Origin of the sequence: Streptomyces sp. CC228A (assembly GCF_021390935.1) — a bacterium.
In the GTDB taxonomy this organism is placed as follows: domain Bacteria; phylum Actinomycetota; class Actinomycetes; order Streptomycetales; family Streptomycetaceae; genus Streptomyces.
The window spans coordinates 229,802-278,270 of the sequence record NZ_JAJPUI010000009.1 but is presented as its reverse complement, the minus strand read 5'-3'; the positions used below and the strand labels follow the sequence as shown (position 1 = coordinate 278,270).

Annotated in this window: 30 protein-coding genes and 9 pseudogenes; 9 read left to right on the top strand and 30 right to left on the bottom strand. The window is 73.7% G+C overall.

The window, feature by feature from the left end; genetic code table 11:
- The 6 genes and pseudogenes from L6E17_RS24755 to L6E17_RS24730 all read right to left on the bottom strand — a co-directional run.
- Window positions 1–651, bottom strand: a pseudogene (locus L6E17_RS24755) (serine/threonine-protein kinase); the annotation flags it as partial.
- 1,068 nt (window positions 652–1,719) lie between these two features.
- Window positions 1,720–3,549, bottom strand: coding sequence for a serine/threonine-protein kinase (locus L6E17_RS24750; RefSeq protein WP_236242902.1), 1,830 nt, complete (start codon window positions 3,547–3,549; stop codon window positions 1,720–1,722).
- A gap of 385 nt (window positions 3,550–3,934) precedes the next feature.
- Complete coding sequence (locus L6E17_RS31195) at window positions 3,935–5,107, bottom strand: serine/threonine protein kinase (RefSeq protein WP_308315932.1); 1,173 nt, start codon at window positions 5,105–5,107, stop codon at window positions 3,935–3,937.
- Between the two features lie 218 nt (window positions 5,108–5,325).
- The gene (locus L6E17_RS31190) at window positions 5,326–6,534 is read right to left on the bottom strand and encodes a protein kinase (protein ID WP_308315931.1); all 1,209 of its coding nucleotides are present in this window, start codon (window positions 6,532–6,534) and stop codon (window positions 5,326–5,328) included.
- A gap of 136 nt (window positions 6,535–6,670) precedes the next feature.
- On the bottom strand, window positions 6,671–8,596 hold the full coding sequence (locus L6E17_RS24735) for a serine/threonine-protein kinase (protein WP_236242901.1): 1,926 nt from the start codon (window positions 8,594–8,596) through the stop codon (window positions 6,671–6,673).
- 1,315 nt (window positions 8,597–9,911) lie between these two features.
- Window positions 9,912–11,618: a glycerol-3-phosphate dehydrogenase/oxidase gene (locus tag L6E17_RS24730; protein WP_236242900.1), complete on the bottom strand. Its 1,707-nt coding sequence runs from the start codon at window positions 11,616–11,618 to the stop codon at window positions 9,912–9,914.
- A gap of 335 nt (window positions 11,619–11,953) precedes the next feature.
- Between L6E17_RS24730 and L6E17_RS24725 the strand changes: the two genes are divergently transcribed.
- A complete protein-coding gene (locus L6E17_RS24725) occupies window positions 11,954–13,195 on the top strand; it encodes a nucleotide sugar dehydrogenase (protein WP_236242899.1) in 1,242 nt (413 codons plus the stop codon).
- Between the two features lie 88 nt (window positions 13,196–13,283).
- Here L6E17_RS24725 and L6E17_RS24720 read toward each other — a convergent pair whose 3' ends face one another.
- From L6E17_RS24720 to L6E17_RS24705, 4 genes are all read right to left on the bottom strand, one after another.
- Window positions 13,284–14,408, bottom strand: a complete 1,125-nt coding sequence (locus L6E17_RS24720) for a GuaB3 family IMP dehydrogenase-related protein (protein WP_071264087.1) — start codon at window positions 14,406–14,408, stop codon at window positions 13,284–13,286.
- A 164-nt stretch (window positions 14,409–14,572) separates the two neighbouring features.
- Window positions 14,573–16,078 carry an IMP dehydrogenase gene (gene guaB / locus L6E17_RS24715; protein ID WP_236242898.1) on the bottom strand — a complete coding sequence of 502 codons (1,506 nt, stop codon included), beginning with the start codon at window positions 16,076–16,078 and terminating at the stop codon, window positions 14,573–14,575.
- A gap of 228 nt (window positions 16,079–16,306) precedes the next feature.
- The gene (locus L6E17_RS24710) at window positions 16,307–16,912 is read right to left on the bottom strand and encodes a sigma-70 family RNA polymerase sigma factor (RefSeq protein ID WP_071264083.1); all 606 of its coding nucleotides are present in this window, start codon (window positions 16,910–16,912) and stop codon (window positions 16,307–16,309) included.
- 307 nt (window positions 16,913–17,219) lie between these two features.
- Window positions 17,220–17,831 (bottom strand): response regulator transcription factor, encoded by a 612-nt coding sequence (locus tag L6E17_RS24705; RefSeq protein ID WP_003948568.1) that lies wholly within the window; start codon window positions 17,829–17,831, stop codon window positions 17,220–17,222.
- A gap of 414 nt (window positions 17,832–18,245) precedes the next feature.
- Between L6E17_RS24705 and L6E17_RS24700 the strand changes: the two genes are divergently transcribed.
- Window positions 18,246–18,563, top strand: a complete 318-nt coding sequence (locus tag L6E17_RS24700) for a WhiB family transcriptional regulator (RefSeq protein ID WP_071264081.1) — start codon at window positions 18,246–18,248, stop codon at window positions 18,561–18,563.
- Window positions 18,564–19,032: 469 nt separating this feature from the next.
- Here L6E17_RS24700 and L6E17_RS24695 read toward each other — a convergent pair whose 3' ends face one another.
- Entirely contained in the window at window positions 19,033–19,935 is a 903-nt protein-coding gene (locus L6E17_RS24695) for a LysR family transcriptional regulator (protein WP_236242897.1), read from the bottom strand.
- A gap of 117 nt (window positions 19,936–20,052) precedes the next feature.
- Between L6E17_RS24695 and L6E17_RS24690 the strand changes: the two genes are divergently transcribed.
- Window positions 20,053–20,736 carry an MOSC domain-containing protein gene (locus L6E17_RS24690; RefSeq protein WP_236242896.1) on the top strand — a complete coding sequence of 228 codons (684 nt, stop codon included), beginning with the start codon at window positions 20,053–20,055 and terminating at the stop codon, window positions 20,734–20,736.
- 133 nt (window positions 20,737–20,869) lie between these two features.
- Complete coding sequence (locus L6E17_RS24685) at window positions 20,870–21,643, top strand: SDR family oxidoreductase (RefSeq protein WP_236242895.1); 774 nt, start codon at window positions 20,870–20,872, stop codon at window positions 21,641–21,643.
- A gap of 498 nt (window positions 21,644–22,141) precedes the next feature.
- Here the strand turns inward: L6E17_RS24685 and groL are convergent, their stop codons facing one another.
- The 3 genes and pseudogenes from groL to L6E17_RS24670 all read right to left on the bottom strand — a co-directional run bounded on the left by groL (window position 22,142) and on the right by L6E17_RS24670 (window position 25,446).
- On the bottom strand, window positions 22,142–23,773 hold the full coding sequence (groL, locus tag L6E17_RS24680) for a chaperonin GroEL (RefSeq protein WP_236242894.1): 1,632 nt from the start codon (window positions 23,771–23,773) through the stop codon (window positions 22,142–22,144).
- A gap of 138 nt (window positions 23,774–23,911) precedes the next feature.
- The gene (gene groES, locus L6E17_RS24675) at window positions 23,912–24,220 is read right to left on the bottom strand and encodes a co-chaperone GroES (protein ID WP_020132158.1); all 309 of its coding nucleotides are present in this window, start codon (window positions 24,218–24,220) and stop codon (window positions 23,912–23,914) included.
- Window positions 24,221–24,562: 342 nt separating this feature from the next.
- Window positions 24,563–25,446: pseudogene (locus L6E17_RS24670) on the bottom strand (polysaccharide deacetylase family protein).
- A gap of 706 nt (window positions 25,447–26,152) precedes the next feature.
- Here L6E17_RS24670 and L6E17_RS24665 point away from each other — a divergent pair.
- Entirely contained in the window at window positions 26,153–27,340 is a 1,188-nt protein-coding gene (locus L6E17_RS24665; protein ID WP_236242893.1) for a class I SAM-dependent methyltransferase, read from the top strand.
- A 501-nt stretch (window positions 27,341–27,841) separates the two neighbouring features.
- Here the strand turns inward: L6E17_RS24665 and L6E17_RS24660 are convergent.
- From L6E17_RS24660 to tsaB, 4 genes and pseudogenes are all read right to left on the bottom strand, one after another.
- Window positions 27,842–28,126, bottom strand: coding sequence for a hypothetical protein (locus tag L6E17_RS24660; protein WP_236242917.1), 285 nt, complete (start codon window positions 28,124–28,126; stop codon window positions 27,842–27,844).
- An 11-nt stretch (window positions 28,127–28,137) separates the two neighbouring features.
- A complete protein-coding gene (gene tsaD / locus L6E17_RS24655; protein ID WP_236242892.1) occupies window positions 28,138–29,250 on the bottom strand; it encodes a tRNA (adenosine(37)-N6)-threonylcarbamoyltransferase complex transferase subunit TsaD in 1,113 nt (370 codons plus the stop codon).
- Between the two features lie 298 nt (window positions 29,251–29,548).
- Window positions 29,549–29,980, bottom strand: a pseudogene (rimI, locus tag L6E17_RS24650) (ribosomal protein S18-alanine N-acetyltransferase); the annotation flags it as partial.
- 20 nt (window positions 29,981–30,000) lie between these two features.
- Window positions 30,001–30,653 (bottom strand): annotated as a pseudogene (gene tsaB, locus L6E17_RS24645) (tRNA (adenosine(37)-N6)-threonylcarbamoyltransferase complex dimerization subunit type 1 TsaB).
- Window positions 30,654–30,756: 103 nt separating this feature from the next.
- Between tsaB and L6E17_RS24640 the strand changes: the two are divergent.
- Entirely contained in the window at window positions 30,757–31,347 is a 591-nt protein-coding gene (locus L6E17_RS24640; RefSeq protein ID WP_236242891.1) for a L,D-transpeptidase, read from the top strand.
- A gap of 347 nt (window positions 31,348–31,694) precedes the next feature.
- On the opposite strand, the gene L6E17_RS24635 is transcribed toward L6E17_RS24640, so the two are convergent.
- The 9 genes and pseudogenes from L6E17_RS24635 to L6E17_RS24595 form a co-directional block, all read right to left on the bottom strand.
- The gene (locus L6E17_RS24635; RefSeq protein ID WP_236242890.1) at window positions 31,695–31,904 is read right to left on the bottom strand and encodes a hypothetical protein; all 210 of its coding nucleotides are present in this window, start codon (window positions 31,902–31,904) and stop codon (window positions 31,695–31,697) included.
- A gap of 132 nt (window positions 31,905–32,036) precedes the next feature.
- A complete protein-coding gene (tsaE, locus tag L6E17_RS24630; RefSeq protein ID WP_236242889.1) occupies window positions 32,037–32,570 on the bottom strand; it encodes a tRNA (adenosine(37)-N6)-threonylcarbamoyltransferase complex ATPase subunit type 1 TsaE in 534 nt (177 codons plus the stop codon).
- Window positions 32,571–32,797: 227 nt separating this feature from the next.
- Window positions 32,798–33,960: pseudogene (locus L6E17_RS24625) on the bottom strand (alpha/beta fold hydrolase).
- Window positions 33,961–33,975: 15 nt separating this feature from the next.
- Window positions 33,976–35,180 (bottom strand): annotated as a pseudogene (alr, locus tag L6E17_RS24620) (alanine racemase).
- A 289-nt stretch (window positions 35,181–35,469) separates the two neighbouring features.
- The gene (locus tag L6E17_RS24615) at window positions 35,470–36,159 is read right to left on the bottom strand and encodes an SMI1/KNR4 family protein (protein WP_236242888.1); all 690 of its coding nucleotides are present in this window, start codon (window positions 36,157–36,159) and stop codon (window positions 35,470–35,472) included.
- A gap of 653 nt (window positions 36,160–36,812) precedes the next feature.
- Window positions 36,813–38,250, bottom strand: a pseudogene (locus tag L6E17_RS24610) (NAD(P)H-hydrate dehydratase).
- A gap of 543 nt (window positions 38,251–38,793) precedes the next feature.
- The gene (locus tag L6E17_RS24605) at window positions 38,794–39,162 is read right to left on the bottom strand and encodes a holo-ACP synthase (protein ID WP_071267631.1); all 369 of its coding nucleotides are present in this window, start codon (window positions 39,160–39,162) and stop codon (window positions 38,794–38,796) included.
- Window positions 39,159–41,006, bottom strand: coding sequence for a glutamine--fructose-6-phosphate transaminase (isomerizing) (glmS, locus tag L6E17_RS24600; protein WP_071267629.1), 1,848 nt, complete (start codon window positions 41,004–41,006; stop codon window positions 39,159–39,161). The genes L6E17_RS24605 and glmS overlap by 4 nt, the downstream gene beginning before the upstream one ends.
- Before the next feature lie 65 nt (window positions 41,007–41,071).
- Complete coding sequence (locus L6E17_RS24595) at window positions 41,072–41,860, bottom strand: hypothetical protein (protein WP_236242887.1); 789 nt, start codon at window positions 41,858–41,860, stop codon at window positions 41,072–41,074.
- A gap of 199 nt (window positions 41,861–42,059) precedes the next feature.
- Between L6E17_RS24595 and galE the strand changes: the two genes are divergently transcribed.
- Both galE and L6E17_RS24580 read left to right on the top strand, forming a co-directional pair.
- A complete protein-coding gene (gene galE / locus L6E17_RS24590) occupies window positions 42,060–43,049 on the top strand; it encodes a UDP-glucose 4-epimerase GalE (RefSeq protein ID WP_236242886.1) in 990 nt (329 codons plus the stop codon).
- 1,109 nt (window positions 43,050–44,158) lie between these two features.
- Window positions 44,159–45,376: an IS110 family transposase gene (locus L6E17_RS24580; RefSeq protein WP_236238829.1), complete on the top strand. Its 1,218-nt coding sequence runs from the start codon at window positions 44,159–44,161 to the stop codon at window positions 45,374–45,376.
- Window positions 45,377–45,580: 204 nt separating this feature from the next.
- Here L6E17_RS24580 and L6E17_RS24575 read toward each other — a convergent pair whose 3' ends face one another.
- Window positions 45,581–46,132: a hypothetical protein gene (locus L6E17_RS24575; protein ID WP_236242885.1), complete on the bottom strand. Its 552-nt coding sequence runs from the start codon at window positions 46,130–46,132 to the stop codon at window positions 45,581–45,583.
- A 54-nt stretch (window positions 46,133–46,186) separates the two neighbouring features.
- Window positions 46,187–46,339: pseudogene (locus L6E17_RS31650) on the bottom strand (NucA/NucB deoxyribonuclease domain-containing protein); the annotation flags it as partial.
- 377 nt (window positions 46,340–46,716) lie between these two features.
- On the opposite strand from L6E17_RS31650, the pseudogene L6E17_RS24570 reads away from it, so the two are divergent.
- Window positions 46,717–47,133, top strand: a pseudogene (locus L6E17_RS24570) (transposase family protein); the annotation flags it as partial.
- A gap of 369 nt (window positions 47,134–47,502) precedes the next feature.
- Here the strand turns inward: L6E17_RS24570 and L6E17_RS24565 are convergent.
- Entirely contained in the window at window positions 47,503–47,919 is a 417-nt protein-coding gene (locus tag L6E17_RS24565) for a hypothetical protein (protein WP_236242884.1), read from the bottom strand.
- Between the last annotated feature and the right edge of the window lie 550 nt (window positions 47,920–48,469).

Genomic DNA, 48,469 nt, shown 5'->3' with positions numbered 1-48,469 from the left:
GGCGGTGGCCGCCAGCGACGCGTAGAGCAGCCGTTCCGCCTCCGCCGCATCGATCCTGCGCTCCGGGTCACGCTCCAGCAGCCCCCGTACGACGGGCAGCAGCGGCCCGGTCGCGGCGGGCGGCCGGATCTCGGCCTCCATGACGGCGTGCAGCACCCCGCCCAGCGAGTCGCGGTGGAACGGTGAACGCCCCGTCATGGCCGCGCACAGCAGGACCCCGAGGGACCAGAGGTCCGAAGCCGGTCCCGCCTGCCGGCCCTGCACCCGTTCGGGCGCGGTGTACTCGGGGGACCCGACGAACATCCCGTCCTCCGTGAGCGTCGTCGCCCCGGCCAGCCGGGCGATGCCGAAGTCGGTGAGGACGACCCGCCCTGTGGCCTCTTCCATCAGGACGTTGGCGGGTTTCAGGTCCCGGTGGAGCACGCCGATGGCGTGCGCGGCGCGCAGCGCGGACAGCAGGGCGAGCCCTATGCGGGCCGCCTCCCGCGCGTCGACGGGGCCGCGCGCCGCGATCCGCTCGGCGAGGGACACCCCCTCGACGAACTCCATGACGATGTACGGGACGCCCTCCTCCTCCACCACGTCGTGGACGCACACGATGTGCGGGTGGTGGACCCGGGCGACGGCACGGGCCTCGCGCAGGGTGGAGTCGACCGACCCGGAGCCGGATCCGGAGCCGGGCCCGAGGCCCGAGCCATGGCCCGACCCGAAGCCCGGACCGTGACCCGGTCCGCGGCCCGAACCGTGACCCGGTCCGGCGCCCGCGGGCCCGGCGGCGGGGCCGGAAGCAGGGTGGGAAGGACGTGCCGACGCGGCGGCCGAACCGGCTTCCGGCCAGCGCCCCGCCCCGGAACCGGAACCCCCACCCGCCCCCGCACCCGCACCCGCACCCGCGTCTGAGCCGGAACCTGGGCCCGCGCCTGCGGCAGCTCCCGAACGGCTGCCCGAACCCTCGCCGGACACGGCCCCTTGAGCCGGGCCCGCGCCGGGCCCCGTACCGGTACCCGAGTCCCCGCCGGACACCGCACCCTGAGCCGAGCCCGCGCCGCTTCCGGCACCCGGGCCAGATCCCTCACCGGACACCGCACCCTGACCCCAGCCCTCACCAGACGCCGCACCCTGACCCCAGCCCTCACCAGACGCCGCACCCTGACCCCAGCCCTCACCAGACGCCGCGCCCGGACCGGAAGCCGGGCCGGACGCCGCACCCGGACCTGAGCCCCCGCCGTACCCCCGCGGACCCCGGTCCGGGCCCCCGCCGTACCCCCGCGGACCGGGGTCCGGGCCGCCGCCGGACACCCCACCTGTCCCTGCATCCCCACCGGTCCCGTAACCGGGCCCAAGCTCCGCACCGAATCCGCCGGGACCGGGGGCCGCCGGGCCGGGCCCCTCCCCCGGGACGAGGGGCGGCGGCGCCCCGCCGCCGGGGCCGTCCGTGTCGACGTGGAGTTCCTTGACGGCGACCTGCCGGCCGAGCAGCTCGTCGTACGCCCGCCACACGGTCCCCATACCGCCCCGGCCCAGCCGGGACTCCAAACGGTAGCGGCCGACGATCCGCCGCTGCTCACGGTGGTGACCCTGCTCCCGCCACTCCCCCGCCTGCGCGCGCGGCGGCGCCTCGTGCCGCCGCGGTTGCTGCTGATGCCGCTGTTCCCCCTGCTCCTCCGGTCTCCACCCTTCGACCGACACGGCACATCTCCTCCGCTCGCGCCGAGGCAGTCACTCCTCGGCGGGTCGCCAGTGGCGCAGCACGATCTCGAACTGCTCCCGTGTGGTCGCCCAGCTCTCCTCGGGCGACGACATGTACAGCGCGTACTCCGTTCCACCGTCCGTGTAGTACACCTGGTCGATCGCGTGGCGCCTTCCGGGATGGTCCTTCCTCTCCTGCCAGGTGAACTCCCAGAGACAGGATTCCAGTTGATCACGGAACGTATTCGCATGGAGCTGGATCCTGCGATACTCCGGCAATCTGTCCTTCAATCGCCGTTCCACGTCCAGCATGTGCATGTACGGGTTCTCGAAGTCGGGTGACCTGTCGACGCTGATCCGGATGCGGTGGCGGCCGTTGTCCGGGGTGTAGTCGATCTGGTCGCCGTCCGTCTGGCGCTGCCAGCCCTCCGGGACGAGCAGGCTGAAGCCCTCCGGGTCCTGCACCCGCCGCCAGCCCTCGGGCGTGCCGCTCGCGCCCGCCGCCGCCTCCGCCGACGCTCCGGCGCGCGGCCCCGCGGTGGCGGACGGGCCGCCGCCCGGCGGGGTGCCGCCGTCGCCGACGTACCGCAGCACGGCGAAACTGCTGCCCGCGCCGACCAGGGCGGCGGCCAGGACGGCGAGGACCGTACGGCGGGTCCTGAACCGGTTCCCGCGCGCTTCACGTGACGGCACGTCGGCGGAGCCTCCCGGGCCCGGACCGTGAACGCCGCCGTGCGGACCCTGCACCCCACCGTACGGACCGTGCACTCCGCCGTGCGGGTCGCGCAGTGTCGCGCCGCTGGTCACCGGCGCCCCGGTCCGGTCGCCCAGGTGCAGGCCGTCGGCGAGAGCCACGGAGGCGGTGGGCCCTCTGGAGGGGCCGCCCGTGACGCTCTGCGGCGGGGGCGTCTGCCCGTTCCGGTCGGGAGGCCCCTCCGCCCGCCCTCCGGCCGCCCCTTCCCGCAGGTCCTCGCGGGTGACGTTGCGCGTGGGGACGTACGCCTGTGCGGCGGACGGGGCGCGTCCCTCCATCGCCTCGACCAGCATGTGCTCCACCGCCGCAGCGGCGGGCCGGTCGGCCGGGTCCTTGCGGAGCAGCGCCGTGATCACCGGGCCGAGCGCTCCCGCGTGGGCGGCGGGCGGCAGTTCCTCGGTGACGACGGCCTGCATGGTGCTGATCGGGGACGTGCGGCGGAAGGGCGAGGCGCCCTCCACCGCCGTGTACAGCGTGGCGCCGAGCGCCCACAGGTCGGAGGCGGGGCCCGGGTCGCCGCCGCGTACCCGTTCGGGCGCCAGGAAGTCGATGGAGCCGACGAGTTCGCCGGTGCGGGTGATGGTGGAGTCGCCTTCGATGGCGGCGATCCCGAAGTCGGTCAGCAGCACCCGCCCGTCCCGGGCGAGCAGGACGTTGCCCGGCTTGACGTCCCGGTGCAGCACCCCGGCCGCGTGGGCGGCGCTGAGGGCGCCGAGCACGTGCAGGCCGATGCGGGCGGCCTCCCGCGGGTCGACGCGTCCGCTGTCGGCCGCCTTCACCGCGTCGGCGAGCGACTGGCCGTCCACGTACTGCATGACGATCCACGGGCGGTCGTCGTACTCCAGCACGTCGTGGACGGTGACGACCGAGGGGTGGCTGATACGGGCGGCGGCCCGCGCCTCCTTCTGGGTGCGGGCGTGCAGGACCGTGCGGTCGGCCTCGGAGACGTACCGTCCCGCCGTCAGTTCCTTGACGGCGACGGTGCGGTGGAGCACTTCGTCATGGGCCCGCCACACCCTGCCCATGCCCCCGCGGCCGATGCTCTCCCTCAGCCGGTACCGACCGGCGAGCACCAGCCCGGCGCCCATGCCCTGAGTGTGTTCCACGTGTCTCCGCTCGGCCCCGCCCGCTGCTTCGGAGCAAGGTTACGGAGGGTGTGCGACGGGCGGAACCGCGGGGCGGCCACGGAGACCTACCCGTGACGCACTCCCCCCTGTTGCACGGGTTTCTGACGGCGGGTCGGCCACGCAGAGTGACCGCTGTGGAGGCCGGCCGCGGGCACGTCTCCGACGGTGCGCCCGGGTGCCCGGCCGACTCCGTTCCCGACTGCCCGGCCGACTCCCTTCCCGGGTGCGCCGCCGGGCCCGGGGTGGGTGCGCGGCCGGACGGGTCGGGGGGCGTCGGTGCAGTCGGCCGGCGGGGGCCGGACCGGTGGCCGCGGCCGGTGGGGGCCCGTACCGCTGCCGTGCCGGGTCGTGGCCCGGGGGTGGCTCAACGGGTCGTCCGGTACGCCCTGGTGGCCTGCTCGTGGATCTCCGTGACCTTGTCCCGCTCGGTCTCCGGACCGATGGCCATGATGACGTGGTAGCGGCCGTCGATGAGCACCGCGAGGTTCCGTACGTACACATGGCGGCCGTTGCCGTCCTGCCAGGTGAACTGGCCCTCCGCCATGGACTGGCGGCCGACGTCGACCCGGCGCAGTCCGGTCGCGGTCGCCCACGTGGAGTCCCGCCACGGCTGGAGCTCGCGCTCCTTGTTCCGCTGGTACTCCAGCGGGTCGGCCCCGGAGGTGCCGGCCGCGTCACGGCCGGGGACGACGACGAGCGTGAAGTCGCCGCCGCCGTAGCGGACCTGGCCGATGTCGTTGATGGGGCTGCGGCGCCACGTCCGGTCGACCACGATGCGGAAGCCCTCGGGGTCGTCGCGCAGGACGTAGCCGGCCGGCAGGTCGGGCGCGCTGGGCGTGACCGCGTTGGTGGACGGCGCCTGCCCGGTGCCCGGTGCCGGGTCGGCAGGGTCCGGCTGCGCCGGTCCGGTGGGCGCGGGGGCCTGGGCGGAGGCGGTGGGGCGGGTCGCGCTGCCCGCGGGGGTCTGCGAGCGGTCCTGCGTCCCCGCCTTCGGCAGGAACAGCATGGCGTACGCGACGGCCGCGGCCAGCCCCAGCAGGATCAGGAGCAGCAGCACGCGGCCCAGGGCGCGCGGGCTCCGGCCGCCGTGGTCCCTGGACCTGCGGTGGCGGTGCCGCCCGGCCGCCGGCTCGGCGTCGGCCGAGGCGGCGGCGCGGGGGCGGCGCCTGCGTTCGAGGTCGCCGCGGCGGCGGACGATCGGCAGCCGGGTCCCGTCCGCGGACGGCATGGTCACCAGCGCCATGCCGGCGTCGGGCTCGGGCGCGGAGCGGATCAGTGACCGCAGCCAGCCCCGGAGCTCCTCGAAGTCGGGCCGCTCCGTCGGGTCCTGACGCAGCAGCGACTCGACGACGGGGCGCAGCGGCCCGCACTCCTCGGCGAAGGCGGGGGGCTCGGCGCACACCATCTGGACGAGTTCGGCGGCGCTGTCCTCCGGGTACGGCGCGTGCCCCTGCAGGACGCGGAAGAGCAGCACCCCGAGGGCCCACAGGTCGGTCGCGGGGCCGACGGGCGGGGCGAGCTGCCAGGTGCCGTGCACGGGGCCCGCCTGCTCGGGGGCCCACCGCTCGGTGACGGGCCCGACGACGGCGATCCTGGCCTGGCGGGCCCGCTCGGCGGCGAGCGGCGTGGTGGGGCCCCGGTAGGGCGCGGGCCCTTCCGGGGCGCGGCCGCGCGGGGCGGGTCCGGGCTCGTCCTGCGGGTGCCGCCGGGCGGGGGCGTACGGGGCGGGCGCCCCTTGCCGCCGCGCGTCCGCGCTCAGGGCGGCGCGGGGGCCTCCGTACGGCGGGACGTTCCCGTACGGGGAGCTGCCGCCGCCCGCCGGGACGGGCCCGTCCCGCCAGGTGCCGGTGAGCAGGGCGCGGGGGCGCTGCCGCGGTCCCCGCCGTCGTCGGCGTCTGCGCCGTCGGCGTCCTCGGCGTCGTCGGCGATGCGGTCGGCGGCCTGGGTCACCCACTGCGGCTCGTATCCGCTCGGCAGGGCGGGCGGGCCCGGCGGAAGGGCCAGCGCGCCACCCTCGGCGGGTACGGCCCGCATTGCCTCGGCTGGGCCCCCGTAGGCGCGGTCCCCGTACGCGTCTTCGCCGTACGCGTCGTCGTGGTCGCCGTCTCCGTGCAGTCCGTGTGCGTCCGCGTACCCGCCGCCGTGGGCCTGGGGGCGGGGCCGGTCGTGCGCCCCGCCGTACGCGCCCCCGTACGCGGCTCCGTATGCCTCCCCGTGGCCGTCCCCGTGCCCGTCCCCGCCCTCGTGCTCTTCCTCGTGCTCGTGCTCGTCCTCGTCGGAGAGCGGCACCGGGGCGTAGCCGCACAGGGCCTCCTCGGCGGCGCCGGTGGCGAGGCCCGACAGCACGACGCGGCCGTCGTCGCAGACGAGGACGGTCCGTACGGTGATGTTCCGGTGGGTCCAGCCGTGGGCGTGCAGCGCGCGCAGCGCGGTGAGCAGGTCGGAGGCGATCTCGGCGGCCCGGTACGGGTTGAGCGGCCGGTCGCCGAGGAACGCGGCGAGCGGGCGGGCCTCGACCAGTTCGCTCACGATCCAGAGCGACCCGTCCTCCGTGAAGACGTCGAAGACCTGGTCCAGCCGCGGGTGGTCGGGGATGCGCGCGACCGCCTGCACGGCCTCCAGGGCCCGCCGGACGGCCGGGTCCTGCGCCGCCCGGTCGGCCGCGGTCCGCGCGGAGGCCCGTACGGCGCCGTGCCCGCGCCCCCGGGGCTCCCGGTCGCCGCCGTGCGTCCCGTACCCGCCGTAGGGGCCGTAGGGTCCGTCCGCACCGCCCGTTTCGACGACTTCCGCGTCCACCGTCTCCGGCAGCGGCACCTGCCGGACCATGACCTCCTGGCCGCTGTACGTGTCGAAGGCCCGGGTCTCGACCGCCGAGTCGTACGGCGCGGCGTACGGGTCGTCATCGGAGTCGGGCAGCGGCAGGCGGTAGCGGTCGGCGAGCACCCGTCCCGCGTAGTCCTCCACAACGCCTCCCCACCGCGCGCAGTGCCCCAGGCCCCGGCTCCGGCCAGGAAGCCGTCATCTGTGGTCGGATCGCGTCCAGTCACGCACTGGATTCAGCCTCATACGGTCCGCACGCTTTCACGATACGTGCCGAACGTCAGTCCGTGGGCCGGAACGTCGCGAACGCGGTCTCGCGGAGCGTCTTGCACTCCTGCTCGTCCCACCGGGCGGACTCACACGTGATCATGATCGCGTAGCCGTGCGTGGCGTCGACCTTGAACCCCCTGTTGAGCACCCATACCCGCTTGCCGCCCTGTTTGCGCTCGAACTGCCAATCGGCCGCGGTCGGGTAGCCGTTGTACTCGACGGCCTTGATGCCGTGGTGCCGGTAGCCGGAACTGCCGGCCGCGACGGCGGCCATGGCGGCGCGCCACGCGGCGGCGGCGTCGGAGCCGGGGCTTGCGGTGTAGTCGACCTGGACCCGCGGGAAGCCGCCGTCGGCGCTGAAGATGCCGCCCGAGTTGTTCCCCGCTATGCCCGTCATACGGAAGTCCGCGGGCATGGCCATGGAGAAGCGGAACCGCTCGTTGGTCACCATCCGGTACCCGTCGGGCAGCCCGGGGCCGGTGCTCGGCGTGCCGGACGGTGCGGTGCCGCCGTCCTTGCCGTCGCCGCCCTCCGTGCCGCTGCCTCCGCTCGCGGCGGCCGGCTGGCCACCGCCCTGCCCCTGACCCGGCTCACCGCCCTGCTCGCCGTCCGGCCGGCCGCTGTTGCCGCCGGCCGCGCCCGCGGCTCCGTCGGCGGAATCACCTCCGCCGCCTGAGGCGCCCGCGGAGGCCGCCTGGTCGCCGCCCGCGGTACCGCCGGCGCCCTGGGCGTTCGCGTCCCCCTCCCCGTTGAGCACGAAGGCGAGCACGGTGGCCAGCACGGCGAGGACGGCGACCACCGCGATGGTGACCAGGGTGCGGCGGGACACCACGTCGGTGAGCGGCGCCCGCACGGGCGCGGGCGGACCGGAACGTTCCGGCTTGGCGGCGGCCCTGGCGGGCGCGGCCGCCGCGGCCGCGTTGCGCACAGCGCGCAGGGCGCCGCGCAGCCGCTCCGCGGTGGCGTCGCCGGGCGCGGCCGCCGGGGCGGCGGTGCCGGCGGCCCCGGGCCCGTCCGGTCCGGCCGCCGGCGTGGGCAGCGGCACGACGCGGGTACGCTCCGCCGGGCGCTCCCCCGCCGCCGGCGCCTGGGGCGCAGCCAGCACCTCGTTCAGCAGGGCGCGGGCGCCGGCGTCGTCCAGGCGCTGCGCGGGGTCCTTGGCGAGCAGGCCGTAGATGACCTTGTCCAGCGGACCGGCGTTCCGGGGCGGTTCGAGCTGCTCCGTCATGACGGCCGTGAGCGTCGCGATCGCGGAGCCCTTGTCGTACGGCGGGTGGCCCTCGACCGAGGCGTACAGCAGGCCGCCCAGCGACCACATGTCGGCGGCGGGCCCCGGACGCTGACCGCGGGCCCGCTCCGGCGAGATGTAGGAGGGCGCTCCGACGAGCATGCCGGTGGAGGTGATGGACGGGTCGCCCTCGACCTGGGCGATGCCGAAGTCGGTGAGGACGACCCGGCCGTCGTCGGCGATCAGTACGTTGGACGGCTTCACGTCCCGGTGCAGGATGCCCTCCCGGTGCGCGGAGCGCAGCACGTCCAGGATGGCGAGGCCGACCTCGGCGGCGCGCCGCGGCGTGAGGGTGCCGTCCTCCCGCACCACGTCGGCCAGCGAGCGGCCCTCGATGAGTTCCATGACGATCCACGGGCGGTCGTCCTCGTCGACCACGTCGTACACCGTCACCGCGCCGTTGTTGCGGATCCTCGCGATGGCCTTAGCCTCGCGCAGGGTGCGGGTGACGAGGCGGCGCTTCTCGTCCTCGTCGATGCTGTTGGGGAAGCGGAGTTCCTTGACGGCGACGGTGCGCCCCAGGGTCTCGTCGACGGCACGCCACACGGTGCCCATGCCGCCGCGGCCCAGGACGCCGTCGAGCCGGTAGCGGCCGGCCAGCAGGCGGCCCCCGGAGGTGCCGCGCGCCGCGGCAGGCTTCTTCTGCACGTCGACCCTGCGGGCGGCCGCCCCGCGCTCGGCTGCCGCCGCCGTGCTTTCGGGGGCGCTGCCGGACGCGCTGCCGCCGGTGGCGGCAGCCGTGCCTGCCGCGGGGACGGGCCGCCGGTCGCGACCGGTGCGCCCTCCTCGGCGGCACGGGACGCGGCCTCGGACGTGCCTGCGGACTTGTCCCCGGTCTCCCGCGCGGTCTGCTCCGGGGCCCGGCCGGCGGGCTTCTCGGCGGTGCCGCTCCCAGGCTCCCGCACGGGGTCCTTCGCGGTCCTGGCCGCGGACACCCCCTCGGTCTGCACCGAGATCCCGCTCGCGGACTCCTTCACCGGCTTGTCCGCGCGGTGCCGCGCGGGCTCCTGCGCGGACGCTCCCGCGGGCTGCCGCCCAGGCTCGCCGGCATCCCGGACCGCGGCCTGCTCCGCCTTTTCGTCCGCGGTCTCCCCCGCAAGCTCCGCGGCCTGCCCGGCCGCCTCAGCCGCTTCAGCCGCCTCAGCCGCCTCGGCCTCGGACTGCCCGGCCGTCTTCTCCCCACTCAGCGGGGCCTTCTCCGCGGTCTGATCCGCGGTCCGCCCCGCGGGCTTCTCAGCGGCCTGATCCCCACTCCGCCCCGCGGCCGCCTCAGCCGCCTGATCCGCGGTCCGCCCTCCGGGCTTCGCCGCCGTCCGCCTCTCGGGCTTCCCCGCCGTCCGCCTTGCGGGCTTCTCCACCGTCACGCCTGCGGCCTTCCCGGGGGCCTTACCTGCGGGCTGCACGGTGCCCTCGTCGTCGTTCCGCGGCTCCGCCCCGTCCGCGGCGGGCCGTTCCGAACGTGCGGCGGCGGTGCCCTTGCCCGCAGGGGCGGGCGCGCCGCTGTGCCGGTCCGTGCCGGTCCCGCTCGCCGGCGCCGACCGGTCCGCTCCGGCACTGTCCTTGCGGTCCGGGGACGCCTTGGGGCCCGTCGGTCCCCGGTCCTGTCCGGTGGTCTCCGCGGAGGCCGCTCCCGGGTCCGAGGTGGCCGCTTCCTTCTTCGACGCCGTGCTCTCGCCGTCGGCGCCGCGCTGAGGTGTCCGCGCCGCGTTCCGCGACTGCTCCGCTCCCGACATGCGTCCCCTCTGCGATCCTGTTCCTCGCCCGCGCCTGCCGCGTCCGCGCGATGCGGTAACCCGCTCTGGAAGAGCCTTCATTGTCCCTCACTCAGGGACCGGCACTTCTCCCGGGTCCGCCGTCGGCCAGCATGACGGCGGGGCGGGCTGCGGCGCCACGGTGCTGGGGAGGACGTGTCCCACGGTGCAGTTGGTTCTGGTGCAGTGCGGACGGGCCGTCACCCGCCGCCTCAGAGGGGCACGATGTCCGGGGCGCCGAGGCGGGCCGCGTCCGCCGTCTGGTCGTCGGGCTGGCGCTGGGACTCGCGCTCCGCCTCCACCCGCTTCTCGTAGTGCTCCACCTCCTTCGCGATCTGCTCCTCGCCCCATCCGAGGACACGCCCCATCAGTTCCGCGCACTCGCGGGCGCAGCGGGTCCCACGGTCGAAGGTCTCGATGGAGATGCGGGTGCGGCGGGTCAGGACGTCGTCCAGGTGTCGGGCGCCCTCGTGGGAGGCGGCGTAGAGGATCTCGGCGCGCAGGTAGTCGTCGGCGCCGGTGACGGGCTCGCCGAGGGACGGGTCCTCGGCGACGAGGTCGAGCAGTTCCTCGGTGAGCGAGCCGTACCGGTTGAGCAGGTGCTCGACGCGGGCCACGTGCAGTCCGGTGCGGGCGGAGATGCGGGCGCGCGCGTTCCACAGGGCCCGGTAGCCCTCGGCGCCGAGCAGGGGCACGTCCTCGGTGACGCAGGCGGCGACGCGCCGGTCGAGCCCGTGCACCGCCTCGTCCACGGCGTCCTTGGCCATGACCCGGTACGTCGTGTACTTGCCGCCGGCGACCACGACGAGCCCTGGCACGGGGTGGGCGACGGTGTGCTCCCGCGACAGCTTGCTGGTGGCGTCCGACTCCCCGGCGAGGAGCGGGCGCAGTCCGGCGTAGACGCCCTGCACGTCGTCCCGGGTGAGCGGCACGGCGAGGACGCTGTTGACGTGCTCCAGCAGGTAGTCGATGTCGGCGCTGGACGCGGCCGGGTGCGCCTTGTCCAGGTCCCAGTCGGTGTCGGTGGTGCCGATGATCCAGTGGCGGCCCCACGGGATGACGAAGAGGACGCTCTTCTCCGTGCGCAGGATCAGGCCGGTCGCCGAGTGGATGCGGTCCTTGGGGACGACGAGGTGGATGCCCTTGGAGGCGCGGACGTGGAACTGTCCGCGCTCCGCGATGAGGGCCTGCGTGTCGTCGGTCCAGACGCCGGTGGCGTTGACGACCTGCTGGGCCCGGATCTCGTACGTGCCGCCCGACTCCACGTCGTCCACGTGGGCGCCGACGACCCGTTCGCCCTCGCGCAGGAAGCCGGTGACGCGGGCGCGGCTGGCGACGCGGGCGCCGTAGGCCGCCGCCGTGCGGACGAGGGTGGCGACATGGCGGGCGTCGTCGACCTGGGCGTCGTAGTACTGGAGGGCGCCGACGAGGGCGTCCTTGCGCAGGGCGGGTGCCACGCGCAGGGCGCGCCGCCGGGACAGGTGGCGGTGCACGGGCAGTCCGCGGCCGTGGCCGGAGGACACGGACATCGCGTCGTACAGGGCGACACCGGACCCGGCGTACACGCGTTCCCAGGCGCGGTGCTGCAGCGGGTAGAGGAACGGGACGGGTCTGACGAGGTGCGGTGCCAGGCGCTGCAGCAGCAGGCCCCGCTCCTTGAGCGCCTCCCGTACGAGGGCGAAGTCGAGCATCTCCAGATAGCGCAGGCCGCCGTGGATGAGCTTGCTGGAGCGGCTGGAGGTGCCGGCCGCCCAGTCGCGGGCTTCCACGAGGCCCGTGGCGAGCCCGCGGGTGGCGGCGTCGAGCGCGATGCCCGCCCCGACGACGCCGCCGCCGACGACCAGCACGTCCAGTTCCTGCTCGGCCATGGCCGCGAGCGCTTCGGCGCGCTCCGCCGGACCCAGTCTGGCTGTCCTCACCGCTGCCTCCCGTCCGCGCCGTCCCCGTACCTGGCGGGCGCCCGGCGTGCGCGGCGCCCATGGGCCCGGCGCGATCGGCGCTCCCGCCCGCCCTGGGGCCGCGGGGCGCCCCGCGCATCCGGCGTGCAGCCGGGCTCACAGACTCGATTCTGTCCCCGGTGCCCGACATCGGCCACCGGCCCCACCCGACCTGTGGACAACACTCCCACGACCACGCGCCCACAATGCCGCATAACGGTCATATTTACGCCTAGTCTGACAGTGCGTTCGCTCGCCCTGTCCACAGGACTTGCGCGTCTCGTCCCCTCCGGCTACTGGGAAGGACGGCTCACTCCATGCCCGCAGACCTCGCCGTCATCGGCCTCGGCCACCTCGGCCTGCCCCTCGCCCAGGCCGCCACCGGCGCCGGCATCGGCACCGTCGGCTACGACACCGACCCGCGGCCGGTCGCCGAGCTCGCCGCCGGGCGCCCGCCCGTCGACGGCTCCCTCACCCCGTCCGAGATCCGCAGGATGCTGTCGGGCGGCTTCCGCCCCACGCCGGACCCGGCCGAGCTGGGACGGGTCCGCACCGCCGTCATCTGCGCCCCGACCAGGCCGGGCACCGAGGGCCCCCTCGATTTGTCCGCCGTCACCGACGCCGCCCGCGCCCTCGCCGCCCGGCTGCGCCCGCACACCACCGTGCTGCTGGAGTCGCCCGTGCCGCCCGGCACCACCGAGGACGTGCTGCGCCCGCTCCTGGAGGAGGGCTCCGGGCTGCGCGCCGGTCGGGACTTCCACCTCGCGTACTCCCCGGCGCGCCTCGACCCGGGCAACCGCGCGTACGGCTACGCCCACACCCCCAAGGTCATCGGCGGCCTCACCCCCGCCTGCACCGAGTCCGCCGCCGCGTTCTACGGCCGCCTCACGGACAAGGTCGTCCGGGCCCGCGGCATCCGCGAGGCGGAGACGGTCAAACTGCTGGAGACCAACTTCCGGCACGTCAACATCGCGCTGGTCAACGAGATGGCCGTGCTCTGCCACGAACTCGGCGTCGACCTGTGGGACGTCGTCCGCTGCGCCGAGACGAAACCGTTCGGCTTCCAGGCGTTCCGCCCCGGACCGGGCGTCGGCGGCCACGGCGTGCCCGTCGACACGGTCGGCGCGCACCGGCCGCTGCACCTGGTGGAGCTGGCCGGCCGGATCAACGAGCGGATGCCGCAGTACGTCACCGCGCGCTGCGCCACGCTCCTCAACGAGCACGGCAAGTCGGTGCGCGGCGCCCGCGTGCTGCTGCTCGGCGTCACCTACAAGCCCGACCTCGCCGACCAGGAGGGCTCCCCCGCACCCGAGATCGCCCAGCGCCTGAAGGGCATGGGCGCCGCGGTCAGCTACCACGACCCGTACGTCCCGGTGTGGCGCGTGGCCGACGTGCCCGTACCGCGCGCCGACTCCCTGTACGAGGCGGCGGCGGGCGCGGACCTGACGATCCTGCTCCAGCACCACCGCACGTACGACCTCCAGGGCCTCTCCGTGAAGGCCCAGCTCCTCCTCGACACGCGGGGAGCCACTCCGACGGGGGCGGCGCACCGGCTGTGAAGAGGCGCCCCAGCCGCGGGACGGGGACGGCCCGGTCACCCACTCGGGTGACCGGGCCGTCCTGCGGTTCAGGCGCCGCGCGGCGGGCTCACCGCCGGTGCTGCGACTCCGCGACGGTGACCTCGACGCGCTGGAACTCCTTGAGCTCGCTATAGCCGGTGGTGGCCATGGCGCGGCGCAGGGCGCCGAAGAAGTTCATGGAGCCGTCCGGGGTGTGGGACGGGCCGGTGAGGATCTCCTCCGTCGTGCCGACGATGCCCAGGTCGACGAGCTTGCCGCGCGGCACGTCCTCGTGGACGGCCTCCATGCCCCAGTGGTGGCCCTTGCCCGGGGCGTCCGTGGCGCGGGCCAGCGGGGAGCCGATCATCACGGCGTCGGCGCCGCACGCGACGGCCTTGGGCAGGTCGCCGGACCAGCCCACGCCGCCGTCGGCGATGACGTGCACGTACCGGCCGCCGGACTCGTCCATGTAGTCGCGGCGGGCGGCGGCCACGTCCGCGACGGCCGTGGCCATGGGGACCTGGATGCCCAGCACGTTGCGGGTGGTGTGGGCGGCGCCGCCGCCGAAGCCCACGAGGACGCCCGCCGCGCCGGTGCGCATCAGGTGCAGCGCGGCCGTGTAGGTGGCGCAGCCGCCCACGATGACGGGGACGTCGAGTTCGTAGATGAACTGCTTCAGGTTCAGCGGCTCGGCGGCGCCGGACACGTGCTCGGCGGAGACGGTCGTACCGCGGATCACGAAGAGGTCGACGCCGGCGTCGACGACGGCCTTGGAGAACTGGGCGGTGCGCTGCGGGGAGAGCGCGGCGGCGGTCACCACGCCGGAGTCGCGGACCTCCTTGATGCGCTGCCCGATCAGCTCCTCCTTGATCGGCGCGGCGTAGATCTCCTGCAGACGGCGGGTGGCGGTGGCCTCGTCCAGCTCGGTGATCTCGTCGAGCAGCGGCTGCGGGTCCTCGTAGCGGGTCCACAGCCCTTCCAGGTTGAGGACGCCGAGGCCGCCCATGCGGCCGATGCGGATCGCGGTCTCCGGGGAGACGACGGAGTCCATGGGCGCGGCCAGGAACGGCAGCTCGAAGCGGTAGGCGTCGATCTGCCAGGCGATCGAGACCTCCTTCGGGTCCCGGGTGCGCCGGCTCGGTACGACGGCGATGTCGTCGAACGCGTACGCCCTGCGGCCGCGCTTGCCGCGCCCGATCTCGATCTCAGTCACGATGTGTGGCCTTTCCTTCTACGTCTGCGCGTACCAGTATCGCCGACCGGGCGCCAGGCGGCGCATGCGGAAGGGGCGGCCCGGGTGTTCCGGGCCGCCCCTTCCGTGCGGTGGGCGCTGCCGGCCGGGGCGCGCGGGTGCCGTGGCGGCCGCGCGCGCCGCCGCTACTTGCGGGTGCTGTAGTTCGGCGCCTCGACCGTCATCTGGACGTCGTGCGGGTGGCTCTCCTTCAGGCCCGCGGACGTGATGCGGACGAACCGGCCGCGTTCCTGCAGCTGGGGGACGGTCCTGCCGCCGACGTAGAACATCGACTGGCGCAGACCGCCGACGAGCTGGTGGACGACCGCGGACAGCGGGCCGCGGTAGGGCACCTGGCCCTCGACGCCCTCGGGCACGATCTTCTCGTCGGACGCGACGCCCTCCTGGAAGTAGCGGTCCTTGGAGAAGGAGCGCTGCTCGCCGCGGGACTGCATGGCCCCGAGGGAGCCCATGCCGCGGTACGACTTGAACTGCTTGCCGTTGATGAAGAGCAGCTCGCCCGGGGACTCCTCGCAGCCGGCGAGCAGGGAGCCGAGCATCACGGTGTCGGCACCGGCGACCAGCGCCTTGGCGATGTCGCCGGAGTACTGGAGGCCGCCGTCGCCGATGACGGGGACGCCGGCCGCCTTGGCGGCGACGGACGCCTCGTAGATGGCGGTGACCTGCGGGACGCCGATGCCGGCGACCACGCGGGTGGTGCAGATGGAGCCGGGGCCGACCCCGACCTTGATCGCGTCGACGCCCGCGTCGATCAGCGCCTGGGCGCCGTCGCGGGTGGCGACGTTGCCGCCGATGACGTCGACGGACGCGTTCGACTTGATCTTGGCGACCATGTCGCCGACCAGCTTGGAGTGGCCGTGGGCGGTGTCGACGACGATGAAGTCGACGCTCGCCTCGATCAGCGCCTGGGCGCGCTCGTAGGCGTCGCCCGCGACACCGACGGCGGCGCCGACGAGGAGGCGGCCCTCCTTGTCCTTCGCCGCGTTCGGGTACTGCTCCGCCTTGACGAAGTCCTTGACGGTGATCAGGCCCTTGAGGAGGCCCTCGTCGTCGACGAGCGGCAGCTTCTCGATCTTGTGGCGGCGCAGCAGCTCCATGGCGTCCACGCCGGAGATGCCGACCTTGCCGGTGACCAGCGGCATGGGCGTCATGACCTCGCGCACTCGGCGGGTGCGGTCGGTCTCGAAGGCCATGTCGCGGTTGGTGACGATGCCCAGCAGCTTGCCCGCGGGGTCGGTGACCGGGACGCCGGAGATGCGGAACTTGCCGCACAGCGCGTCGGCCTCGGCGAGCGTGGCGTCCGGGTGGATCGTGATCGGGTCCGTGACCATGCCGGACTCGGAGCGCTTCACCAGGTCGACCTGGTTGGCCTGGTCCGCGATGGACAGGTTGCGGTGCAGGACGCCGACGCCGCCCTGCCGCGCCATGGCGATGGCCATGCGGGACTCGGTCACCTTGTCCATGGCGGCCGACAGCAGCGGGATGTTGATCCGGACGTTCCTGGAGAGCTGCGTGGAGGTGTCGATCTCGTGGGGCGCCATGTCGGACGCCCCTGGCAGCAGCAGCACATCGTCGTAGGTCAGCCCGAGTGTCGCGAATTTCTCGGGCACTCCGTCGACGTTGGCAGTCATGACACCTTCCCCATGGCCTTGATCGGTGCAGATGTCCATGCTAACGGGCCGCGCGGGTGTCTCATTCCACGAGCAAGATCAGCCGGAAGCTTTGGACGTTCACACGTATGACATCCGCCATAGCGACGGGCCCAGGACGGGCCCGGGTGGGGTGGCGGAGGCCCCCGGGTGCCCCGCGGGGTTCGGTGAGGGACCGCGGCCCGCCCGCGCTGCCGCCGGGCGGCGTGCTCACTGCTCGGCGAGCGCCCGGAGCCGGCTGAGCGCGCGGTGCTGGGCGACCCGTACGGCACCGGGGGACATGCCGAGCATCTGCCCGGTCTCCTCGGCGGTGAGCCCCACGGCCACCCGGAGCAGCAGCAGTTCGCGCTGGTTCTCCGGGAGGTTGGCGAGGAGCCTGCGGGCCCATTCCGCGTCGTCGCTGAGCAGGGCGCGCTCCTCGGGGCCGAGGGAGTCGTCGGGCCGCTCGGGCATCTCGTCGGAGGGTACGGCGGTGGAGCCGGGGTGCCGCATGGCCGCCCGCTGCAGGTCGGCGATCTTGTGACCGGCGATGGCGAAGACGAACGCCTCGAACGGCCGACCGGTGTCCCGGTAGCGCGGCAGGGCCATCAGGACGGCGACGCAGACCTCCTGCGCGAGGTCCTCGACGAAGTGCCGGGCGTCGCCGGGGAGCCGGTTCAGCTTGGTGCGGCAGTACCGCAGGGCCAGCGGGTGGACATGGGCGAGCAGGTCGTGGGTGGCCTGCTCGTCGCCCTCCACCGCGCGGTGCACGAGTGCGCCGATCGCCCCGGCCGCCGCGGGGGGCGCGGGAGACGTCGGCGTCTGGTCGTCGTGCATCGGTCCATGGTGCCTTGACCGCGTCTGCTCCGTGGCACCGCGTCCCGCCTTGTGCACCGAAGCGTTATGAGCAGGTGCGCCGGACGTCATCCCCTGCGCCCTCCCCTCCCGCTCGATCGACTCGTCCCCGAGGAGCTCCACCCCTCAAGGATGCGGCATCGCGCCGGAAACAGACATCAGGCGTGCGCCGCCCCGTCCGCCGCGGTGCGGACGGGGGCATCACGGGCATGACGGCCCCGGCGCCGGGGAGCGCCCCGGCAGCGGCGCTGTCCGCCCGCGGTGCGGGCGGGACCTCGCGGACACGGGCCTAGCGCACCAGGCCCCAGCGGAAGCCGAGCGCGACCGCGTGGGCCCGGTCCGAGGCACCGAGCTTCTTGAACAGCCGCCGGGCGTGGGTCTTGACCGTGTCCTCCGAGAGGAACAGCTCACGGCCGATCTCGGCGTTCGAGCGGCCGTGGCTCATGCCTTCGAGCACCTGGATCTCCCGCGCGGTGAGCGTGGGCGCGGCGCCCATCTCCGCGGACCGCAGCCGGCGCGGGGCGAGCCGCCAGGTGGGGTCGGCGAGGGCCTGGGTGACGGTCGCCCGCAGCTCGGCGCGCGAGGCATCCTTGTGCAGGTACCCCCGGGCGCCGGCGGCCACGGCGAGCGCCACACCGTCGAGGTCCTCGGCGACGGTCAGCATGATGATGCGGGCGCCGGGGTCCGCGGACAGCAGCCGGCGGACGGTCTCCACGCCGCCCAGACCGGGCATGCGTACGTCCATAAGGATCAGGTCGGAGCGGTCGGCGCCCCAGCGGCGGAGGACTTCCTCGCCGTTGGCCGCCGTCGTCACGCGCTCGACACCGGGCACGGTCGCGACGGCGCGCCGTAGCGCTTCTCGGGCAAGCGGGGAGTCGTCGCAGACGAGGACGGAAGTCATGACCGCCCTCCGCAGCTGATGCGCGTCACCTTGGGCCTCCAGGCTGGTTACGAATCGTCACCTGTGCGGTTGACGGCCCCGGACATCTGCCCGAGGGCCGGTTGCTTCAACCGCCTCCGCTCTCTCAACGACGGTCACCCGAAAGAGTTACGGGGACGGGCACCGACTCCAACACTCTACGTGAGGAGTCGCCTACGGAGGAGAGCGCCGCAGGTCATCGGCGTCTCGCTGTCACCCGACCGCCATCTCACACAGAGCTATGCCCCATTTAGCGCCTTTTCCTTCCCTTTGCTGGTGTCTGTGGCTAGATTCGCAATGAGTCATATTTACATCTACTGCGACAAGACGTCCGCGCAACGAGCCCCGCGGTGGGCTCAGTACCGACTCCGTACCGGTTACAAGGGGACATGCGCTATGGCAGATTTCTCCCGCCTTCCCGGACCCAACGCCGACCTCTGGGACTGGCAGCTGCTGGCTGCCTGCCGAGGGGTCGACAGTTCGCTCTTCTTCCACCCCGAGGGGGAGCGCGGCGCGGCGCGGAGCGCGCGTGAGAACTCGGCGAAGGAGGTCTGCATGCGATGCCCGGTCCGCGCGGAGTGCGCGGCCCACGCACTCGCCGTGCGGGAGCCCTACGGAGTGTGGGGCGGCCTCACCGAGGACGAGCGCGAGGAGCTGATGGGCAGGGCGCGCACCCGGCTGATCACGACGTCCGCGGCGGGCGGCAAGGGCTGAGCGCCCGGAACCCGCGCGGAGCGCCGGCGACGAGGGCAGGGGAGGACCGGGGAACAGGGCAGGACATGGAGGACCGGGGAAGGCCGGACGGGACCGGAGGGGCCGCCCCCGCGAAGCCATGCCGGACAGACCGCTGAAGGAACGTTTCAGCAGGCCCGCACGGAAGCCGTGCGGGCCTGTTGCGCGCCTCGGCCCTGTTGCGCGCGCCTGCTGTACGGGCCTGCCGTACGGACCTCTCCGGGGGCCGTACGCGTCCCCGCGGGCGCCGGCCGCCACGGCGCGCGCCCCCGCGCCGCGGCCGTACGGTGCTGCGCACCGCCGCGCAGAAGGCCGGTCCGGCCACGACGTGCGCGGGGCGGCAGCGGGGGTGTGGGGTCAGCGGGCGCGTCAGGCAGCAGGCCCGGGACCACCGCGCGTGGCGGCGGCAGGCCGGGGCGGTCGGGGGCGGCGTCGGCCGGCGGGTGGGGCGTTACGCGCGGGTCGCGGCGGCCGCGAGTTGGTCCAGGGTGGCCGCCACGGCCGGGACCTGCGCCAGGTCCGGGAGGGTGAGGGCGACGATCTCCCGCTCCACGCGCGGCTCCACCGCGACGGTCCGGGTGCCCCGGGGCCGTACGGAGGCGATGGCCAGCTCCGGGAGCACTGCCACGCCCAGTCCGGCGCCCACCAGTCCGACGACCGCCGGGTAGTCGTCGGTCGCGAAGTCGATGCGGGGCGCGAAGCCGGCGGTCCGGCAGACGTCCACCAGCTGGCGGCGGCAGCGGGGGCAGCCGGCGATCCACGGCTCATCCGCCAGTTCGCCGATGGTGAGGGAGTCCGCGCCGGCCAGCCGGTGGCCCTCGGGTACGAGGCTCACGAGCCGGTCGGTGAGGAGGGGGCGCACGACGAGGTCCTGCCACTCCGACTCGGCCGCCGCCCCGCCGCCGTACCGGAAGGCGAGCGCCACGTCGCAGTCGCCCTCGCGCAGCATCTCGACCGAGCGCGGCGGTTCGGCCTCGACGAGGGACACCCGGGTGCCGGGGTGGGCGGCGCGCAGGGCGGCCAGGGCGGCCGGGACGAGCGTGGAACTGCCGCTGGGGAACGACACGAGCCGGACCCGCCCGGCCCGCAGCCCCGCGATGGCGGCGACCTCCTCCTCGGCGGCGGTCAGCCCCGCGAGGATACCGGCGGCGTGCCGCACGAGCGCCTCGCCCGCCTGGGTCAGCCGCATCTCCCGGCCGGTGCGGACGAGCAGCGGGGTTCCGGCGGACGACTCCAGCGCCTTCATCTGCTGACTGACCGCGGGCTGGGTGCAGCCGAGCTCGCGGGCCGCCGCGGAGAAGGACCCGGTGGCGGCCACGGCGCGCAGGACGCGGAGGTGGCGGGCTTCGATCACCCCTCGACTATAAGGGCAGCTTGGGTGGGCGCCGCAATATTCGCTGCCCGCTTTGAGTCGATGCGGTAGCGTGCCCGACCGGAAGACCGCGCGAGGAGAAGCAGGAGGGGCAGCGCGATGAGCGACGGCACGGTGGGCGGACGGCTGCTGACGGTGAACGTGGGGCGGGCCAGGAGCGTCGACTACTCCGACGCGCCGAGTGGCGCCACGGGCATCGGCAAGTACCCGGTGGAGGGGCCGATACGAGTCAGCGACCCGGGACCGAAGGGCACCGGCGGGGGCGGTGTGGCCGGGGACGCCGTGTGCGACCTGCGCCACCACGGCGGCTCGGACCAGGCGGTGTACGCGTTCGCCCGGGAGGAGCTGGACCACTGGGAGCGGGAGCTGGGACGGCCGCTCGCCAACGGCGTGTTCGGTGAGAACCTCACGACAGCGGGACTGGACGTGGACGGGGCGCGGCTCGGGGAGCGGTGGCGGATCGGCGGGTCGCTGGTCCTGGAGGTGACGACCTCGCGCATCCCGTGCCGTACGTTCGCGAGCTGGCTGGGCGAGCGGGGCTGGGTGAAGCGGTTCACGGAGCGGGCCGCGCCGGGCGCGTACCTGCGGGTGGTCGAGCCGGGGGAGGTGCGGGCGGGCGATCCCGTGGAGATCGTGCACCGGCCGGACCACGAGGTGACGGTGGGGCTGGCGTTCCGGGCGCAGACGACGGAGCGGGAGCTGCTGCGCCGCGTCCTGGCGGCGGGTGACGCCCCGCACCCCGAACTCCGCGAGCGGGCAAGGAAGTACGCGGCCCAGGGCTAGGGAGCGCCCTCGCAGGAGCGTCGCCGTCCCGGGGCGGGCGGCGACGCGGTAGGGGGCGCACGACCTGACGGGGGTTGTGCGGGGATCGTGGGCGCGCGCCCGCGCGGGGGTGCGGGGCACTAACGTGCCGCGTATGACGAGTGCACTGATTACTGGCGCGACCGCGGGGATCGGGGCCGCGTTCGCGCGGCGCCTGGCGGCGGACGGCCACGATGTGGTCCTGGTGGCCCGCGATACGGACCGGCTGCGGGAGCAGGCGACCGAGCTGCACGACCGGCACGGCGTGGAGGCGGAGGTGCTGGCCGCGGACCTGGCGACCGACGAGGGGATCGCCGCCGTCGAGGCGCGGCTCGCCGACCGGAAGCGCCCGGTCGACCTGCTGGTGAACAACGCCGGGTTCGGCAACAAGGGCCGCTTCCTCGACGTGAAGATGGCGGACGAGCTGCGGATGCTGAAGGTGCACTGCGAGGCGGTGCTGCGGCTGACGTCGGCGGCGACGGAGGCGATGCGCGAGCGTCGGCGGGGTGGCGTGGTGAACGTCGCGTCCGTCGCCGCGTTCGTGCCGCGCGGCACGTACGGGGCGTCCAAGGCGTGGGTCGTGCAGTTCACGCAGGGCGCGGCGCGCGACCTGGCGGGCAGCGGGGTCCGGCTGATGGCGCTGTGCCCGGGGTTCGTGCGGACCGAGTTCCACCAGCGGGCCGGAATGGGCACGGACAACATCCCGGGGTGGATGTGGCTGGACGCCGACAAGGTGGTGTCGGAGGCGCTGGCCGACCTGGCCCGGGGCCGCACCCTGTCCGTACCGGACCCGCGTTACAAGGCGCTCATGGGCGTGGTGAAGCTGGCGCCGCGGGGGCTGCTGGGCGGGGTGAGCTCGCGGGCGGGCCGCAAGTACGGCCCGGCGTAGGCGTCGCACCGGGCGCGCGGGCCGGGGGCGGCGGGGGCGGCGGGCGCGATGCCGGGCTGGCCACGGGCGTTGGTTCAGGCGGGCGGGCCCGGTGTGTCAGGAGGCGTCGGGCGTGCGGGCGGGCGGTGTGTCGGGCGTCGCGTCAGCGGCTGCGTCGCGTCAGCGGCTGCGTCGGGCACGCGGACCGGCCGCATGGGGCGCCTCATCCGCCGCTGCGCCGGGCACAGGGGGTGGCCGCGTCGGGCGTACGGGCAGGTGCGCCGGGCGCGGCAAGTCGCCTGCAGGGTGACGGCCCGCAGATGGGTGCGGCGTGCGGGAGGGACGGGCCGGATGGCGACGGCCGCCCCTCGCGAAAGCGGCCCGGTCGACCAGGGGGCGGGGACGGTCCGTGCAGAGGAGGCCGTCCCGCTGCGTACGGCGGGCGTGCTCGCGCACGGGCGAGGCCCGGTGCCCCTGGGCGGGGCACCGGGCCTCGGTGCTCTGAACGTCCGTCAGACGTCAGTGGGAGTGGCCGTGACCGTGGCCGTGGCCGTGGCCCGCCTCGGCCTCTTCTTCCTTCTTCTCCACCACGAGGGTCTCGGTGGTGAGCAGCAGGGAGGCGATGGACGCGGCGTTCTCCAGCGCGGAGCGGGTGACCTTGACCGGGTCGATGACGCCGGCCTTCACCAGGTCGCCGTACTCGCCGGAGGCGGCGTTGTAGCCGTTGCCCTTCTCCAGCTCGGCGACCTTGGAGACGATGACGTAGCCCTCCAGGCCGGCGTTCTCCGCGATCCAGCGCAGCGGCTCGACGGCGGCGCGGCGGACGACGGCGACACCGGTGGCCTCGTCGCCTTCCTTGTCGAGGTTGCCCTCAAGGACCTTGACGGCGTGGACCAGCGCGGAGCCGCCACCGGAGACGATGCCCTCCTCGACCGCGGCGCGGGTCGCGGAGATGGCGTCCTCCAGACGGTGCTTCTTCTCCTTCAGCTCCACCTCGGTGGCGGCGCCGACCTTGATGACGCACACGCCGCCGGCCAGCTTCGCGAGGCGCTCCTGGAGCTTCTCGCGGTCCCAGTCGGAGTCGGTGGACTCGATCTCGGCCTTGATCTGCGCGACGCGACCGGTGACGTCCTCGGACTTGCCGGCGCCCTCGACGATCGTGGTGTCGTCCTTGGTGACGGTGACTCGGCGGGCACTGCCGAGCACGTCCAGGCCGGCCTGGTCGAGCTTGAGGCCGACCTCCTCGGAGATGACCGTGGCGCCGGTGAGGACCGCCATGTCCTGCAGCATCGCCTTGCGGCGGTCGCCGAAGCCGGGGGCCTTGACCGCGACCGCGTTGAAGGTGCCGCGGATCTTGTTGACGACCAGGGTCGACAGAGCCTCGCCCTCGACGTCCTCGGCGATGATCAGCAGCGGCTTCGAGGCGCCGGCCTGGATGATCTTCTCCAGCAGCGGCAGGAGGTCCGCGATGGAGGTGATCTTGCCCTGGTTGATCAGGATGTACGGGTCGTCGAGGACGGCCTCCATACGCTCCTGGTCGGTCACCATGTACGGGGACAGGTAGCCCTTGTCGAAGGCCATGCCCTCGGTGAAGTCCAGCTCCAGGCCGAAGGTGTTGGACTCCTCGACGGTGATGACACCGTCCTTGCCGACCTTGTCCATCGCCTCGGCGATGAGCTCGCCGACCTGCTGGTCCTGGGCGGACAGCGCGGCGACGGCCGCGATGTCGGACTTCTCCTCGATCGGGCGGGCCGTGGCGAGCAGCTCGTCGGAGACGGCCTTGACGGCGGCGTCGATGCCCTTCTTGAGGGCGGCCGGGGAGGCGCCGGCGGCGACGTTGCGCAGACCCTCCTTGACGAGGGCCTGGGCCAGCACGGTGGCGGTGGTCGTACCGTCACCCGCGATGTCGTTGGTCTTGGTCGCCACCTCCTTCACCAGCTGGGCGCCGAGGTTCTCGTACGGGTCCTCGAGCTCGACCTCACGCGCGATGGTGACACCGTCGTTGGTGATGGTCGGGGCGCCGAACTTCTTGTCGATGACGACGTTGCGGCCCTTGGGGCCGATCGTCACCTTGACCGTGTCGGCAAGCTTGTTGACGCCGCGCTCAAGGGCGCGACGGGCGTCCTCGTCGAACTTCAGGATCTTCGCCATGGGAGCGATTCAGCCCTCTCGGTACTCGGTGGAGAAAAAGGCGGCGCCCCTCGCCGCCCGGCGCAGGTGCGGCAGCACGGCATCGGGAGCCAGGGGCGCGACCTCAAGGCATCAAGGCATCAAGGCAGATGCGAGGTCTTACTTCTCGATGATCGCGAGCACGTCGCGGGCCGAGAGGACGAGGTACTCCTCGCCGTTGTACTTGACCTCGGTGCCGCCGTACTTGCTGTAGAGCACGACGTCGCCGACCTTCACGTCGAGCGGGAGACGCTCGCCGTTCTCGAAGCGGCCCGGGCCCACTGCCAGGACTGCGCCCTCCTGGGGCTTCTCCTTGGCGGTGTCCGGAATGACCAGGCCAGAGGCCGTGGTCTGCTCGGCGTCGAGCGGCTGGACCACGATGCGGTCCTCAAGCGGCTTGATGGCAACCTTGGAGCTGGTGGTCGTCACGATCCGACCTCCCCCTTCGGAGATCTCACGGGGTCTACTGTCTGAGGTGGCGACCAGGTGGATCCGTCGTCGCGGGTGCCGGACCTGCCCGTCGCTGTGTTGGCACTCTCCCTCGGGGAGTGCCAGAGCTGAGACTATGACCGCGATTAGCACTCGGTCAAGCGGAGTGCCAATTCGCCGCGGCGCGGCGCGGGAGCGGCCCCGCGGGACGGGGGCCGCGGGCGGGCCGGACCACCCGCGCCGCGGGCACCGTGAGCGGGTCCGCCGGCGCGGCGGCGGGGGCCCACCGGGCGCCGCGGCGGCCTGCCGTACGGCAAGCGGCACAGGGTGCCGGGTGCGGGGCTAGCCGACGTAGTCCTCCAGGCGGGCCACCGCGTAGCCGCGTGCGGTGATCGTGTCCATGGCCTGCCGGACCATGTCGGCCATCGTGCCCTTCCAGTGGGAGCGTCCGCGGAAGTGGGTCAGCACGATGTCGCCGGGGTGCAGGTCCCTGTCCCACTCGCGCCACTCCATGCGGTCGGGGAACGCCTCCGACGCCCACAGCGGCACCGCCTTGATGCCGCAGGACGCGGCGGCCCGCAGGGTGTCGCGGTTGTAGTTGCCGTACGGCGGGCGGAACAGGGTGGGCCGGGTGCCGAACCGCTTTTCGAGGGTGTCCTGCTGACCGCAGATCTCGCGCTTCTGCTCCGCGTACGACAGCGCCGGCATGTACCGGTGGTTGAGGGTGTGGTTGTGCAGGGCCACCCCTTGGTCCTGCATCCGCCGGAAGTAGCCGTAGTCCTCGCGTACGAGGTAGTCGCTGAGGAAGGCGCTGTACGGGATGTCCAGTTCGGCCATCATCCGCAGCAGCTCCGGGTCCTTCTCGGCGCCGTCGTCGATGGTGAGGAAGACGACGCGGTCCTCGGTCGGGACGGTGGTGAAGACCGGCGGCAGCGTGGGGTCCCCGACGCCGAAGCCCTTGCGGAAGGGGATGTCCGGTTTCACGGCGGGCGGCGCGGGAGGGGTCAACGGGGTCTGCTTGAGGCCCCACTTCTTCGCCGCGGCCACCCGTGCGGCCTGCGCCCGGCGGTAGCGCTCGACGTACGCGGTGATCGCTCCCGACGGCGTCAGCGGCTGCGCCTGCCGCCCACCGCCGGCTGGGCCCCGCCCAGGGCCGCCACCTCCGGTCCGGCGTCCCGCGCGCCGCAGGCCGTACCGAGCGACGCGGCGAGCAGGGCGGCGACCACGAACCGGCACCGGATCCTCCGCAGGCGCCGCTCCCGCGTGAGGTGCGGGAGCTGTGTGAGGCGCGGGAGCCGGGCGCGGTGCAGGAGCCGAGCGCGGTGCAGGAGCCGGGCGCGGTGCGGGAGCTGTGTGAGGTGCAGGAGCCGGGTGCGGTGCCGGAGCTGCGTCAGGTGCGGGAGCTGTGTGAGGTGGAGGCGCCGGGTGAGGCGTGGGAGGCGCACAAGGCGCGAGAGCTGCACAAGGCGCAAGAGCTGCGCAAGGCGCAGGTGCCCGATAAGCCGCAGGCGCCCGATGGGCCGCAGGCGCCCGGCGAGTCGCAGGTGCCCCGTGAAGCTCAGGCACCCGATGAGACGCGGGAGCGGCGTGAGGTGCAGGAGCCCCGCGAAGCGCAGGAGCCAGGTGAGGTGCAGGGGCGAGGTGAGCCGCGCCAGCCGGGCCGCCGCCCACCCCAGCGGGCCGGAGCGTCCGCGCGCCCCGGGCTTGCCCGGCTCGCACAGCTCCCCCGGCCTTCCCGGCCCCCCGGGCTTCCCGAGCCGTCCGAGGCACACCACGCAGAACGCCCGCCACACCCCGAATGACCCTCTTTGTCGTACTAGCTGCATGGCGCCGCATCCTGTCAGCGCGGCGGGTCCGCACCCGCCCGACACCGCCGCACGGTCCGCACCATCCCCCGCCCGGCCCACAGCGTCCGGTCACCGGTGGCCCAGAATGGGGCGGGTGACCGATCTCGCCGCCTTCTCCGCGCTGCTCACCGACGAGGGCCGGGCCCTGCTCGACGAACTGCGCGACTACGACCCCGCCCAGGAGCTGGCCGTCGCGTCCCGGCTGCGCCGCACGCACCCCACGGAGCTGGTGTCGGCGGCGCTGGGGCAGGCCCGGCTGCGCCAGCGGGCCGTGGCGAAGTTCGGCGCGGACGCCCACCGCATGTACTTCACGCCGCACGGCGTCGAGCAGTCCACCCGCAGGGCCGTCGCGGAGCACCGCGCGGCGGCCTTCGCCCGGCTGGGCGTGGGCAGCGTCGCGGACCTGTGCTGCGGCATCGGGGGCGACGCGCTGGCCCTGGCCCGGGCCGGCGTCCGGGTGCTCGCCGTCGACCGGGACCCGCTGACCGCGGCGGTGGCCCGCGCCAACGCCGCCGAGCTGGGCGTCGCGGACCTCGTGGAGGTGCGCTGCGCCGACGTGGCGGAGGTCGGCACGGCCGGGTACGACGCCGTGTTCGTGGACCCGGCGCGGCGCGGCGGCCGGGGCCGGGTGTTCGACCCGGAGGCGTACTCGCCGCCGCTGTCCTGGGCCGTCGACAAGGCCCGTACGGCCCCGCACGCGGCGCTCAAGATCGCGCCGGGCATCCCGCACGAGGTGATCCCGCGGGAGGCCGAGGCGGAGTGGATCTCGGACGGCGGTGACGTGAAGGAGGCGGTGCTGTGGTTCGGCACGGCCCCCGGGTCCGTACGGGCCACGCTGCTCCCCTCCGGGGCCAGCCTCGCGGCGGCCGGACAGCCGCCGGCGGCACCGGTCCGGCCGGTGGGGCGCTACCTGTACGAGCCGGACGGTGCCGTGATCCGGGCCCATCTGGTCGCGGAGGTGGCCCGCGAGGTCGGCGGCGGGCTCGTCGACCCGACCATCGCCTACGTGACGGCCGACGAGCTGCGGGCCACGCCGTACGCGACGGCGTACGAGATCACCGACACGCTGCCCTTCAACCTGAAGAAGCTGAAGGCGCTCCTGCGGGAGCGCGAGGTGGGCGTCCTGACGGTGAAGAAGCGGGGCTCCGCGGTGGAGCCGGAGGAGCTGCGCCGCAAGGTGAAGCCGAAGGGCCCGCACGCGGCGACGGTCTTCCTCACGCGGGTGGCGGGGGCTCCGACGATGCTCGTGGGCCACCCGGCGGGGCGGGCATAGGGGCCGGGGGCGGTCCTCCGGCCGAGTGAGGGTGCAGCGCGGCTTCCGGCAGGCCCTCGGCGCGCCGTGCCTGCCGCCGCGTGTGGGCGCCTACCCGCTCTGCGCGCCCCAGCAGGGCGTTCCCTGCCGCAGCGGCCGACCGCCCCCGGGGCGGTCCACCACACCGGCCGTGCGGCGCCGGCTGCCGGCGGAACCGAGACCGGGGCGCACCCGCCGAGGCACAGGCTTGGCCGCCCCTCCGCGGACCAGGCCGGTAGCCGGGCCGGGCGGCGGCAGGCGGGAGCGGGTCAGCGCCCACCGGCCGACGCCGCGCCCCGCAGGGCCCGCGGCCGCGAGCCCTGCGGCCGCGGGGACAGCCGGGACGCCCAGGGCGAGGGCCACGGGAGCACGCGCGACCGGCGGCCGCCGTGCTGTCGCGCCCTCCTCGCCACCGTGGGGCCCATCAACGGCGGACACCGAGCCGCCTCAGCGGGGCGCGTCGACGGCGGGCTTCCCGCCGCCTCAGCGGGGCGCGTCGGTGGCGGTGGGCGTGTCGAGGCCTGGGGTGGCGTCGACTCCGAGGGACGTGAAGCGCCAGCGGTGCACCGGGCGGGTGAGCAGCTCGGCCGGGGGGTCGGGGAGTTCCGGGACCCCGTCGCCGTCGCCTTCCCACCAGGTCAGGACCAGCACGCGGTCCCCGGTGGCGGTGAACGTCTCCCGGCGGAGCGGTACGGCGTCGAGGCGCTGGGCGCGCGCCCAGGCCAGCAGCTCCGGTCCCCGGCCGGCGACCGCCCGGGCCTCCCACATCAGGGTCACCGTCACGAGTACAGGTTCTCCTTGCTGAGCTCGTGCAGGTGATCGTGGTCGTGGTCGTGGGCGTGGGAGTGGTCTCCCGGCACGTGGGGGTCCGTCACCGGCAGCGAGGAGTCCGCGGAGAGGCCGAGGTCGGAGGCCGGGCGGTTGCGGGCGACCATCTCTGCGCCGAGGGCGGCGACCATCGCGCCGTTGTCGGTGCACAGCCCCGGGCGCGGCACGCGCAGGCGGATCCCGGCGCGCTCGCAGCGCTCCTGCGCCAGGGCCCGCAGCCGGGAGTTCGCCGCCACGCCGCCCCCGATCATCAGGTGGTCGACGCCCTGGTCCTTGCAGGCCCGCACGGCCTTGCGGGTCAGGACGTCCACGACCGCCTCCTGGAAGGACGCCGCCACGTCGCGCACGGGCACGTCCTCGCCGGCGTTCCGCCTGGCCTCGACCCAGCGGGCCACGGCCGTCTTGAGACCGGAGAAGGAGAAGTCGTACGCTGGGTCGCGCGGCCCGGTCAGGCCGCGCGGGAACGCGATGGCCGCCGGGTCGCCCTCCTTGGCGAGCCGGTCGATGACCGGGCCTCCGGGGAAGCCCAGGTTCAGCACGCGGGCGATCTTGTCGAAGGCCTCGCCGGCCGCGTCGTCGATCGTCGCGCCCATGGGCCGGACGTCCGAGGTGATGTCCGGGGCCAGCAGCAGGGACGAGTGGCCGCCGCTGACCAGCAGCGCCATCGTCGGCTCGGGCAGCGGGCCGTGCTCCAGCTGGTCCACGCAGATGTGCGACGCGAGGTGGTTCACCCCGTACAGCGGCTTGCCCAGCGCGTACGCGTACGCCTTCGCCGCCGAGACGCCGACGAGCAGCGCGCCCGCCAGGCCGGGGCCCGCCGTCACCGCGACGCCGTCCAGGTCGCGGGCCGTGACACCGGCCTCCTTCAGGGCCCGCTCGATGGTCGGGACCATCGCCTCCAGGTGGGCGCGGGACGCGATCTCGGGGACGACGCCGCCGAAGCGGGCGTGGTCGTCGACGCTCGACGCGACCGCGTTCGCGAGCAGGGTGGTGCCGCGGACGATGCCGACGCCGGTCTCGTCGCAGGAGGTCTCGATACCGAGGACGAGGGGTTCGTCAGCCATGGCTCTCAGCGCTTTCCATCGGGTCTTCTTGTACGTCGTCGTCTTGTGCGCCGCCGGCCCGCGGATCGTCCGGTACGGCATCGCCCCGTACGGCGTCGTCGGGGTCTTGTGCGCCCGCCCGGCGTACGCGGTGCGGGCGCGCGCCGGGGTCTTCCGGTGCGCGGGGGTCCTGGGCGGCGGCGCTCCCCTCAGCGGCAGCCTCCGGGGCGGCGGCCTCCGGGGCGGCGGCCTCCGCGACAGCGGCTTCCGGGGCGGCGGCTTCGGAGGCGGCCGCGTCCTGGGCGGCTCCGTCCCGTACCGTCAGCCGCATCACCAGCGCGTCCACGTTCCCCGGCTGGTAGTAGCCGCGCCGGAAGCCGATCGGCTCGAAACCGAAGCGCTCGTAGAGCCGCTGCGCCCTGGCGTTGTCGACCCGGACCTCCAGCAGCACTTCCCGGCACTCGAAGTCCGTGGCACTGCGCAGCAGCTCGCTGAGGAGCCGGGCGCCGAGCCCGGTGCCCCACTGGTCGCGCGCGGCGGCGATGGTCTGGACGTCGCCGAGCCCGCCGGCCGCCGCGAGCCCCGCGTAGCCGACGATCCGGCCGCCGGCCTCCGCCACCACGTAGCGGCGCGTCGCCGCGGGGCCGCGCGCGTGCGCGAGCTCCGACCAGAACATGCCTTCCGACCAGGCGTCCTCGGGGAACAGGTCGCGTTCGAGTTCCAGCACCGGCGGGATGTCCCACCAGCGCATCTCGCGCAGGGCCGCCTCGGTCACTGCGGGGTGACCACCTTGTAGTTCTTCGGCACCTGGGCGTCCGGCCGCCGCAGGTACAGGGGCGCGGCGGCAGCAGCGCCTCCCCGGCCGCGAGCCGCTCCGCCGCCAGGGCGGCCAGCGCGTCGGCCGACTGGTGCTCGGGGTCGCGGGCGTCCGGGAACACCTCGCCGTACAGCCGCGCGCCCGCGCCCACGGCGGGCAGCCCGGCGACCTCGGCGGCGATGTCGGCGGGCCGGTCCACCGCCGGCTCCGTCACCCGGGTCCGGCAGTCGTCGTACCGGGCCCAGTAGACCTCCTTGCGGCGGGCGTCCGTGGCGACGACGAACGGCTCGTCCAGCCCGGAGGCGTACGCGAGGCCGTCCAGGGTGCACACCCCGTGCACGGGCACGCCCAGCGCGGAGCCGAAGGTGGCGGCGGTCACCAGGCCGACGCGCAGCCCGGTGTACGGGCCGGGGCCGACGCCCACGACGACGTCGGTGACGGCGTCCAGGGCGAGCCCGGCCTCGGTGAGCACGCGGTGCACGGCGGGCAGCAGCAGTTCCCCGTGCCGGCGCGCGTCGACCCGGCCCGACCGGGCGACGACGGACCGCCCGTCGTGGAGAGCGACGGTGACGGCGGGTGTGGCGGTATCCATGGCGAGCAGCAGCACGCGAACAGCCTACGGCTCCCGCAGGGTGGAGTACGGCGGCCAGGTGCCCTCCCGGAGCTGCTGCTACCGTCACATCGACAGGTCGTAGGAGAGGTGGGGCAGCGTGGCAAGGAGCAGCTCGGGATTCGTGGCCGGGCTCACCGCGGCGGCACTGGCGGCGGTCGGCTTCCTGGCCTACCAGGCGTCCGCGACCGCCCCCGCGGACCTGCGGGGCGGCAAGGCCGGCGCTTCCTCCGCGGAACCGTCCGCCCCGCCCTCCGCCCCCGGCGCCTCCCCGGCCCCGGGGGCGTCCGCGTCCACGGGGCAGCAGGTGCCGGCGGCGCCCGAGCAGTCCGGTTCGGGGGAACGGGTGGTGTACGCCCTGGCGGAGCGCCGGGTGTGGCTGGTGGAGGAGTCCGGTGAGGTGTCCCGGACGTTCACGGTGATGCCGAGCACGGTGCACCCGGCGCCGGGTTCCTACAAGGTGACGTCGCGCTCGGGCAACGTGCAGGGGTCCGACGGGGTGCAGGTGGAGCACGTGGTGCGGTTCGCCTCGGTGGACGGCGTGACGATCGGCTTCAGCGCGGCCGTGGACGGCTCGACGCCCAGCCCGGACCCGACGCGCCGCACGGGCGGGGTGCGGATGAGCCGCGAGGACGGGGACGCGCTGTGGAAGTTCGCGACCGTCAACGCGAAGGTCGTCGTCGTTCCCTGAGCCGCCCGGCCGCTGCCACGCCGCCGCGGGGCTCCCTCACCCTCGGGGCCTCCCCTGCGGGCTCCCTCCTGCGGTGTGCCGGTGCGTGGGGGCCTCTTTGGCCTGGGGTTCCGCCTCGCGGGGTTCCGTACCCCGGGCGCGTTCCGTACGGGGTGGCCGTGGCCTCGGGGGTGTCGCCGCGCGGGCTTCCGTGACCAGGGCTGCGCGGCGGACCGTCGCTCGTGCGGGTCACGGACCGTTCCGCTCCTGCCGGCCGCGGACCGTGCGTGCTTCCCTCAGGGGAGTTGCCGCCGCGACCCGCCCGTCCCGCAACCGGGCCGCAGAAGCGCCCGGCAGCCGGGTTGCGGTTACGCCGCGCGGGGTGCCTCGTGGGGGGCGCCGTCCTCGGGGGCGTCGCCGGACGGCTCGCCGGATGCGGCGGCGGGAGCCGGGCGGGGCGGTGTGGACACGGCGCTGGCCGCCGCGCAGGACGCGAGCAGGTCGCGCATCGACACGTCCGACGGCTGCCGGTGCTCCGGCGGCCGTTCCGGCTGCCGCCTCGGCTGCTGCTGCGGCATGGTTGCCTCCCGGCTCCAAGCGTAGTTAGGTGAACCTAACCAAGGTCTGATCTCCATGTGACCACGCTTCGGAGGTACCGCGCAACAATTTACCGACGGCTTGTCGGAACGTACGGCACGCGCGTACGGCTCTCAGACCAGCGCGAGGTCCACGCCCGCCCAGCGCTCCCCCACCCCCGTCAGGGTGACCTGGCGGCGGTCGTCGTCCGTGTCCCCGACGACCCGGTCGATCACCACGTGCAGGCGGTCCTCCGTGAGGTCCTCCACCTTGCCCTCGCCCCACTCCACGACCACGACGGAGTCCGGCAGCGAGACGTCGAGGTCCAGGTCCTCCATCTCGTCGAGCCCGCCGCCCAGCCGGTAGGCGTCCACGTGCACCAGAGCGGGGCCGCCGGTCAGCGACGGGTGGACGCGGGCGATGACGAAGGTGGGCGACGTGACCGCGCCGCGCACCCCGAGTCCCTCGCCCAGGCCGCGCGTCAGGGTCGTCTTGCCCGCGCCCAGCTCGCCGGTGAGCATCACGAGGTCTCCGGGGCGCAGCAGCCCGGCCAGTGCGCGCCCGAGGTCCTGCATCTCCTCGGGCGCGTGCACGGTGAGGCGGGCGGTGGCCGCGACGTCGGCGGCGGGGATGTGCGGTGCGGTGGCGGAGGGGTGCGCTGCTTCCATGTGTGCCAAGGTAACCGCTCCGCCGGCACCGTCCGCGTACGTCCCCGACCAGCCCGGCCACCACCGCCGCGCGAGGCCGCCGACGCCGCCCGCGTACGCCCCCGAGCAGCCCGCCACCAGCGGCGCGCGCAGCCGCCCGCGTCGCCCGCGTACGCCCCCGACCAGCCCGCCACCAGCGGCGCGCGCAGCCGCGGCCCCGGCTCGGGGTCCCGCGGGCGGGCCGGGCGTCAGCCGTGGTCGCGCAGGTCGGCGCCGGCGCGGGCGAGCAGGGCCAGCAGCCGGTCGGTGACCGTGTCCGGGTGCTCCAGCATCACCAGGTGGCCGCCGTCGGGCACGACGACCAGCTCGGCGCCCGGGAGCAGCGCGGCCATGGCCTCGGTGTGGGCCCAGGGGGTGATCATGTCCCGCTCCCCGACCAGCGCCAGCACCGGCACCTCCGCGTCCGCGAGGACGGCGAGCGCCTCCGCCTTGTCGTGCGCCGCGAACGCCGGGTAGAACTCCGCGACCACGTCGATGGGCGTGGCTTCGATCATGCGCTCCGCGAACCGCGCGACGACCGGGTCGACGTCCCGCGACCCGAAGCTGTACCGCTTGACCAGTCCGGCGAAGAGGTCCGCCGTGGCCCGCCGCCCTCGCTCCACGAGCTCCGCGCGCGCCCCCATGGCGCGCAGGACCCCCGGCAGCACCTTCCGCACCGCGTCGACGCCCGCAGCCGGAAGCCCGTAGCTCACCTCGGCGAGCCGCCCCGAGGACGTGCCGACCAGGGCGACGCCGGCCACCCGCTCCCGTACGAACTCCGGGTACTGGTCGGCCAGCGCCATGATCGTCATACCGCCCATGGAGTGCCCCACCAGCACCAGCGGGCCCTCGGGCGCGGCGGCGTCCAGCACCGCCTTCAGGTCGCGGCCCAGCAGGTCGATCGTGACGGGCACCGCGTCCGGGCCGCTCTGCGCGGTGCCGCGGGCCGACCGGCCGTGGCTGCGCTGGTCCCAGTGCACCGTCCTGACCCGGCCGCGCAGTGCGGCGCGCTGGAAGTGCCAGGCGTCCTGGTTGAGGCAGTAGCCGTGGCAGAAGACGACGGTGAGCTGCGGGGCACCCGGCTCCGCCTCCTCCACCTCGTACGCCAGCGCCGTGCCGTCCTCCGCGGGCGCGGTGCCCGGGGTGCCGCGCAGCCCGCCGAAGGGCCCCGCCGCGTCCAGCGCGGCCGGGCACGACGGCGCATGCCGCGCCCCACGGTGAGCCGCTCCAGGGCGACACCGGCCGCGGCGCCCGCCGCGACGATCCCTATCGCCGCCCCGGCGAAGCCCGCGCGGCGCCAGCCGCCACCGCTCTCCACTGCGGTGTCGACGGCCCCCGCGACGGCCTTCCCGGCCCCGGTCGTCCCGCCCACGGCTCCCCCTCGGCGCTACGCGTCCGCTCCGCCGGGCCCGCCCGGGCCCGCGTCCCCGTCCCCGTCGTCGTCCCGGCCCGCGTCCGCGTCCGCGTCGTCGTCCCGGCCAGCGTCCGCGTCCAGGTAGACGCGCGGCACGCGCGTGCCGACGCGGGTCACGATCTCGTACGCGATGGTGTCCGCGGCCCGCGCCCAGTCCTCGGCCGTGGGCTCGCCGTCGTCGCCGGGGCCGAACAGGACGGCGCGGTCGCCGACCCGGACGGTGTCCTCGCCGAGGTCGACGACGAACTGGTCCATCGCGATCCGGCCGGCGGCCGTCCGCACCTTCCCGCCCAGCAGGACGGGTCCCCGCCCGGAGGCGTGGCGCGGCACGCCGTCGGCGTAGCCGACCGGGACGAGCGCCAGGTGCGTGTCGCGGTCGGTGACGTAGTGGTGGCCGTAGCTGATGCCGAGGCCGGGCGGGGCCTGCTTCACGGACGCCACGTGCGCCGACAGCCGCATCACGGGCCGCAGCCCGAAGTCGGCGGGGGTGCCCAGCTCCGGGGCGGGCGAGATGCCGTAGAGGGCCACCCCGGTCCGTACGAGGTCGAAGTGCGTCTCCGGGAGGGTGAGGGTGGCGGGGGAGTTGGCCATGTGCCGCACCTCCGGCTCGACCCCGGCCTTCTCCGCGTACTCCAGCATGTCGTGGAACTGCGCCAGTTGGGCGTTCACAGACGGGTGCCCGGGCTCGTCGGCGCACGCGAAGTGCGACCACAGGCCGGTGATCCGCACGAGCCCGTCGGCCTGCGCCTTCAGTGCCTCGCCCACCATGTGCGGCCAGTCGGCGGGCAGGCAGCCGTTGCGGCCGAGCCCGGTGTCGGCCTTGAGCTGGATCCGCGCGGGGCGACCGGCCGCCCGGGCCGCCTCGGTGACCTCGTCCAGCGCCCACAGACCGCTGACCGCCACGTCGACGTCCGCGTCGACGGCCGCCCGCCAGGGCCCGCCGGGCGTCCACAGCCAGCACAGCAGCGGCGCGTCGATGCCGGCCGCCCGCAGCGCGAGCGCCTCGTACGGCGTGGCCGTGCCCAGCCAGGCCGCGCCCGCGGCCAGCGCGGCGCGGGCGCACGGCACCGCCCCGTGGCCGTAGCCGTCGGCCTTCACCACGGCCATGACCCGGGCGCCTTGGGGGCGACGCGGGCCCGCAGCGCGCGCACGTTGCTGCGCAGCGCGCCGAGGTCGATCTCGGCGCGGGCGCGGAAGGTCTCGGGACGCGCGGGCCCCCGGCGGCGTCGGGGGCGTCGGCGCTGCGGTGCTGCGGTGTCGTACTCATCGCGCCCAGTCTCTCAGGTGCGCCTCCCGGCCCCGTTGCCCCGGCGTGCCGCACGGTGCGGCGCCGTCGCCACCCGGGCCCGGGTCCGGGTCGGCACACAGGTCACGGCGCCACGTCACCCGGGCCCCGGTCCGGACCGGCACACGGTCACGGCGCCACGTCACCCGGGCCCGGGTCGGCATAAGGGGCACGGCACCGCGTCACCCGGGCCCGGGTCCGGCGTACGGGTCGGGTTCCCCGGTGACGGGGTCGAGGCCCGCGAGGTAGCGGCGCTGCTCCTCCCGCCAGTGCACGAAGCGGGCGGGCGCGCCGTCCCAGAAGACCAGGCTGACCGGCGGCTCGTCGAACTCGTCGCCGAGCAGCCGCGCCAGGAACTCCGCCATGCCGTACGGGTGGACGGTGAACCGCTCGGACGTGTGCCGCCCGCACACCACGACCGGCCAGCGGTCGGGGTCCGGGTCGGCGGTGAGCCAGCACAGGATGTCCGCCCCGGCGGTCACGCCCCAGGCGAGCAGGTCGCCGCCGGGTCCGCCCGGCAGGCCCGGCCCGCCCTCCTGCTCCTGGACGAGCCGTGCGTTGCCGGTCTCCTCGGCGATGTCGGCGGGCGCCCACCGGAGGCCCGGCTGCGGCAGCGGCAGCAGCACGACGGCCTCTCCGTTGATCGTGCCGCCGCCGTAGCGGGCCATGAAGGCGCGGTAGTCCGCGGGGAAGCCGACGCCCCACCGCCGCTCGGCCGCAGCCCAGTCCACGTGCTCGTCGGCCCCGTGCAGGGGAGGCATGAGCCGCACGAGCGCCGCGAGCGGGTCACGGCCGCCGCTTACGCCGCGGGCCTCGGTGCTGCGGGTGGCGTCGGCGGCCTCGGCCGCGTCCTCGGCCGCGTCCTCGGACACGTCCTCGGCGTCCGCGCTCCCGCCCGCACCGGGGACTCCGACGGCGCCCTGGAGCCTCTCGGCCCCTCCGGCCGCCCCCTCGGCCGTCCCTTCGCGCGCCCCCTGGGCTCCTCCGTCGGCCGTCTCCTGCGCCCGCGGCCCGCCGGCCTGTGCGGGCCGCCCGCGCCGGCCGGCCTCCGCGGGGAGGTCGGCTTCTTCGGGCTCTCCGGCCCCTCCGGCCCCCGCGCCACCGCCGCGTCGGTACGGCCCGCGCCGTCCCCCGTGCACCCGACGCTCCCAGCGCCCCGGCCGGGTCCCGCGGGGTCCCGCCGTCCGTACGGCCGGTGTCGAGGGCCGTCGCGGCCCGTCCCTCCGCGACGCCCCGGTCGGCGGCCTCCTCCGTGCCGGTGGCACCAGGGCCGCCGCGCCCGCCGGCCCTGGTGCCGCCGGCGCGTGCGGCGGGCACGGCAGCCTGGCCGCACCCGCCCTCCGCCGCGGCGGCGCGCCGGGTGCCGGCGGCACCGCCCTGCGCGCGGCCGCCCGTGCCGGCGCCTTCGCACCCGCCCCGGGCCGCGCCCGCGTCCGTACCCCGCCGCGAGCCGGGGCCCCCTCCCGTGTCCACGTACGACTCCTCCCCCACCATCGCTTCCGCCCCTCGCCCTGCGCCGCCCGCCCTACGCGGTCGCCCCGCCCGTCACGTCCCGCCACGCGCCCTGCAGCGCCTCCGCCACGTCGTACGCCGCCACCGGCGCCCCCGCGCGGCGCGCCGGGCGGCGAGACCGTGCAGGTACGCCGCCGCGGACGCGGCATCACGCGCGGCGAGCCCGGCCGCCAGGAGCGAGCCGGCGAGGCCCGACAGGACGTCTCCGCTGCCGGCCGTGGCCAGCCAGGGCGTCCCCGTCGGGTTCACCCGCACCGGCGCACCGGCCCCAGGATCGGCCACCAGGGTCGTGGAGCCCTTGAGGAGCACGGTCGCGCCGTAGCGGCCGGCCAGTTCCCGCACGGCGTCCAGCCGCCGCGCCTCGACCTCCTCGCGGGCCGCGCCCAGCAGGGCCGCGGCCTCGCCCGCGTGCGGGGTCAGCACGGTCGGCGCGGCCCGTGCGCGCACCGCCCCGGGGTCCAGCTGCCGCAGGCCGTCCGCGTCGACCAGGAGGGGGCGTCGGAGGCCAGCACCTCCGCCACACCCGGGGTGTCGCCCAGGCCGGGGCCGATCACCCACGCCTGTACGCGCCCCGCCTTCCCCGGCGGCCCCGCGTGCACCAGGGTCTCCGGATGGCGGGCCAGCACCGCGTCCCCCGCAGGCCCCACGTACCGCACGGCCCCCGCCCCGCCGCGCAGCGCTCCGGTCACCGCGAGCACCGCGGCCCCGGGGTAGCGCGCCGAACCGGCGACCACCCCGACCACGCCCCGCCGGTACTTGTCGCTCTCGGCGCCCGGCACCGGCAGCAGCCGCGCCACGTCCGCGTGCTGGAGCGCCTCCAGGTCCGGCACCTCCGGCAGGTACGGGCCCAGGCCGATGTCGACGAGCCGCAGAGGGCCCGCGTACTCCCGTGCCGGGTCGACCAGCAGACCCGGCTTGTACGCGCCGAACGTCACCGTGGCGTCCGCCCGTACGGCTTCGCCGTCCACCGTGCCCGTGTCCGCGTCGACGCCGCTCGGCAGGTCCACGGCGACCACGACCGCGTCCGACCCGCGCGCGGCGCGCGCCACGGGGACCGCGTCGGGCCGCAGCCCGCCGCGGCCGCCGATGCCGGTGATGCCGTCCAGGACCAGGTCGGCGCGGGCCAGCACCGCGAACGGGTCGTCGGCGACGCGTCCCCCGGCCCGCAGCAGCGCGGCGAGCCCGGCCTCGTGGGCGCGCGTCCCGAGCAGCACCGCCGACACCCCGGCGCCGCGCCGCGCCAGCCGGGCCCCGGCGTAGAGGGCGTCGCCGCCGTTGTCGCCGCTGCCCACCAGCAGGACGACGCGCGCGCCGTACACCTGCCCCAGCAGCGGTGCGCAGGCGGCGGCGAGCCCCGCGGCGGCCCGCTGCATCAGGGCGCCCTCCGGCAGCCGTGCCATCAGCGCGGCCTCGGCGGCCCGTACGGTCTCGACGCGGTATGCGCTCCGCATCAGCTCAGCCTCCTTCTCGGCTCCGGCTTACGCCCCGGCGCGGACACCCGGCGCGCGGCCCCGGCACGGCCTTCCCGCGCCCCCGCCCGACTTCTGCCCGCTCCGGCCGGCCCACCCCGGGCCCGGCCCACTTCCGGCCCGGCCCATTCCCGGCCGGCCCACTTCCGGCCCGGCCCATTCCCGGCCGGCCCACTTCCGGCCCGGCCCACTCCCGGCCGGCCCACTCCGCACGTTTCCTCTGCGCCGGGCGCCCCGGGCCCGGTGGCGCCCCGGGCCCGGTCCTCCACGGCCGGCCTTCTCGCGCAGACCCTCCACGCCCGGCCCTTCCAGCCCAGGCCCTCCACGGCCGGCCCTTCTCGCACAGGCCCCACGCCCGGCCCTTCGCTCGCAGACCCTCCACGCCCGGCCCTTCCCGCCCCGGTCCTCCACGGCCAGCCCTTCCCGCTCAGGCCCCCGCGCCCGGCCCTTCCCGCCCAGGTCCTCCGCGCACCGGACCTCCCGGCGCCGGGGCCCGTGCGCGAGCGGAACCGGGCAGCGTCCCGCTCACCCCTCCGCTATCACGACCGCCGACGCCACCCCGGCGTCGTGGCTGAGCGACACATGCCAGCTCCGCACGCCCAGTTCGGCCGCGCGCGCGGCCACCGTCCCCCGCACCCTGAGCCGCGGCTGCCCGCTGCCCTCGACGTACACCTCCGCGTCCGTCCACTGCAGTCCGGGCGGCGCACCGAGCGCCTTCGCGAGGGCCTCCTTCGCCGCGAACCGGGCCGCGAGCGACGCCACACCGCGCCGCTCCCCGCTCGGCAGCAGCAGCTCCCGCTCCACGAAGAGCCGGTCAGCGAGGTGCGGGGTCCGCTCCAGGGCCTGCGCGAACCGGTCGATCGCGGCGACGTCGATCCCCACCCCGATGATCATTCGACGGTGACCGACTTCGCCAGGTTGCGCGGCTGGTCCACCTCGTTGCCCCGGGCCGTGGCCAGTTCGCAGGCGAAGACCTGCAACGGCACGGTGGCGACCAGGGGCTGAAGCAGCGTCGGGGTGGCGGGGATGCGGACGAGGTGGTCGGCGTACGGCACGACCGCCTCGTCGCCCTCCTCCGCGATGACGATGGTGCGGGCGCCGCGGGCCCGGATCTCCTGGATGTTGGAGACGATCTTGCCGTGCAGCACGGAGCGGCCGCGCGGCGACGGCACCACGACCACCACCGGCAGGTCCTTCTCGATGAGCGCGATCGGCCCGTGCTTGAGCTCGCCCGCGGCGAACCCCTCGGCGTGCATGTACGCCAGTTCCTTCAGCTTCAGCGCGCCTTCGAGCGCCACCGGGTAGCCGACGTGCCGGCCGAGGAACAGCACCGTGTCCTTGTCGGCGAGGGACCGGGCCAGCTCCCGTACCGGTTCCATGGTGTCGAGCACCCGCTCGACACCGTCCGCGATGCGGGACAGGTCCCGGATGACGGCGCAGATCTCGTCTCCCCACTTGGTGCCGCGGACCTGCCCCAGGTACAGCGCGAGCAGGTAGCAGGCGACGAGCTGGGTGAGGAACGCCTTCGTCGACGCCACCGCCACCTCGGGCCCGGCGTGCGTGTAGAGGACGGCGTCGGACTCCCGCGGGATGGTCGACCCGTTGGTGTTGCAGATGGCGAGGACCCGGGCGCCCTGCTCGCGGGCGTGCCGCAGCGCCATCAGGGTGTCCATGGTCTCGCCGGACTGCGAGATGGCGATGACCAGGGTGCGGTGGTCCAGGATCGGGTCGCGGTAGCGGAACTCGCTGGCGAGCTCCACCTCGCAGGGGATGCGGGTCCAGTGCTCGATGGCGTACTTCGCGATCATCCCCGCGTGGAAGGCGGTGCCGCAGGCGACGATGACCACCTTGGTCGCCTCGCGCAGCACGGAGGCGGGGATGCGGACCTCGTCGAGCGTGAGGTGGCCCTCGGCGTCGATGCGCCCCAGCAGCGTGTCGGCGACCGCCTTCGGCTGCTCGGCGATCTCCTTCAGCATGAAGTAGTCGTAGCCGCCCTTCTCGGCGGCGGAGGCGTCCCAGTCGACGTGGTACGAGCGCACGTCGGCGGGCGCGCCGTGGAAGTCGGTGACGGCGACGCCGTCCCGGCGCAGCTCCACGACCTGGTCCTGGCCGAGCTCGATCGCGGACCGGGTGTGCTCGATGAACGCGGCGACGTCGGAGGCGAGGAAGCTCTCGCCCTCGCCGACGCCGACGACGAGCGGCGAGTTGCGGCGGGCCCCGACGACCACGTCGGGCTCGTCCGCGTGCACGGCGACGAGGGTGAACGCGCCTTCGAGCCTGCGGCACACCTGCCGCATGGCCTCCGCGAGGTCCGCGGTGGACGAGTGGGCCTCGGCGAGGAGGTGGGCGACAACCTCGGTGTCGGTCTCGGACTCCAGGGTGTGGCCGCGCTCCTCCAGTTCGGCGCGCAGCACGGCGAAGTTCTCGATGATGCCGTTGTGGACGACGGCGACCCGCCCGGCGTTGTCGAGGTGGGGGTGGGCGTTGGCGTCGGTCGGGCCGCCGTGGGTGGCCCACCGGGTGTGGCCGATCCCGGTGGACCCGCTGGGCAGCGGGCGGCCGACCAGCTCCTTCTCCAGGTTGACGAGCTTCCCGGCCTTCTTCGCCGCCGCGAGCCCGCCGTCGGCGAGCACGGCGACGCCCGCCGAGTCGTAGCCCCGGTACTCCAGCCTCTTCAGGCCGGCGATCACCACATCGAGCGCCGACTGCCCGCCGACGTAACCCACGATTCCGCACATGGCGGCAGCCTACGACTCCGGCGGGCGCGCCCGCGTCACCCCGGGCCCGGCCGGGGGCGTCCGGGTCAGCCCTGCTGGGCGAGCTTGCCGATCTGGGCGTCGGACAGTGCCGCCGGGTAGTCGCCGGCCTTGCCGGTCACGACGAAGCCGAGGTCCTGGACCGGGAAGGTGGCCAGCGTGGCGCCCTGGCGGACGGCTGCCGCCTGGTAGAGGCTCGGGGTGCCGTCCACCTCGGCCGTCACCTTCCAGCCGGTCGCCTCGTCGCCGCCGGACACCTTCAGCTCCTCGAGCTTGGTGACCTTGACGGCGGCACCGTCCTGCGTGACGGTGAACCCGCCCGCGCAGGCCGCGCCGGCGGCGCGCAGGGAGGCGAGCGCCTCCTCGGCGCCCTTGCCCTCGTACGAGGCGAGGCCGACCAGCGTCATGCTGCCGCCCAGCTTGCCGGCGGCGAGGTCCTCCTTCTTGGGGCTCTGGTTCGCCATGGCCAGGGCCCGGGCGGCGGGCTCGCCCATCGGGACCGACGTGAGGAGGCGGGCGAGCGGCTCGCACTCGGCCTTGTCCGTGGACACCTTGCTCTTCGCCAGCGCCGCGACCTGGGCCGTGTCACCGGCCTTGATCTTGAAGCCCTCCAGGTCGGCGTCGGTGACGAGCGCCTTCTTCAGCTCCGCCTCGGAGAGGACCTTGGCGGCGGGCTCGGCGGCGGCCGGCGCCGCGGACGCGGACGCGGCGCCGGCCTTGTCCTTGGGCGCGGCGTCGGCGTTGTCGTCCTTGCTGCCGCCGCAGGCGGTGACCAGCAGGGCGAGGGAGACCGCGGAGGCGGCGACGGCGGAACGGCGGACGAGCATGGATCGCATAGGTCTTCTGATGTTCTTTCTGTGTGAAGTTGTGAGCACCCTATGTGCCGCCACTGACACCAAAGCCGTCGGTCTCATGGCGGGTCCATGACGGGACCAGACCGTGATGCCGCCGTGATCACGGATCGCCGCACGGGGCACCATGCGGCCCCCGGTAGGCTCGGGCCGTCGGCGTCGTCGGGCCACGGAGGGAGACACGATGAAGGTCCTCATCGCCGGAGGAGCCGGATACATCGGCAGCACCGTCGCCTCGGCCTGCTCCGACGCGGGGATCGACGTGGTCGTCCTGGACAGCCTGATCACCGGGCGCCGCGAGTTCGTCGCCGACCGCCCCTTCTACGAGGGCGACATCGCCGACGGCCCCCTCGTCGACCGGATCTTCGCCGAGCACCCCGACATCGACGCCGTCGTCCACTGCGCGGCGCTCATCGTCGTCCCTGCCTCGGTGGCCGACCCCGTCGGCTACTACCGGGCCAACGTCGCCAAGAGCCTCGACTTCGTCGAGCACCTGCTCCGCAACGGCTGCTCCCGCATGGTGTTCAGCTCGTCCGCCGCCATCTACGGCGCCGAGCCGGACCTCACCGTGACCGAGGACTCCGCCCTCGACCCGCAGAGCCCGTACGCCCGGACGAAGGCGGTGTGCGAGGGCATGTTCGCGGACATCGCCGCCACCCAGCCGATCCGCGTGCTGTCCCTGCGCTACTTCAACCCGATCGGCGCCGACCCGCGGATGCGCACCGGCCTCCAGCTGCGCCGCCCCAGCCACGCGCTGGGCAAGATGATCGAGGCGTACGAGGACAAGACCCCCTTCCCCCTCACGGGCACCGACTTCCCGACTCGCGACGGCTCCGGCATCCGCGACTACATCCACGTCTGGGATCTCGCCACCGCGCACGTGGCCGCGCTCCAGCGGTTCGACGCCGTCCTGGAGCGGGGCAGCCTGGCGATCAACCTCGGCACCGGCACCGGCACGACCGTCCGCGAGCTGCTGGACGCCTTCAACAGCGTGGCCGACGAGCCCGTGGCCGCCGTCGAGACGGAGCGCCGCCCGGGGGACGTCGTCGGCGCCTACACCCGCAGCGACCGCGCCCGCACGCTCCTCGGCTGGGAGCCCCGCCACTCCGTCGCCCAGGGCATCCGGCACTCCCTGGAATGGGCGAGGATCCGCGAGAAGGTCCTGGCCGGGTAGCGGCGGCGACGGCCTGGCGCCCGGAGAGGCAGCCGACCATGGCCCAGCTCCCGGAAGGGTTCCGGCGGGGATGCCGGACGCTGATCCGCACCGACTCTGCAGGCGGCACCGACGAGCTCGTCGCGTGTTCGCCCAGCGTGGCGGGTGGCTCTCGTAGTCGGTCAGCATGACCATCACGGAACAGGTTCACCACGCCGTCTTCGAAATCCCGCCCTCGGCCTGAACGGCAGCGACCGAGCCTGACAGCGACATCGGAACGGCGCCCGGGTCGCCGAACTCACCTGCGACCGCCTCAACGGCTGGCCGAAGGGAACACAGCTGATCGTCCGCAAGGACGACCGCACTCCAGCGCCCAGTTGCGCGTGCTCAACTCTGCCTGACTGCGGCTCACCGCGTTCGCCTCCAGCACCACCCCGACCCGCCGGTCGCGGCTCTGGAGCTGCGGCACCGCCAGCCGGCACGGGCCGAGGTTGTGGGTCTCTGCCGCTCGCACGACCGGCCTCGGGCTACCTGCCTCTGACGACTCACCGCGCAGAACCAGATCTGGCCGGACATCGTCCAGATTGCTCTCGACACCCTCGCGTGGATGCCCGTGCTATTGATCAGGAATTCATGGGGTTCTTGTTTAGGGCATAGCGGACATGTGGGCCGCCGAAGCACTGTATCGGCAAGGCTGGACCTCAATAGCGCCCGAGGTACGCACTACCCCAACATTTGACCTTCGTCGAACCCAAGCTCCCCCTTCGATCTCTAGTTCGACGGCCGCATGCCATCGGACAGCGTCGAGCCATGACTGGGCTGCCATCTGGCGAATGCGATCAAACGCCCCTGGCGCGCCAATCCCCCCGTTATGTTTTCTGCGGCTCCGCAACGGGGCCGCTGGCCTCCGGGCCCGGCATGACTGTTGCCCCCTGTCGAAGGCATGACCTGGGGGGTGGTGTCACCGGGTCCGGGGGTGTTCGTCGGAGACGCTGATCAGAGGTCCGGCCACCGTCCGGTCCGGCGCAATGCCGGACAGTTCGCGGGCGGCAGGTCTGCATAACGTGGATGCGCGAGCACGACACCCGAGCCGAGGCCGGCACCGCCAACACCCCCTGGGAAGGGGCACGATGTTCGAGATCGAAGACGTGGGCGTGTTCCTGGGCCTGGACGTCGGCAAGAGTGCCCACCACGGTCATGGGCTCACCCCGGGCGGGAAGAAGGTCTTCGACAAACCGCTGCCCAACAGCGAGCCCAGGCTGCGGGCCGTCTTCGACAAGCTGCGCGACAAGTTCGGCACCGTCCTGGTGATCGTGGACCAGCCCGCCTCCATCGGCGCCCTGCCGCTGACCGTCGCCCGCGACGCCGGCTGCCAGGTCGCCTACCTGCCCGGACTCGCGATGCGCCGGATCGCCGACCTCTACCCGGGCGAGGCCAAGACCGACGCCAAAGACGCCGCCGTCATCGCGGACGCCGCACGGACTATGCCGCACACCCTGCGCTCGCTGGAACTGACCGACGAGATCACTGCCGAGCTCACCGTGCTCGTCGGCTTCGACCAGGACCTCGCCGCCGAGGCCACCCGCACCTCCAACCGGATACGCGGTCTGCTCACCCAGTTCCACCCCTCGCTGGAGCGCGTCCTGGGCCCGCGCCTGGACCACCAGGCCGTGACCTGGTTGCTGGAGCGCTACGGATCCCCGGCCGCCCTGCGCAAGGCAGGCCGCCGCAGACTCGTGGAGCTGATCCGCCCGAAGGCCCCGCGCATGGCCACCCGGCTGATCGACGACGTCTTCGACGCGCTCGACGAACAGACCGTCGTGGTCCCGGGCACCGGCACCCTCGACATCGTGATCCCCTCCCTGGCCGCCTCGCTCACCGCTGTTCACACCCAGCGCCGGGCGATGGAAGCCCAGATCAACGCTCTGCTGGAGGCTCACCCTCTTTCCCCGGTCCTGACGTCGATGCCCGGCGTCGGCGTCAGGACCGCCGCCGTCCTGCTGGTTACCGTCGGCGACGGCACCAGCTTCCCCACCGCAGCCCACCTCGCCTCCTACGCCGGCCTCGCACCCACCACGAAGCAGTCCGGGACCTCGATCCACGGCGAACACGCACCCCGAGGCGGAAACCGGCAGCTCAAACGGGCGATGTTCCTCTCGGCCTTCGCCTGCATGAACGCCGACCCGGCCTCCCGCACCTACTACGACAAGCAACGAGCCCGCGGCAAAACCCACACCCAGGCACTCCTCCGCCTCGCCCGCCAACGCATCAGCGTCCTGTTCGCCATGCTCCGCGACGGCACCTTCTACGAACCCCGGACACCGACGGACGTCGAACTCGCCGCATAGCTTCAGCAAGCCCGAACCACCCGAAACCCGACAGAGGTGCCTTGACGAAAGACATAGAGGCACCCCCCCCAGATTGGAGGTAATTTTCTGATATAGCCAGCGCACCGGAGCACACTTCCCGGATCTCGCTCAAAAAATCCACGAGATCCTCTCTGTTCAATGACCGCCGACGCCTATGCTCTCACGCTGCGCAGGATCACTACTTTACAAGTCACCTCGCAGCCTGAACGGAAAGTCGCGATCCACCGCCTCCCAGATATCGAAGTCCATATCAAGCATCCCATCAGAATCGACGAAGAATGCACCACGCCTATAGCACTCCGTGAAAGCATCCACCATCTGGACAACATCTTCATAAACCGCCACGACGCCACTCTCCGGCATTACACTTGCAATAAAGTTCCCTTTCGCATGACCGTATACGGCAGCATAGAAATCCGCACCTCCCTGAAGAAGCGGAACCCATGAATCCCCCAAGATTGCATCCATGGCTCCAAATTCCTCTTTACTGGAAACCGCCTCCTCGAGACCGAGGGGTTCATACCCCGGAATAAGGTTCGCATCATCCTGGATTTGCCCAGGCATCAAGCGGACCCCGCCGCACCACCTGAACCAAGCGACGACGTCTGCAGGAACGTTGCCACCCAATTTTTCGACGACTGTTCCGCCATCCACTCCCGAAATCCAGAGGTCTACGACAGGCCGGCCGAGCCCTTCCAACTCCGCCCGCAGGTTTTCCAGGGAGTTGTCAATCATCTGTCTCCTCAGCATGATACAGGCCCCCGCGGCATCTCCACACAGGCCATAGTCTCACCTTTTCACCCTGACCAAAAATGGCATTCCGTCTTGCAGGCCAGTGTTCGCATAGAACCGCTTGAGCGCATTTCCGTGACTTGAGTTCATCCCACCGGGAGCCAGCGTCAAGGTAGCCCCCTGTCCGCCTTCGTAGGTAGAGGCAAAGGGATACTCTTCCCAGGTCGCGTTCGAGGCGAACTGTCTGGGCCTCGGGGCGTGCCTCTACGCATGGTTCCGGTTCCTTTGATGCAACTTCTCACTCACCTTCCACCTCGAGAGGATGGCAGGAGCACCGTCCGCAGTGGCTTTCTCAAAGTTGGCCGCCATCACAGGGTGCACATTCGCATCGATTTCATGCACCGGCATTTCATAAGCAGTTCCACCAGAATCAACGGCAAATACTCTGGGCTCGTTGCAGTTGTGCACGAGGACTGGCGAAGCCCCCGCCGCCGACCTTCTTGTTGGCCGACTTCAATGCTCTGGTGGCGGACTTCTTCGCCTTGTCGAGCTTGGCCTGAGCCGCCTTCGCCGCCGCGGCCTTCTTCGCCGCCGCTCCGTACTACTCCGGGAGACACAAGCGCCACGGCATGAACGTCCAGGTCCTCACCGATCCGTTCGGACAGCTGCTGTGGGCGTCACCCGCCCCGCCCGGGGCCGTCCACGACCTGACCGCCGCGCGGAGCCACGGAATCATCGACGTGCTCGCCGCGACCGGGCTGAAGTGCTGGGCGGACAAGGCGTACCAGGGAGCCGGCCATCCCGTCCGCGTCCCGTTCCGAGTCCGTCGCCTCAAGCGGTGGCAGTGTCGGCGCAACAGCACGCACGCCAAGATCCGCTGCCTCGGCGAGCAGGCCATGGCCACTCTGAAGGGCTGGCGCCTTCTGCGGAAGCTCCGCTGCAGGACCAACCACATCACCGCGATCGTCCAGGCCGTTCTCGTCCTTCACCACGCGTCAACGTGAGGCTGGAAAAGGCTCATTGTGTTAGGGGGTTCTAAAAGGGCGGCTCGTCAATCGATCCCCGATTTTCCTGGGAATCGCCAACCCGCCCGCACTCCTCGAAATCAAGCGCATCAGTACTCGATTCAACCAGCATGCGTTCTTGGCCCCACACATCCAACGCCTCGCAGGCCAAAGTCCTATACGGCCCATTGGAACTATGCACTAGAACATTCTCCACCAAAGGAGTCAACCTCCTGCGATGCATCACCAATGCCGGGGACTCCAGAAATCGAACGGCCGCGACAAGAGCCACCTCAACCACTCTCGAATCAGAGTCATCGAAGTAGGAGGCGACGCCAGGAAAAGCTTCCGGGTAGATACTCCTGATGTTCAGGAAATCAGGAAATGGCTCGGTCGGCGAATATCCCCCCACTCTCGAATGCGCTGCTCCTGCTCAATGCTGGCATCGAAGGCAACGTCGGCCAGCCATGAAAGGAGCTTGCCTCGGAGTGGAAATTTTTCCCCATCCCATGAAGGAGTGAGTGCGGCTCGACTTTCGCGGTCGCCCAAGAGTGCGGCGACATACCTGAGAGCCGGCGCGGTCGCAGAGTAGACGACTCCGTCGTTGAGGAGAGCCTCATACAGGCGGTTGAGTGAACTCGCTACTTTGGAAAAGTCACCCGACGCCAAGTCGTGCAGCTTGGTCGGAGTAACCGGGAAAGCCGACCCGTCGGCATTCTCGAGCTCAGCCCAGTCGGTGAGATCGATGATCGCGCATGGATTCAGCTTATCGCCGTTCATGTCCATAAAGCCAGCATAGCGGCCTGCAGGAAAGCAGCCAAGGCGCGGCAACTGGGCCGCGCCTTGGCGAATGCATCAGAAGGGTACCTCACTGAAAACTTGCCCGCGCTGAGATCGAACCGCTAGCGATGAGCCCCCTGGAAACATTCCTGCCACGTTTGGCGTGCAGAAACCGCATGGCCCGCCAGGCTTTGAGACCATCAGTCGGCCAGTCAAACCCCCGGATCCCGACTGTTTGGCCAAATCCTCACGATAGTGGCCGCCTGAACCTCGACATGCGAGCCAAAGAACTTACCACCGCCGGGGCTCGCCGCAGCAGGAATCTCGCCCATGTTGGCTCTGATCAACGGATGGAGCCGATCGGAAGCCAGGTCAAACTCTCCGTGCCCCTGAACCCAGAGGTACCCGCCGGCGGCAACGTCCGGCCTGCTGGAATATGCAGCATTCTCCGATGCTCTGGCATGCGCCCGTTCATCCGCAGTGGGGCAGTTGTGAACAAGTGCCGAGGTCCCGCCTGCGACCACATAGTACGTGTGCTGCGCGAACCCTCTCTACC

What these genes read in the sequence shown, in the direction of transcription:
- L6E17_RS24725 (WP_236242899.1), top strand. Translation starts at nt 11,954, where the DNA reads ATGCCCGCAGACCTCGCCGTCATCGGCCTCGGCCACCTCGGCCTGCCC.
- guaB (WP_236242898.1), bottom strand. Translation starts at nt 16,078, where the DNA reads ATGACTGCCAACGTCGACGGAGTGCCCGAGAAATTCGCGACACTCGGG.
- L6E17_RS24710 (WP_071264083.1), bottom strand. Translation starts at nt 16,912, where the DNA reads ATGCACGACGACCAGACGCCGACGTCTCCCGCGCCCCCCGCGGCGGCC.
- L6E17_RS24705 (WP_003948568.1), bottom strand. Translation starts at nt 17,831, where the DNA reads ATGACTTCCGTCCTCGTCTGCGACGACTCCCCGCTTGCCCGAGAAGCG.
- L6E17_RS24700 (WP_071264081.1), top strand. Translation starts at nt 18,246, where the DNA reads ATGGCAGATTTCTCCCGCCTTCCCGGACCCAACGCCGACCTCTGGGAC.
- L6E17_RS24690 (WP_236242896.1), top strand. Translation starts at nt 20,053, where the DNA reads ATGAGCGACGGCACGGTGGGCGGACGGCTGCTGACGGTGAACGTGGGG.
- L6E17_RS24685 (WP_236242895.1), top strand. Translation starts at nt 20,870, where the DNA reads ATGACGAGTGCACTGATTACTGGCGCGACCGCGGGGATCGGGGCCGCG.
- groL (WP_236242894.1), bottom strand. Translation starts at nt 23,773, where the DNA reads ATGGCGAAGATCCTGAAGTTCGACGAGGACGCCCGTCGCGCCCTTGAG.
- L6E17_RS24665 (WP_236242893.1), top strand. Translation starts at nt 26,153, where the DNA reads ATGGGGCGGGTGACCGATCTCGCCGCCTTCTCCGCGCTGCTCACCGAC.
- L6E17_RS24660 (WP_236242917.1), bottom strand. Translation starts at nt 28,126, where the DNA reads ATGTGGGAGGCCCGGGCGGTCGCCGGCCGGGGACCGGAGCTGCTGGCC.
- tsaD (WP_236242892.1), bottom strand. Translation starts at nt 29,250, where the DNA reads ATGGCTGACGAACCCCTCGTCCTCGGTATCGAGACCTCCTGCGACGAG.
- L6E17_RS24635 (WP_236242890.1), bottom strand. Translation starts at nt 31,904, where the DNA reads ATGCCGCAGCAGCAGCCGAGGCGGCAGCCGGAACGGCCGCCGGAGCAC.
- tsaE (WP_236242889.1), bottom strand. Translation starts at nt 32,570, where the DNA reads ATGGAAGCAGCGCACCCCTCCGCCACCGCACCGCACATCCCCGCCGCC.
- L6E17_RS24605 (WP_071267631.1), bottom strand. Translation starts at nt 39,162, where the DNA reads ATGATCATCGGGGTGGGGATCGACGTCGCCGCGATCGACCGGTTCGCG.
- glmS (WP_071267629.1), bottom strand. Translation starts at nt 41,006, where the DNA reads ATGTGCGGAATCGTGGGTTACGTCGGCGGGCAGTCGGCGCTCGATGTG.
- L6E17_RS24595 (WP_236242887.1), bottom strand. Translation starts at nt 41,860, where the DNA reads ATGCGATCCATGCTCGTCCGCCGTTCCGCCGTCGCCGCCTCCGCGGTC.
- galE (WP_236242886.1), top strand. Translation starts at nt 42,060, where the DNA reads ATGAAGGTCCTCATCGCCGGAGGAGCCGGATACATCGGCAGCACCGTC.
- L6E17_RS24580 (WP_236238829.1), top strand. Translation starts at nt 44,159, where the DNA reads ATGTTCGAGATCGAAGACGTGGGCGTGTTCCTGGGCCTGGACGTCGGC.
- L6E17_RS24575 (WP_236242885.1), bottom strand. Translation starts at nt 46,132, where the DNA reads ATGATTGACAACTCCCTGGAAAACCTGCGGGCGGAGTTGGAAGGGCTC.
- L6E17_RS24565 (WP_236242884.1), bottom strand. Translation starts at nt 47,919, where the DNA reads ATGGACATGAACGGCGATAAGCTGAATCCATGCGCGATCATCGATCTC.